Raw genomic sequence first — 57,671 nt, 5'->3', positions numbered from 1 at the left:
GCTTTACGGATAACTTTGTCAGATACCGCATTACACAGACAAACGTACATAGAGAGACTCATTTCTTAACCAATCTCTCAAGTGTAAATAAGAATACGAGTTATTTCAATTAAGATTATTCAGGACGGGTCACACATTAATAAAAAAGGGTGCCGAAGCACCCTTTTACTCGATCAATAAAGTAATTAATCAATAAAACAATTAAGCGATAACTTTAGCAACAACGCCAGCGCCTACAGTACGGCCGCCTTCACGGATTGCGAAACGCAGGCCGTCGTCCATTGCGATTGGGTGAATCAGAGTAACAACCATGTTGATGTTGTCACCTGGCATCACCATTTCAACGCCTTCTGGCAGTTCGATGGTACCTGTTACGTCAGTTGTACGGAAGTAGAACTGAGGACGGTAACCTTTGAAGAACGGAGTATGACGACCGCCTTCTTCTTTGCTCAGAATATAAACTTCTGAATCAAAGGTAGTGTGTGGTTTGATTGAGCCTGGTTTAGCCAGAACTTGACCACGTTCGATGTCTTCACGTTTGATACCACGCAGCAGAACACCAACGTTCTCACCAGCACGACCTTCGTCCAGCAGTTTGCGGAACATTTCAACGCCAGTACAAGTAGATTTAACAGTATCTTTGATACCAACGATCTCTACTTCTTCACCAACTTTAACGATACCGCGCTCTACACGACCAGTTACAACAGTACCACGGCCTGAGATAGAGAATACGTCTTCGATAGGCAGCAAGAATGGCTTATCGATAGCACGCTCTGGCAGTGGAATGTAGCTATCCAATGCTTCAGCCAGTTCAATGATTTTAGCTTCCCACTCAGGAACGCCTTCCAGTGCTTTCAGCGCTGAACCTTTGATTACTGGGATGTCGTCGCCTGGGAAATCGTAAGCAGAAAGAAGTTCACGAACTTCCATTTCTACCAGTTCCAGCAGCTCTTCATCATCAACCATGTCACATTTGTTCATGAATACGATCATGTATGGAACGCCAACCTGGCGGCCCAACAGGATGTGCTCACGAGTCTGTGGCATAGGGCCATCAGTTGCAGCAACAACCAGGATCGCGCCGTCCATCTGAGCAGCACCGGTGATCATGTTTTTAACGTAGTCGGCATGCCCTGGGCAGTCAACGTGCGCATAGTGACGAGTCGGGGTGTCATATTCAACGTGAGAAGTGTTGATGGTGATACCACGTGCTTTTTCTTCTGGTGCGTTATCGATCTGATCGAAGGCACGAGCACTACCGCCGTAGGTTTTAGCCAGTACGGTGGTGATTGCAGCAGTCAGAGTTGTTTTACCATGGTCAACGTGGCCGATAGTACCGACGTTTACATGGGGTTTGTTACGTTCAAATTTTTCTTTAGACACGACTATATTCCTTACTCTTGTGCTCTCCCACTTATGAGAGAGCACTGGATCATTGTTTTAAACCCGAAAGCTTATTTGCCACGGGCTTCGATAACGGCTTTAGCGACGTTACTAGGTGCTTCAGCATACTCCAGGAATTCCATGGAGTAAGAAGCACGGCCCTGAGTCTGAGAACGCAGGTCAGTAGCATAACCGAACATTTCAGACAACGGAACCTTGACACGAACGGTTTTACCGGTAGCTGTATCTTCCATACCTTCGATGATACCGCGACGACGGTTAAGGTCGCCCATTACGTCACCCATGTAATCTTCAGGGGTTTCGACTTCAACCTTCATGATAGGCTCAAGCAGAACTGGTTTAGCTCTTCTGAAACCTTCTTTAAAGGCGATAGAACCGGCTAATTTAAATGCCAATTCTGAGGAGTCGACGTCATGGTAAGAACCGTAGTGCAGACGCACTTTAACGTCAACAACCGGATAACCTGCCAGAGGGCCAGATTTCAGTTGTTCCTGGATGCCTTTATCAACAGCAGGGATGAACTCTTTAGGAATAGAACCACCAACGATTTCGTTGACGAATTCATACCCAGCGCCACCCGGTGGTAACGGAGACATGTCGATAACAACATGACCGTACTGACCACGACCACCTGACTGCTTAGCGTGCTTACCTTCCACGTCCTTAACGGTGTCGCGGATAGTTTCACGGTATGCAACCTGAGGTTTACCGACGTTTGCTTCCACGTTAAATTCGCGGCGCATACGGTCAACCAGGATATCCAAGTGCAACTCACCCATACCAGCGATGATAGTCTGACCAGATTCTTCGTCAGTCCAAACGCGGAATGATGGATCTTCTTTTGCCAGACGACCCAGAGCCATACCCATTTTTTCTTGGTCAGCTTTGGTTTTTGGTTCAACAGCAACGGAGATTACTGGCTCTGGGAACTCCATACGTTCCAAGATGATCGGATTAGCTGGATCACACAGAGTGTCACCCGTCGTCACATCTTTCAGACCGATCGCTGCTGCGATGTCGCCTGCATGAACTTCTTTGATCTCTTCGCGTTTGTTTGCGTGCATCTGTACGATACGGCCCAGACGCTCACGCTGTGAACGAACTGAGTTCAGCACGGTGTCACCGGAATTTACAATACCAGAGTACACACGGAAGAACGTCAGGTTACCAACAAACGGGTCGGTAGCAATTTTAAATGCCAGCGCAGAGAACGGCTCTTTGTCAGATGAGTGACGAACCGCCGGAGTATCTTTACCGTCGTCCAGAATACCGTTGATTGCTTCAACGTCAGTCGGGGCAGGCAGATATTCGATAACCGCATCCAGCATTGCCTGTACGCCTTTGTTTTTAAACGCAGAACCACAGGTAACCAAGATAATTTCGTTGTTCAGAACGCGTTTACGCAGAGCTTTTTTGATCTCTTCTTCGGTCAGCTCATCGCCGCCCAAGTACTTATCCATCAGCTCATCTGACGCTTCTGCAGCAGATTCAACCAGGTTCTGGTGCCATTCAGCAGCCAGCTCAGCCATATCAGCAGGGATCTCTTCGTATTCGAAGGTCACGCCCTGATCGGCTTCGTTCCAGTTGATCGCTTTCATTTTCACCAAGTCAATAATACCGGTGAATTTCTCTTCTGCGCCGATAGCCAGTTGCAATGGAACTGGATTCGCGCCCAGACGAGATTTAATCTGACCAACAACTTTCAGGAAATTCGCGCCCATACGGTCCATTTTGTTAACGAACGCGATACGCGGAACTTTATATTTATTCGCCTGACGCCATACGGTCTCAGACTGTGGCTGAACACCACCAACTGCACAGTAAACCATTACCGCGCCGTCAAGAACACGCATGGAACGTTCGACTTCGATGGTGAAGTCAACGTGTCCAGGGGTGTCAATGATATTGACGTGATGTGGTTCGAACTGTTTAGCCATACCAGACCAGAAGCAGGTAGTAGCCGCAGAAGTAATGGTAATACCACGCTCCTGCTCCTGTTCCATCCAGTCCATGGTGGCTGCGCCGTCATGAACTTCACCGATTTTATGATTTACACCGGTGTAAAACAGGATACGTTCGGTAGTGGTTGTCTTACCGGCGTCGATGTGAGCGCTGATACCGATATTACGATAGCGCTCAATGGGTGTTTTACGAGCCATTTGATTCCTCTATTCCTAGGGCGTTCATTCGGTTAACCCATGCGGGCGCTTCAAGAAGACAGCCCGCATGGTTAGCATGACTACTGCGTGGTAATTACCAGCGGTAGTGGGCGAACGCCTTGTTAGCTTCGGCCATGCGGTGAACGTCTTCACGTTTCTTAACAGCAGAACCTTTGTTCTCTGCTGCGTCAGACAGTTCATTCGCCAAGCGCAAAGCCATGGATTTATCACCGCGTTTACGAGCAGCATCAACGATCCAACGCATTGCCAAGGCATTACGACGAACCGGACGAACTTCAACTGGTACCTGATAAGTAGAACCACCAACGCGGCGAGACTTAACTTCGACAGTCGGGCGCACGTTATCCAGAGCTACTTCGAAAGCTTCCAGAAAATCTTTACCAGAACGCTGAGCCAGGGTCTCCAGCGCGGTATAGACGATTGCTTCTGCAGTAGATTTTTTACCATCTACCATCAGGATGTTTACAAATTTAGCCAGCAATTCAGATCCGAACTTAGGATCTGGTAAAATTTTACGCTGACCAATTACACGACGACGTGGCATGGAAATACTCCGTTGTTAATTCAGGGTTGTCCAAAACTCTAAGAGTTTATTTTGACATTAATGTGAAAATGTTTGGCCTTACTTAACGGAGAACCATTAAGCCTTTGGCTTCTTCACGCCGTACTTAGAACGTGATTGCTTACGGTCTTTAACACCTGAGCAGTCAAGCGCGCCGCGAACGGTGTGGTAACGCACACCTGGCAAGTCTTTAACACGACCGCCACGGATCAGGATCACGGAGTGTTCCTGGAGGTTATGACCTTCACCGCCGATGTAGGAGGTGACTTCAAAACCGTTAGTTAAACGCACACGGCAAACTTTACGCAGTGCGGAGTTAGGTTTTTTCGGGGTGGTGGTATATACGCGGGTACATACACCACGTTTCTGCGGGCATGCTTCCAGCGCAGGAACGTTGCTTTTAGCAACCTTCATGCTGCGTGGCTTGCGAACCAGCTGGTTAATCGTTGCCATTATTAAAAAAGCTCCTGGTTTTTTGCTTCGTAAACACGTGATAAATCCCCCTCGTTTGCACTACTGGCAGAGAACGAGGACGCAGAATTTTATGGCTGACTATCTAAGGTGTCAAGAAATATACAGCATTGACTGCATTACCATGCCAGTTGTTGCTGATGTTTTAGGGTCAAATCCACGAAGTGAGTATAGCCGATTAGTGTAGCGCTGTCTGAAATTTGACCAGACAAGCCGCGTGCAATAACGTCATCTTCCAAAACAAAGAAAGAAGCTGGGTTATTTAACAACAGCTTAAGGCTCTCACTGTTTTTCAAAACAGTCATCACCCCATCTTGCAGCAAGAGAATCTCATCTTCCGATGTGACTAATCTCAACAACGCAGATAAATCGCAACGATAAGGAGAATGACTGACGGTATAAAGCATTATAGCGACCCAAATCTCAATTAAAAAGTCAGCACAACATCATAAGTAGCCAGTTGGCGACTAAAATCCACCGGAGATAGCACCTCGACATCGAGGACCCAATTTGTTATTTCGCTCAATCCGCGTTGCTGTAACGAGGCTTCGCAAAGATAGCAATTCTCGACATCGTACAGAGGTAAGACACCGAAAGTCGCAATATAGTTTCTCGCGAGAATTTTTTCGGGTTGCTGCTGAGGTAACAGCTGCAAAACACCATCCGAAAGGAAGAATGCGCCGATCTCTTCGCTCAGTGCCGAAGCCGCCAGCAATGCATCCAACCCTTCCCGCCCAGCGGAACTGCCGTGCGGACCTTGGGTGAAAACAAAAGCAATGCGTTTCATCGTCATTAAAATTGCACCATACGGTCACAGGTCAATGCAGCTTCAGCCAGTGAACCCAAACCACTCAAGGTAAAGCCCGGTTGCAGATTCGCCGCCGCCAAATTGAGTTGCTCTGCTTCATGTTGGTCGGTCACTCCACGACGTAGCGCCGCCGCCACACAGACATTCAGCAGTACACCATGCTCGGCTGCCAATTGTTGCCACGCCCGAACCAAGTCAAACTCATCACTGGCTGGCGCAGTTAATTGGTTCGCATTCAGCACCCCTTCACGGTAGAAGAAAATGCTGACTAAGTGATGACTTGAATTAACAAGGGCTTGCGCGAATTGGTAAGCGCTACTGGCCTGCTGGGTGCCATAAGCCGGCCCCGTGACCATCAGGCAATATTTCAGGCCCGACATTAACGATCATGCCCCACAAGATCACCACTCTTAAACTGGCGAATATAGAGATAAACCGTGTGTTTAGAGATGTTTAGCCGTTCTGCAACCTGATTGATAGCATCTTTGATATCAAAAATACCTTTTTCATACAGATTGAGTACGACTTGACGGTTCTTCGCATTGTTAGAAACATTGCGGTCGGCATTGACTTCTTCGATGGTGAATTCCAGTGTTTGTGCCACCAGATCATCGACCGAAGAGGCAAAGTTAACCGAAGAGGCCACTTCTTGCGTTTCCGGCGGCATAAAGGTCTGAATGATTTGCGAAAAAGGAACATCGAGATTCATGTTGATGCACAGCAGGCCAATAACGCGCTGGTCGCGGTTACGGATAGCGATAGTGACGGACTTCATCAGCACACCGCTTTTGGCGCGCGTGAAATAAGCTCTCGATACACTGCTGTCAGCACCCGCCATATCGTGCAACATCCGCAGGGCCAGGTCAGTTATCGGCGAGCCAATCTGCCGCCCGGTGTGTTCACCGTTAGCAATTCTTACCGCTGAGCTTTTCAGATCTTCCAGTGAATGCAGCACAATTTCACAGTGGCTGCCGATAAGCATCGCCAAGCCATCGACGATAGCTTCGTATGATTTTAGTATTTCATGGTCCGTCTGACTGAACGGACGTTCATCCAGTAAATCCAGTTCACTGGTTTCGCTACTGAGAAGCGAATTAGACATCGAAGACACCATCCTCTAGGTAAAGCCTGTCTCAATATCGTTGGCAGACTCATAACTCAATATCTTAGATTTTAAGTCTAGCAAATATGCTGAGATAAAAACCTTGCGTTTGCGCGTGATATTGACGTTAAGCCCACAAGCCATAAACCGTCAAGTTATCAACGAGCAGAAGTGCAAATTGATATGTGTGTTACAAAAAAAACCGCCACGACAATTATCGCAGCGGTTATCAGCAGGGCTGGTAACGAAGCTAAATTACTTCTTCGCTTTGGTGTCCGCAGCAGCAGGTTGCTCTTCTGGCGCGTCAGCTTTAGGTGCCGCTTTCACATCCAGCAGTTCTACGTCAAATACCAGCGTAGAGTTAGCAGGGATACCTGGGACGCCAGTTTTGCCGTAAGCCAGTTCTGGTGGGATAACCAGAGTGATCTTGCCGCCTTTCTTGATCTGTTTCAGGCCTTCAGTCCAACCTGGGATAACGCCATCCAGACGGAAGGAGAGTGGCTCACCACGTTTATATGAGTTATCAAACTCAGTACCGTCTGTCAGCGTACCTTTGTAGTTCACTACCACGGTATCGCTATCTTTTGGTGATTCACCAGTACCGGCCTTCTCAACTTTGTACAGCAGGCCAGATGCAGTTTTCTTCACATCTTTTTCTTTAGCGAAAGTTTCGCGATATTTAGCGCCTTTATCGGCGTTTTCTTTCGCATCTTGCTCCATTTTGGCTTGAGCAGACGCTTTTACGCGCGCTTCAAAGCCTTGCAAGGTTTTTTCGATCTCTTCGTCGGTCAATTTACTTTTGCTAGCAAAAGCATCTTGTACACCAGCGATCAACTGGTCTTTATCCAGCTTAATTCCCAGTTTTTCTTGTTCTTTCAGGGAGTTATCCATGTAACGACCCAATGATGCGCCTAAAGCGTAGGCAGATTGCTGGTCATCATTCTTAAATGCGCTATTTGTCGTTGCTGGTGCAGCTGCAGTGGCAGTTTTTGCAGCTTCTGCAGCGAAAACCGCAGAGGTATTCAGGGTTAGCGCCATGGTGGTAGCCAGTAGCGTTACTTTAAACAGTGATTTCATCCATTTCTCCATTGGCTTAAGGACTCTTACCCCAAGCAACGATTTTTAAGAGTAATTGGTACTATAACTGTCTGTGTGAACACAAAACAATCTCAGTACTCATGCTATTAAGTGATATTAAGACTTTTTTTACTACAAGAAGTTTCGTTTTTATAGATATCTTGACGCTCACAGGGTAATCATGCGCTTTTACAGGTAGAATCTAGCGCGTACTGCTATTTTAGCTATACTGCCATCGAGCGGAAAATAGCCAAAAGGTATGGTTTGCAGCTATGCCACATGTAGCTGCATCGTTTGCAGTCATGAGAGGAAATAAAATGGAACAATCCCTGTTTGAGCAACGACTGGAAATGCTGGAAAGTCGTTTGGCATTTCAGGAAGTGACGATTGAAGAACTGAATTTGATCGTGACGGAGCATCAGATGGAAATGACCAAACTGCGTGAGCATTTGCGCCTACTGACAGACAAACTGCGGGAATCTCAATCTTCAATGATGGCATCGCCAACAGAAGAGACACCGCCTCCCCACTATTAGTTTTGTTAGCACTGCCAGTCGCTTAGCTAACACTGCTCACCACAATAGAGCTAATAGCAAAAAGCCAGCCGCAAGGCTGGCTTTTGACTGACAACGTCAGATTTTAGTGGCAGCCACAGCCGCCTTTACCACAACCGCCGCCTTTACCATGTTCATGACTTTCGTCATGATCACCATGGTCATGGCCGCCGCAGCAACCGTCACCGTGTTCGTGGTGATGATCATGCTCACCATGGACGTGGCCATGTTGCAGCTCTTCTTCTGTCGCTTCACGGATAGCAACCACTTCAACGTGGAAGTTCAGATCCTGACCCGCCAGCATGTGGTTACCATCAACCACCACGTGCTCGTCTTCCACCGCAGTGATTTCGACCGGCACTGGGCCTTGGTCGGTATCAGCCAGGAAACGCATACCCACTTCCAGCTCGTCAACGCCCATGAAAACGTCTTTCGGTACGCGCTGCACCAGATTTTCATCATAGCTGCCGTAACCTTCGTCTGCATTGACGCGCACATCAAAGCTGTCGCCTGCGGCATGGCCTTCAAGCGCTTTTTCCAGACCTGCGATCAAAGAACCGTGACCGTGCAGGTAGTCCAACGGCGCGCTCACCGGAGACTCATCAACTAAAACACCGTCTTCTGTACGTACCTGGTAAGCCAGGCTGACCACCAAGTCTTTTGCTACTTTCATGATATCTCCTACCCTTGGAACAAAAATTGGCACAGATTGTAGCGGAAATCTGCACCGCTGTACCCTCCAGCATAAAAAATCGCGAAGGATAACGCTACTTCGGATTGAAAATACCGATCACTTGTTCATTCTGGCGGACGTGCTGACTGACCTGTTTGTCCGTCTGCCGCTGATGGTGACCGCACTTCACACACTCCACCACTTCAACCTGATCTTCACGCCATAAAGCCAGTGTATCCAATGCCTTGCATTGTGGACAAACAGCACCGGCGATAAACCTTTTGCGTGTGTTTGCCCTGTTATTTAGCGCCATTGTCATCGTTTTCTCCGACATTATTCGTATTCATCCCACCCATCTAACTGCCGACTTTCATGCAGCATTTCCCGCTGGAAAATATCTTCCAGTTCACGGCGGGCCTCTTTAATTCGGGAGATCTGCGCCACATCGCCGTGATGCTGTGGCACCAATTCACGTAGCATACGCATATCGAGACGGCGAAAATGTTGTTGCGCCCGATAGGCCTGATGGGGATGCATCCCCAAGCCCAATAGGGTTTTGCGGCCCAACTCCAGCGCACTGGAAAATGTCTCGCGGGTGAAGTCTTTGACGCCGTTTTGCAGCAGTTCATGGGCTTCAACACGCCCTCTGGCACGGGCCAAAATGTGCAAGTTCGGAAAGTGCTGCTGACACAAATGCACCAGTGTCATGGTGTCTTCCGGCTCATTACAGGTGATCACGATGGCTTTGGCTTTCTCGGCACCAGCGGCACGTAACAGCTCTAGCTCGGTAGCATCACCATAGTACACTTTGTAGCCATACTTGCGCATCACACTGACGGCGCTGACATCGCGCTCCAGCACGGTAATCCGCATTTTATTCGCCATCAGCAATCGGCCAATCACCTGACCAAATCGCCCGAAGCCAACAATAATCACCTGCGGATCATTGTCCTCAACAAATGGCTTTTCGTCGCTCTCCTCCTGCGCGTTGTAACGGCGGGCTAAAATGCGGTCAATAAGCTGCATCAAGAGTGGCGTGGTCATCATCGATAGTGTAACCACCACCAGCAGCAAGGCCAGTTGCTCCGCATTAAAAACGTGCTGAGAGAAGGCCGCAGAGAACAAGACGAAGGCGAACTCACCGCCCTGACTGAGCACCCCGGCAAATTGCAGCCGCACCGAGCGGCGCAAACCGAAGGTCCGTGCCAGGCCATATAGCACCGTGCCTTTGATAAACACCAGCGCCAGAACGCCCAATAATACATCCAGCAGGTGGGTGAACAACACACCAAGATTCAACGCCATGCCAACAGAGATGAAGAATAAGCCAAGCAGCAGCCCTTTGAAGGGTTCGATGGCAATTTCCAGTTCGTGCTGGAATTCACTTTCCGCCAGTAATATTCCGGCGATAAATGTCCCAAGAGCCATTGATAGGCCCAGCGCATCCATAAACAGGGCGGAGCCTAGCACCACCAGTAGCGCGGCGGCGGTGAAAACTTCCCGCACACCGGAGGCCACAATGTAGCGGAACAGGGGGCGCAGCAGATAGCGGCCACCAATCAACATGCCGGCAAAGGCCGCGACTTTGATGCCAATCTTGACCCAGTCATTAGTCTCACCGCCGCTACCGGCCAAAATAGGGATCAGCGCCAATGCGGGGATAACCGCCATATCCTGAAACAGCAAAACCGAGAAGCCGAGTTGCCCGCCCTCATTGCGGTTCATACCCTTTTCGCGCATCAGCTGCAGTGCCATCGCCGTCGAGGACATCGCCAAACCAATGCCGCCGATCACTGCCGCCTGCCAGGCGAATTGGGTGAAATAGAGCAGTGCCCCTAACACGCTGGCGGTTATCACCACCTGACCCGCCCCGACACCAAAAATCGAGCGCCGCAACTGCCAAAGCTTGGCGGGATTCAACTCCAGGCCAATGATAAACATCAGGAAAACGACACCCAGCTCGGAAAAGTGCAGAATTTCGTCAACATCACGAATAAAACCCAAACCCCACGGCCCGATGGCGATACCGGCTATCAGGTAGCCCAATACCGCGCCAATCCCCAGCCGCTGGGCGATAGGCACCGCCACCACGGCGGCAAAGAGAAAGAGTAAAATGGCAGTTAGTAGCGCCGAGCCTTCCATATATCAGTGCCCCCCTGTGGGCAACGGTGACTGCAACCACTGCGCATAAGCTTGCGCATGGCTGGCTAAGACTTCCGGCTTTTGACGCCGCGCCCAGTAAATAATCATGGGGTTCATCCAATGCATGTGACACATAGCTGCCGTCAATTCGAAGGGGCGCAGGATCTCCTCCATCGGATAGCGGTTATAGCCCCCCACCCGATAAGCGCCTTCCGGCTCACCGGTGGTGATCACCGAGCGCCAGTATTTACCGGTCAGGGCATGTCCGCCGACGCCATTGGCAAAGCCACGCGCCAGCACGCGATCCAGCCACTCCTTCAGCAGCGCCGGGCAGCTGTAGGTATAAAGGGGGTGTTGAAAGACGATAATTTGATGCTCACGCAGCAGCTCTTGCTCATGGTGAATATCAATAAAGAAATCCGGATAGTGTGCATAAAGATCGTGCACGGTGACATGTTCTAACTGCTGCACCGGTTGCAGCAAAACCCGGTTAGCGACCGAGTCCTGTGATTCCGGATGGGCATACAGCAGCAAAACCTTCGGTGGCTGCGACATCATTCCCCTCCAAAGCGTCGTCAGGGTCCGGTTTTTCCGTTACCATGCTTCGCAAAGACAAAAAAGACTAAGATTTGTACCCGAAGTCATTGGCGTTGTCAGTCGGCAACCTCAAAAACTTAAGGGGATATAATTTAACATATACCCAAAATAATTCGAGTTGCAGGCAGGCGGCAAGCGAGAAAATCCCGATGAGCTTACTGGAGTAAGTGATTCGGGTGAGTGAGCGCAGCCAACACACATGCAGCTTGAAGTATGACGGGTAAACTCTAAACATACGGCACTCTATGATTGTTTTTTCTTCGCTTCAAATTCGACGTGGTACTCGCGTCTTGCTGGACAACGCTACAGCAACGATTAACCCCGGCCAAAAAGTCGGCTTAGTCGGCAAAAACGGTTGTGGTAAATCCACCCTGCTGGCGCTGCTCAAAGGCGAACTGAGCGCCGATGGCGGCAATGCCACTTTTCCTGCCAACTGGGCACTGGCCTGGGTCAATCAAGAGACCCCGGCACTGGATATTCCGGCGATAGAGTATGTTATCGACGGCGACCGTGAATATCGTCAATTGGAGGCTGAACTTCAGACCGCCAATGAAAAAAATGATGGTCATGCCATTGCCACTGTGCATGGCAAGCTCGACGCCATTCATGCCTGGACCATTCAGTCCCGCGCCGCCAGTTTGCTCAATGGGTTAGGTTTCTCCCAAGATCAATTACAGCAGCCGGTACGCTCCTTCTCCGGCGGCTGGCGTATGCGCCTTAACCTGGCACAGGCGCTGCTTTGCCGCTCGGATCTGCTGCTGCTAGATGAACCGACCAACCACTTGGATTTGGATGCGGTTATCTGGCTGGAAAAATGGCTGAAGAACTACACCGGGACACTGGTGCTTATCTCCCATGACCGTGATTTCCTTGATCCTATTATTGATAAGATTTTACACATTGAACAGCAGACGCTGAATGAATATACCGGTAACTATTCATCCTTCGAACGCCAGCGCGCCACCAAGCTGTCGCAACAGCAATCGATGTATCAGCATCAGCAAGAAAAAGTCGCGCATTTACAAAGCTATATCGACCGTTTCCGCGCGCAAGCCACCAAAGCAAAACAGGCCCAGAGCCGCATTAAAATGCTTGAGCGCATGGAGCTAATCGCCCCTGCCCACGTCGATAACCCATTCCACTTCAGCTTCCGCACCCCGGAGAGCTTGCCTGACCCTCTGTTGCGGATGGAAAAGGTCAGCGCGGGCTACGGCGATAAAACCATTTTGCAATCCATCAAGCTCAACCTGGTACCCGGCTCACGTATCGGCCTGTTGGGGCGCAACGGCGCGGGTAAATCCACCCTGATTAAGCTGCTGGCTGGCACGCTGGAGCCGCAAAGCGGCGAGATTGGCCTGTCCAAAGGCATCAAACTGGGTTACTTCGCCCAGCATCAACTTGAATTCTTACGCGCAGATGAATCTCCGCTACAACATATGAGTCGTTTGGCTCCCAAAGAGTCGGAACAGCAACTGCGTGACTATCTAGGCGGCTACGGTTTTCAGGGCGATCAGGTGACTGACCCCACCGCCCGCTTCTCTGGCGGTGAAAAGGCGCGGCTGGTATTGGCGCTAATTATCTGGCAGCGCCCTAACCTGCTGCTGCTGGATGAACCGACCAACCATCTTGACCTTGATATGCGGCAGGCCCTGACCGAGGCGCTGATTGATTTTGAGGGCGCATTGGTGGTGGTCTCCCATGACCGTCATTTGCTGCGCTCCACCACCGATGACCTCTATCTGGTACACGATGGCAAAGTGGAGCAATTCGACGGCGATCTGGAGGATTACCAGCAGTTTCTGGTGGATGTGCAACGCCAGCAGAGCCAGCAGGAGAACCCGGCCAAGGAGCTTTCCGGCAATAGCGCCCAGCAGCGTAAAGATCAAAAACGCCGCGATGCAGAGTTCCGCAGCCAGACCCAGCCACTGCGTAAGCAGATTATGACACTGGAAAAACAGATGGATAAGCTGACAACCGAGTTAGCCGCCATTGAAGAGCAACTGGCTGATTCGGCTCTGTATGACATGGCCCGCAAGGCGGATTTGACCCAATGCCTACAGCAGCAGATTCAGGTGAAGTCCAGGCTGGAAGAGACCGAAATGCAGTGGCTGGATGCACAGGAGCAACTGGAAGATATCACCAAGCAATTTGAGGCAGAGTAATCAGCATGACGCCAATTGAAGTCAGTATCATTGTTCCGGTTTATAACTGTGAAACTTATCTCGCCGAGTTGCTGGATTCATTGAGAAGCCAAGTAGGCGTTTCATTTGAAATCATCGCCGTGAATGATGGTGCGACGGACAGCAGCCCAGAGATGCTCGCTGACACTGCCCGCAATGAGAGCCGGCTAGTGATTATCAATCAGGCGAATCAAGGTCTGTCGGCTGCCCGCAACGCGGGTATCGCGCGGGCTACAGGGCAGTGGATCGCCTTTGTCGATGGCGACGACTGGCTCGCCCCCAATGCGCTACAGCGCTGGTTAACCCAAGCCAAAGAGCAGTCGCTGGATTTACTCATTGGCAACGGTTATCGATTCACCACCGATCCTGCGGTACAAACCGCAGCGCCGTTGCTGCATAAACAGCCGTGGGGCGAGGTGTTGGACGGCCAGCAGTGGATCATGCGCAGTGTTGAGCAGGATGAGTGGCCGCACTTTGCCTGGTTGCAACTTATTCGCCGCGAGCTGATCATCGAGAATCAGCTAGCCTTTATCCGCGATATGGTGCATGAGGATATTTTGTGGACCACCCAACTGGCGCGGGTTGCCCGGCGCGTCGGGTTCTGCCAGCAGCCGTTTTACGGCTATCGCACTAATCCGGAATCCATTACCAACTCGCCATCGCCACAAGCATTGCAGCGCCGCGCGAATAGCTACCTTGATATCATTCATGGGCTGGTTGAGATTGCGGCCAACAGCCCACCGGCGTTACGTAAAACGCTGCTGCGCCATGCTAATCGCGAGAGTGGGCATCTGTTGGGGCTGATACGCAAGAAGATAACTGACCCCACGGCACGCCGCGCGTTAGCAAAACGCTTTTTCGCCCTCGGTTTACCCGCCGCGCTGTTTCGTGGCAGCAGCACCTTCAGCGAGTTTTGGCGGGCTTTACGCTGCAATCTGACCCTGGGTTTTTACACCAAAAAGTAGCGCGTTAAGGCCGGAATACTGGCTTATCGCCTAAAATCGTCGCGCGGTGCATCACCCGCCGCTGCGGCAGATAATCAGCATTGGCATAGTGCTGGGTGACGCGGTTATCCCAGATAGCCACGTCATCCTGCTGCCAGCGCCAGCGCACTTGAAACTCCGGTTTGGTGGCATGGGCAAAAAGGAAATGCAATATCGCGTCGCTCTCTTTCGCGCTCAGATCAACAATTCGCGTGGTGAATCCCTCATTGACGAACAATGCCTGACGACCGGTCACCGGATGGGTTCGCACCACCGGATGCAACAGCGGCGGATTCCTCTCTTTAGCCAGTAACCAGCGCTGATGCTCCTCCGGCGTCCCACGGTTTTTGTGCTCAGGGAAGGAGTGGGCGAAATCGTGCTCGGCCCGCAACCCCGCTAAAAGCTGTTTGAACGGCGCAGAGAGTGCGTCATATGCCGCCACTCCGCTGCTCCACAAGGTATCACCGCCCGTGGCGGGAAGTTGCTTAGCGGCTAAAATCGCCCCCAAGGGCGGGTTCTCGATAAAGGTCACGTCAGTGTGCCAGTTGTCATTGTCCGGCGGATTGTTGTCGTGGGTATCCAGCACGATAATCTCTTCACACTCTTTGGTGTGTGGATAGACCGGATGAATATGGAGATCACCAAAACGCCCCGCCAGCTCACGCTGCTGCAAAGGCGTAATGGGCTGATTGCGGAAAAAGAGCACCTGATGCTTGAGCAGCGCATGATAGAGCTGCTCAAACTGCCCGTCGCCCAGCGGGCGGGCAAGATTAATATTCTCAACCAACGCGCCAATATGCGGCCCCAACGGGGTCACGATCAAACGTTCATTCATTGCTGTGCTCCATACCAAGGCGTTAGCCGGCGTTGGATCGCCCGCAAACTTAATTCCATCCCAAAAGCGATAATGGCGATCACGCTGATACCGGCAATCACCACGTCGGTGGCGAGAAACTCGCCGGCGGATTGCACCATAAAGCCCAATCCGCGTGTGGCGGCGATTAACTCCGCAGCCACCAGGGTTGACCAACCGACACCCAACCCAATGCGGATGCCAGTTAAAATTTCCGGTAGTGCACTCGGCAGCACCACAAAACGTAAAACCTGCCAGCGGCTGGCCCCCAATGCCCGGGCGGCTCTGACACGCACCTCGGCCACACTGCGCACTCCCGCGACAGCGGCCAGCGTCACTGGGGCAAATATCGCCAGATAAATCAGCAGGATTTTTGAGGTTTCACCGATACCAAACCAGATAACCATCAGCGGCAAATAGGCTAACGGCGGCACCGGACGATAGATTTCGATCAGCGGGTCCAGCACCGCGCGCACCCGGCGGCTGAGGCCCATCGCGATCCCGGTCGGCACGCCGAGCGCCACGGCGGCGAATAGCGCGATTAAAATGCGCCCCAAACTGGCGGTCAGATGCTGCCATAAGGTGGCATCCATAAATCCCTGCGGGCTGGCAATCACCAATAATTGATGCAATACCTGCTGCGGCGCGGGTAAAAACAGCGGGCTAATCAGCTGTAACGCCGTCACCAGCCACCATAGCGCCACCACAGTAATCACCGTGCCAATGCTGAGCCACAAACCATTCACCGCCGACCAACGACGGCGCGGCGGCGGCCTAATAGCCGAGCGAGCAACCAGCGGCGCATCGGGGGCAGACGGATGAGGTAACGCGCTGTCCTGTAATGCCGTGCCGCGTAATGCAGTGTCGCGTAAAGTCCCGTGTAGGCTCATACCAGCGCCTCCCGCTGTTGGAAGACTCTACCCAGCACATATTCACGACGGGCGATAAATTCAGGATCAGATTTGATACTGCGGCAGGGTTCGCCATCGCCGTAGCGCTGACCAAAATTCAAAGATAGCCGCTCGACCACCTGCCCCGGCCCCGGTGACAACAGCAACAGTTCGCTGGCCAGAAACACCGCCTCTTCGATATCGTGGGTGATCAGCAAGATCTGTTTGCCAGTATCGCGCCAAATCGTCAGCAGCAGCTCCTGCATCTGCTCGCGAGTAAAGGCATCCAGTGCACCGAAGGGTTCATCCAGCAGCAATAAGCGCGGATCGACCGCCAGTGCGCGGGCAATCCCCACCCGTTGGCGCATACCGCCAGACAACTGCCAAATGTGGTGATGCTCAAAACCCGCCAATCCAACGCGATTAAGCATTTTCAGCGCCGTGGCCCGCCGCTGTGATTTGCTTAACCCCGCCAGTTGCAGGCCAAACTCCACATTGCTGACCACATCACGCCACGGCAGTAAGCCCTCATGCTGGAACACCACTCCCCGCTCGGCACTCGGGCCGTGAACCGGTTTGTCATCCAGAGTGATGCTGCCAGCTGAAGGCTCCATAAACCCGGCAATCAAATTCAGTAATGTGGTTTTGCCGCAACCTGATGGCCCCAATACCACGACCAACTGGCCCGATGCGATTTGTAGCGACACATCCTGTAAGGCAGGTTTGCCCTGATATTCGGCCCATAGGCCGCGCACGTTTAGCATGATGGCTCCTAAGACTGCGGCGTGGCCTGAACTTCTTTCACAAAGCGGTCAGTGACGAAATCACGATAATCACTCGCCACTTGCGGGATCTTGCCTTGCTGTTTGAGGAAGGCGGCGGTGTCGCGAATAGCCTGATCCACTGGTTGGCCGAGCTGGGTTATCTGGTCAGCCACCGGCAGGTAAGTGTTGCCCTTCACCAGTTCCGGCACTTGATCTGTCGGCACGCCACTTAAGCGCGCAAGCTGGCTGAGATTCTGCTGGTTTTTGAGCCACTGATCCGGCTGCGCCAGATAGGCCCCTTGTGCGGCTAAGGCACTGCGGGCAAAGGCGGTCACCACTTCAGGATGGGCTTTCGCGAAGTCTTTGCGCACCACCCAGACATCCAGCGTTGGCGCACCCCATTGGCCCACTTGGGCAGAATCGGTTAGCACAGTACCGGTTTTAGCGAGTTCGTTAACGGCAGGTGCCCAAACATAAGCGCCGTCAATATCTCCCCGCTGCCACGCCGCCGCAATGGCGGGAGGCTGCAAGTTGAGGATGGTGACCTGATCCGACTTGATGCCCCAATGTTTCAGGGCGGCCAGCAGACTGTAGTGGGTGGTGGAGATGAAAGGCACCGCAATGCGTTTGCCAATTAAGTCTTGTGGCGTTTTGATCTCTTTTTTCACCACCAGCGCTTCCGAGCTACCCAGCTGTGAGGCTAGCAGGAAGACTTCAATCGGCACATTTTGGCTGGCAGCAACCGCCAGAGGGCTAGAGCCGATATTGCCGATCTGCACATCACCGGAGGCGAGCGCCCTGACGACACTAGAGCCGCTATCAAACTTGCGCCAATCCACATTGGCACCGGATAGCCTGGCAAAACTGTTATCCGCTTGAGCGACTTTGGCCGGCTCAGCCGAAGTTTGGTACGCCACCGTGACATCAACCGCATGGGCATTGATAGCCACCAGTGACAGGGCCAGTAGTGCGCCAGTGGGCCGTAAGAAACCGCGAATTGCGGTGGCAAGATGCGCAGTAGAAAAGGTTATCGCCATTGGTTGACTCCGCTCAGTTGACTGTCTCATTCGCTGTTGTTGCGACCCGAAGCGCACCCGGCGCTGTGAGATGACAGTGTTACCTGAAGGAGTTAACGGACAAAAGGAATAAAAAAATATTCTTTATTCCTTTTAGTGATAATTAGGTGGTGCAGGATCGCCTATGGTGCTTGAGGTTGTTGACAAAGTCGTCTGAGCAGAGAGAACAGGCAGATCGTAAAGACGCCGTAAATCCTTCCCTGGAGGCTCGAGCCGCGCCATCCCTGGCGCGGACGCTTTACTCTTCTACCCGTCCTCTCCGTTCCAGAGCGCGTCATCGGGGTTTGTCAGCAGTCTGGAGCGCCTATGGCGCTCACTTAGAGAGTGATGTTACCACTGATAAAAATATGGGAATCTCCGGCAATCAGGGTGCGATCACCCGCTAACGTGCAGAATAACTCACCGCCTCGTGCTGATATCTGGCGGGCATGTAGTGACGCCCTGCCCAATCGGGCCACCCAGTAGGGCATCAAGGTGCAATGGGCGGAGCCAGTCACCGGATCTTCATTGCTGCTGAGGGTAAAGTAACGCGAGACAAAATCCACCTCATCTCCGGGCGCGGTGACAATCACACCACGGCCGGTATAGGCAATCAGCGCGGTAATATCGGGCTGCAACTGCCGCACCTGTTGCTCATTTTCCAGCACCACTAGCAGGGATTTTGCCTGCCACAACTGCTGAATATCAGCCCCAATCAGGGTTGGCAGTGCTGCCGGGATCGCGATTTGCTCAGGGGGCAATGAGGGGAAATTCAGGGCCAATCGGCCAAAGTTATCGGCATCGCGAGTGACATACAGATCACCGCTGGCGCTACGAAAGCAGATATCATGCAAGCCGGGGTTCACCATGCTAAATATCACGTGCGCCGCAGCCAGGGTGCCGTGACCACATAAATCCACCTCGCGCTCTGGTGTAAACCAGCGGATCGCCGATTTATCCCCCTCATCCCAGACAAAACTGGTCTCTGGCAGATTAATCTCAGCAGCAATACGTTGCATCTGCTCAGCAGAGAGTGGTTTTTTCAGCAAATAGACACCTGCAGGGTTACCGGAAAGCCCCGCGCCGACAAATGCATCAACATGAAAATAGTTACAGGCCATCAATTAGCTCCGGTGATTGATCAATGCCAAATCAGCGATCGATCAATGCCAAATCAACAAGACACAGGCTGCTGTCAGTAAGCCCATCGAGATATTAAAGGTAAACCAGGCGCGGCGGCTGCGCAGCAAGCGGCCAATCAAAGTACCAAAACCCAGCCAAATAATTCCCGCCACCAGATTCACCATAAACATACCAAGGCTAATCATGACGATAGAGTGGTTATAGGCCGCACCGGCCATGCTGAAACTGGCGACAGAACCTAATCCCATCAGCCAGGCTTTTGGATTGAGGAACTGCAATAACCAGCCCTGATACAAGCGCAGCGGCTTTGGCGGCACGACATTGGTTTCTAACTTTTCATAGGCGGAGGTGGCAATTTTCCATGCCAGCCACAGCAGATAGAGGCTACCCAGAATTTTCAGAATCAGGTGGATGGAGGGGTAGATCAAAATCAGGCCGCCGACGCCAAAAGCCACCAGCAGCAACATGCTCTGCATACCTAACATAATGCCTAACATCAGCCAGATAGAGCGCATAAAACCAAAGTTGGCCCCCGCGGAGGTGAGCAACATATTATTCGGGCCAGGGGTAATAGCAGCAACCCAGAGAAAACCTACCATTGAGAGAAATAAACTCAGTTCCATGAGACGGGTGCCTCCCACCCAAAATGATGCGCAATATACCCATGAAGCTAACAGTGTGCTATTGATCACACAAGAGCAACAACATGATTTCCATTCACTATATGCATGAATTATTTCGTCCGCTGGCTGGAGCCAGTAACCCACATCTACAAACGCTGCTGCCCCGGTTGGTCAGACGGCGTGTGCAGTTGCAACCTTTTTGGCAACGGCTGGAGTTGCCCGATGGCGATTTTGTCGATCTGGCCTGGAGTGAGAACCCAGAGCTGGCGCGGCATAAGCCCCGTGTGGTGCTGTTCCATGGGCTGGAGGGGAACTTTTACAGCCCCTATGCCCATGGTTTGCTGGGCGCCTGGCAGGCCAAAGGCTGGCTGGGGGTGGTGATGCATTTCCGTGGATGCAGTGGGGAGCCGAATCGTAAGGCTCGCATTTATCATTCTGGTGAAACAGAAGATGCGCGCTTCTTTCTGCGCTGGCTGCGGGATACCTATGGTCAGGTGCCCACCGCCGCCGTGGGGGTCTCATTAGGCGGCAATATGCTGGCGATCTATCTGGCAGAACAAGGGCAGTTGGCGGAGCAAGGAGAGGAGAGTCTGCTGCAAGCTGCGGTGGTGGTTTCCGCCCCGCTGATGCTGGAGCCTTGCGCCAACCGCATGGAGCAAGGTTTCTCGCGGGTCTATCAGCACTATTTACTGGGGCAGTTGAAGTTAAACGCCACCCGTAAGCTGTTACGTTACCCCGGCAGTCTGCCGCTGGGGCTACCGCAATTGAGGGAGTTGCGGCGAGTCAGAGATTTCGATGAAGCCATCACCGCTAAAATTCATGGCTTTAATGATGCGCTGGACTATTATCGCCGTTGCAGTGCGCTGCCACTATTGCCGCAGATTAAGATCCCACTGCTGATCATTCATGCCAAAGATGACCCCTTTATGACGGCGGAAGTTATTCCCAATCTCGATACGCTGCCGAACAGTATTGATTATCAGTTAACCGAGCACGGCGGCCACGTCGGTTTTGTCGGCGGCTCCTTGAAACACCCACAAATGTGGCTGGAACAACGTATTCCCGCCTGGCTTTCCCCCTATCTGGAGCAACACTCATGATCATTCCCTGGCAGCAAATCGACGGCGAAACGCTGGATAATCTGCTGGAAGCCTTTGTGCTGCGCGAAGGCACAGATTACGGCGAACATGAGCGCTCATTGGCGCAGAAAGTCGAGGATGTCCGCCGCCAGTTGGTGAGTGGTGACGCCGTTTTAGTCTGGTCCGAGTTACACGAAACCATCAATATCATGCCCCGAGGCTCTTTCCGCGCCGATGCACAAGAGCAGCCATAATCTTCATCGTCTCGCAAAGAGATTTGATGAAAATCAAGGTGACAAGCCGGACACTTTGCCCTAAAAATAACCTTTACCGATAAGATGAACAGGCAAATGCCGCCCGGCCACTGAGGATCTCACCCCATGGAGTTACCGCTAATATGTCAACTAAACATCCGGTCATAGCCGTTACCGGCTCAAGTGGCGCAGGGACGACGACCACCAGTCTGGCGTTTCGTAAAATATTTCAGCAGTTGAATATTCGTGCGGCACAAATTGAAGGTGACAGCTTCCATCGCTATACCCGCCCCGAAATGGATGCCGCCATCCGCAAGGCGCGAGATCAAGGTCGGCATATCAGCTATTTCGGCCCAGAAGCCAATGACTTTGGCCAGTTGGAGCAAAGTGTGTCGGAGTACGGCAAGCACGGCACTGGGCGCTCGCGTAAGTACTTACACACCTATGATGAAGCGGTGCCTTATAACCAGATCCCAGGGACCTTCACACCATGGGAGCCACTGCCAGAACCCACTGATGTACTATTTTATGAGGGGCTGCACGGCGGCGTCGTGACCGAGCATCATGATGTGGCGAAGCACGTGGATTTATTGGTGGGCGTGGTGCCTATTGTCAATCTGGAGTGGATTCAAAAGCTGGTGCGCGATACCGGCGAGCGCGGTCACTCACGTGAAGCGGTGATGGATTCCGTCGTGCGATCGATGGAGGACTACATTAGCTACATTACGCCACAGTTCTCGCGTACCCATATTAACTTTCAGCGCGTGCCGACCGTCGATACATCCAACCCTTTTGCGGCTAAAGCCATTCCGTCGCTGGATGAAAGTTTTGTTGTCATTCATTTCCGGGGCTTGGACCAGATCGACTTCCCCTACTTGCTGGCAATGTTGCAAGGGTCATTTATCTCCAATATCAATACATTGGTAGTACCGGGTGGGAAGATGGGGCTGGCAATGGAGCTGATTATGGCACCGTTGGTGCAGCAACTACTGGAAGGCAAGAAAATCGGTTAATCTCCTTCGTTTCTGGCGTTGCTATGATGCTGGCTGCAACACCAGGAACGTTGAACATCACTAAACTGCTGATTAACTAGGAAATTTCACGAATTTCAAAGCTGTGGGTAATGGTGGCAGCTTTACCCAACATCAAGGAAACGGAGCAATATTTCTCTGCTGACAACTCAACCGCACGCTCAACAATTTTGTCGGTGAGGCCCTTACCGCTGACGATAAAGTGCAAATTGATTTGCGTAAACAGACGTGGTGCTTCTTCGCGACGCTGAGAAGTTAACGTGACCTCACAATCGCGCACATCGTTACGCCCTTTTTGCAAAATAGACACCACATCAATCGCGCTGCAGCCACCTGCTGACATCAACAACATCTCCATCGGGCTAGGTGCTTTATCACCGGCATTTCCATCCATCAAAACTTGATGTCCTGACGCCGATTCACCCAAAAATGTCAGCCCCTCAACCCACTTTACACGTGCCTGCATAACACTCGCTCCCAGTTAAATTTTCTGATCCAGACTACCCTTTCATTTAGAAACTGGCAATGTAACCCGATGTTCATCATGCTGAAGCGATACAACACAAGACACTGACTTCATCCTGTGCTACAAACAGAACCGAAAGTGTTGTTTCTAGAATTAAATAGGGTAGCAATCAATACTCAGTGAAGGGTTTCTATCCGGTACGTATATTGGCTATACCTTTCGGCAGTTGAGCAAATTAATATGCTAAGAGAAAGTGTATTTTAAAAGCACGCCGTACAGGGAACTCTGAGCCCTGTTAAGTTAGGCAGCGATAACAACAGAGGATAACAGCGAATGGTTCTCGGCAAGCCACAAACAGACCCGACTCTCGAATGGTTCCTGTCTCATTGCCATATCCACAAATATCCATCGAAGAGTACGCTAATTCACCAAGGTGAAAAGGCCGAAACGCTTTACTACATCGTGAAAGGCTCCGTTGCGGTGCTTATCAAAGATGAAGAGGGTAAAGAGATGATTCTCTCCTACTTAAACCAGGGGGATTTCATCGGCGAGCTTGGATTATTTGAAGAAGGCCAAGAGCGTAGTGCCTGGGTTAGAGCAAAAACCGCCTGTGAAGTGGCTGAAATTTCTTACAAAAAATTCCGTCAGTTGATTCAGGTAAATCCAGATATCTTGATGCGCCTCTCTTCACAAATGGCGAACCGCCTTCAGATTACATCCGAGAAAGTGGGTAACCTCGCTTTCCTTGATGTCACTGGGCGCATTGCACAAACGCTGCTTAACCTGGCAAAACAACCTGATGCCATGACCCACCCAGATGGGATGCAGATTAAGATTACCCGCCAGGAAATTGGTCAGATAGTTGGCTGCTCCCGCGAAACTGTGGGGCGGATACTAAAAATGCTGGAAGATCAAAACTTGATCTCCGCACACGGTAAAACGATTGTCGTTTACGGCACCCGTTAATTCCCTATAAACCGGTGCCGATACCCTCGGCATCGGTTTTCTCAATCTTTTGTGATTAATAAATTTCTGGGGCCTACATGAAGTGGCAACGGGTTATTTATCATCCTGAAGTAAACTATGCATTACGCCAAACATTAGTTCTCTGTCTGCCAGCAGCCCTAGGCTTTGCTATCGGCGAGCTGCGACTCGGACTGATGTTCTCCCTGATACCCGCGTGTTGCAATATTGCCTCACTGGATACACCGCACCAACACTTCTTCCGGCGGCTGATTATTGGTGGCGCGCTCTTTACACTGAGCAGCTTCCTGACCCAGCAGCTGTTGCTGTGGCACATTCCCTTACCGTGGATCATGCTCGGATTGGCACTGGTACTCGGTGTCAACGGCGCGATAAGCCCCCTCCATGGCCGCTTATTACCTGCCGCGCTAATCGCCGCAATATTCAGCCTCAGCATGGTTGGTCGCGCACCTATCTGGCAGGCACCCCTGTTGTGCGCCGTCGGAACACTCTGGTATGGCCTCTTTAACTGGTTGTGGTTCCGGTTATGCAGAGACCAGCCGATCCGTGAGCCATTAAGTCAGCTTTATCGTTTACTGGCGGATTATTGTGACGCTAAATACAACCTGCTCTCCCAGCATGTAGAGCCGGAAAAGGCGATCCCCCCATTGCTCGATCGACAACAGGGGATAATGGACAAAATTAACCAACTTTATCAGCAATTTAACTTAATCAATAATGCCACCAAGGCCGAGCGCAAACGGCTATTAGGGCTATTTCAGATGGCGCTCGACCTGCAAGAGCACATTACTGCGGCGCTGAATCAGTCAGATAAAGTGCGAGACCTCCTGGAGCACAGTCAGATAGAGGAGGTACTTCGCCGCAATACCCAGATTATCTCAGCTCAAATGCGCGTTATTGCCGATGATATTCTCTATCACCACCGTGCTAAGACACATTTCACCGCCGGTGATGCGCTGGTTGAACTGGAAGAGATAGCCCAGCAGCACCCCAATAATCCAGTGGCGCAATTTTGCTACTACCATATCAGCCACGTTATCCAGATCCTGAGTGACCGACGCCCGCAATATGAGCGCGAGTTGATCTCCAGTCAGCAACAGCAGCCATTTTGGCCCGCCCTTGTCAGTTACCTCTCATTTAAGTCTGGTGCGCTGCGCGCTGCCGCACGACTGGGGGTGACACTGGCTGCAGGTAGCTATATTGGTGCCTTGATGCACCTGCCAAAACCTTATTGGATCTTACTCACCGTGATGTTGGTGGTACAAAACGGCTATAACGCTACCAAGGTGCGCATCTATCACCGCGCCCTCGGGACACTGATCGGGCTGGTATTGGCGGCAGGTTTGCTGCATTTACAGATGCCGGAGGGGGTGACACTGGGCATTATGTTGCTGATCACACTAGTAGCCTATCTGGTGCAACGTAACAACTACGGGCTAGCGGTGATCGGTCGAACCATCACTGCGGTGTATATCTTGCAGCTATTAACCGGTGAAGGCGCTGACTTTTTAGTCCCGCGTCTGCTGGATACCTTAATCGGTTGTGCACTGGCCTTTGCCAGCACCTTATGGCTGTGGCCTCAGTGGCAGAGCGGGTTGCTGCGTAAAAATGCCCATCAGGCACTCAGCGCTTACCAGCAGATCCTGCGCTTGTTGCTAGCCCCACACCCTGATATTACCCAGCTCTCCTATCAACGTATTGAGGTGAACAAAGCCAGTAATACCGTCTTAAGCTCACTGAATCAGGCGATGCAAGAACCGGGGTTCAACTCAAAATATTTGGCTGATATGCGGCTGTGGGCGACCCATAGCGAGTTGATTGTTGGCCATATCAACGAAATGACTATTCTGACGCGGGATCATCCATTAACTGAATCAACCACGCCGCCTGAGGCGTGTCACAACCTCATGAGTGTCGCGCTAGCGACAGAATATTTGCAGTTATGTGAGATGGCGATCCAGCAGTGCCAGCAGCGGCTAGAATCAGACAGCAGCGAGGGGAGTGATGATTTTGTGCAAGCGCCGGATGTGGCCGCCGACACGCAAATATCTGAACTGGAACGAAATTTGCGGCGTATCCTGTCACATTTAAGTGTTATGCATACCGTGTCGTCGATGGCCTGGCAGCAGCAACCCCACCACGGTATTTGGCGCAGCCGGAAGTTGCGGGATCAGACGTTTACCGGAGAGTAAATTTAGCTCTCATTCACCAGGCTGGCGATAGCGCTCTCTAAACGCGCCACTCCTTGCTGGATATCATCCAACTCAATCACCAGCGAAGGTGCTAAGCGCAATACATCTGGCCCGGCATTGAGGATCATCAAACCATTTGCCGCCGCTGCCGTCAGGAACTCCCGCGCACGGCCACGGTATTGCGGCGCTAACTCAGCACCAATCAGCAGCCCCATGCCACGGATATCACTAAACACCGAGTACTTGCGGTTAATCACTTGCAGCGCCTGCACAAACAGGCCATGGCGCTGTTCAATACCCTCAAGGACCTCTGGGGTATTAATCACATCCAGCGCGGCTTCAGCAACTGCACAAGCCAGAGGATTACCACCATAAGTGGTGCCGTGGGTGCCGACAGCCATCACCGAGGCAATCTCTTCGGTGGTCAGCATCGCACTGATCGGGAACCCGCCACCCAAGGCTTTCGCCGTAGTGAGGATATCCGGCGTCACGCCATAGTGCATATAGGTGAACAACTTGCCGCTACGGCCCATGCCACTTTGCACTTCGTCGAACACCAACAGTGCCTTGTGTTGAGTACAAAGCTCGCGCACACCTTGCAGGAACTCTGGCGTCGCGGCGGTAATCCCGCCCTCCCCTTGGATTGGCTCCAGCACTACCGCACAGGTGTGGTCATCCATTACCGCTTTCACTGCGGCCAGATCATTAAACGGCACATGGATGATGTCGGCCGGTTTCGGGCCAAAACCATCGGAGTACTTTGGCTGACCACCGACGGATACGGTAAACAAGGTGCGACCATGGAATGCATTATGGAAAGCAATGATTTTGGTTTTATACGGGCTATGGCGCTCAATGGCGTAATGACGGGCCAACTTAAATGCCGCTTCATTCGCTTCACCGCCCGAATTGGCGAAAAACACCCGATCGGCAAAGGTGGCGGCAATCAGTTTTTGCGCCAAACGCAGCGCTGGCTCGTTGGTGAATACATTACTGGTATGCCATAACGTCTCACCCTGCTGATGTAGTGCCGCCACTAGCGCCGGATGGCAGTGGCCAAGGGCAGTAACCGCGATCCCGCCGGCAAAATCAATGTATTCCGTGCCCTGCTGATCCCATACTCGGCTACCTTTCCCTTTTACCGGGATAAACTGCGCTGGTGCATAAACAGGCAAAATAACCTGATCAAATGTACTGCGATTAACTGCTAGTTTATCTGCCATTGCACTGCCCACCTTTAATAATTCATTGAACCGCCAATTACTGACGAGTGAGAATATAATCACAAAATATGCATAAAAAATCAAAGACAAGCAAACAAAAAGATCACTTTATTGATGGAGAAAACTTAATCCGTTAATTTTTAAGGAAATTAGCCAATAATTGATGACCCTGCTCACTGAGAATGCTCTCCGGGTGAAACTGCACGCCCTCCAGTGGCAAGGTACGATGGCGGATACCCATGATTTCATCCATCGCGCCCTCTCGCTCCGTCCACGCGGTCAGCTCAAAACACGCGGGCAGTGAATCGGCGTCAATGACCAAAGAGTGATAGCGAGTCACCGTCAGCGGCTGATTCAGCCCTTGGAAAACCCCTTGATTATTATGGCAAATCGCGGTGGTCTTGCCATGCATCACCTGCCGCGCCCGCACAATACGCGCACCAAAAGCTTGCCCTAGCGCCTGATGGCCCAGGCAAACTCCCAGTATTGGCAATTTACCGGCAAAATGGCTGATAGCCGCCAACGAAATCCCCGCCTCATTCGGCGTGCAAGGGCCGGGCGAGATCACCAAATGTGATGGCGATAACCGCTCAATATCAGCCAGTTGCACCTCATCATTACGTTTAACCACCACCGCAGCCCCCAGTTCACAAAAATACTGGTAGAGGTTGTAGGTAAATGAATCGTAATTATCGATTAATAACAGCATTTCATATCCAAAAATTCAGCCTAGCGCTTACGCCCACCAGTAATTGACCCCAGAACGCCGCGCAGAATTTGTCGACCCAAGTCGCGTGCCATGCTTTTGGCGGCGGTTTGGACAATTCCATCACGCTTGCCGCCCCGTGGGCCAGTAGAACCAAACAGTAAATCATTTAGCCCACCCATCAAACCGCCGCCACTTTGCTGTTCAGTGGGTTGCTGAGGGGCCGCCGCCTCCCCAGGTGCTGCACTCCCCATGGTGGAGAAGCCGCCAGCGGATAATTTCTCGTAGGCAGATTCGCGATCGACCATCTCTTCATAGCGGCCATAGAGTGGGGAATGATTGATGGCGTGATTACGCGCTGCCGCATCCAGTGCCCCCATTTTTGATTGTGGGGCGATCACCATGCCTCGCTCCACCACATTGGGCCGCCCTTTCTCGTCGAGGAAGGAGATCAGCGCTTCGCCGACAGCCAATTCGGTAATCACTTGTTCGGCACTGAAAGCGGGGTTAGGGCGCATGGTTTGTGCCGCGGCTTTCACCGCCTTTTGGTCGCGCGGGGTAAAAGCACGCAGCGCGTGTTGCACGCGGTTACCCAACTGACCCAAGATCTTATCTGGGATATCTAGCGGGTTTTGTGTCACGAAATAGATGCCGACGCCTTTTGAGCGGATCAGCCGCACCACTTGTTCCACTTTATCCACCAGTGCCGTAGGGGCATCGGTGAAGAGCAAGTGGGCCTCGTCAAAGAAAAAGACCAATTTAGGTTTTTCGACGTCACCCACTTCCGGAAGCTGCTCAAACAGCTCTGCCAACAGCCAAAGCAGGAAAACGGCATATAGCTTGGGCTGATTGATCAGCCGATCCGCCGCCAGCAGGTTGATAACCCCCTGCCCATTGCTGTCGGTCTGCATTAAATCGTGAATATCCAGCATCGGCTCACCAAAGAATTGATTCGCCCCCTGCTCTTCTAAGGTCAGTAGACCCCGCTGAATGGCCCCAATCGAAGCGGGGGTAATATTGCCATATTGGGTGCGGAACTGTTTGGCATTGTCGCCGACGAATTGCACGATGGCGCGGAGATCTTTCATGTCCAGCAGTAGTAGGCCGTTGTCGTCCGCGATTTTAAACACTAATTGCAGTACGCCGCTTTGCACGTCATTGAGATCAAGCAAACGGCCTAGCAGCAGTGGGCCAAGGTCAGAGATGGTGGCGCGGATCGGATGGCCTTTTTCCGCGAAAATATCCCACGGCACAATCGGACATGCCTGTGGCTGCCAGTCAGTGACACCTATCGCCGCCAGTCGGGATTGCAGTTTCTCCGAAGCAACACCTTCAGCGCCAATGCCGGAGAGATCCCCTTTCACATCCGCCAGAAACACTGGCACACCAATGCGGGAGAATTGCTCGGCCATCTTTTGCAAAGTGACGGTTTTACCGGTCCCCGTCGCCCCGGTAATCAAGCCATGGCGGTTTGCCAATGCCGATAAAATCACCAAATCTTGTGCTGGCACGGCTTTCCCGATAAGTAATGTTTCGCTCATAAATTGTTCACCCCATCGCCGCTAGATAATTGATTATAAGCATGCCATTGGCGCAAACGGATTAATTTATGTCGGAATGGGATTTGGGTATGAATCAGCCAGCTTTCGGGGGATGAAAGCTGGCTTAACCGATTAAGGCAACACTTTCGCTGACAGGATAGTGATCGGCTTAACAGGCACATTCTGATACGGGCCGACGTTTTCCGTCTGAACCTGGGAGATTTTCTCTACCACATCCATGCCTTTTACCACTTTACCGAACACGGCATAACCAAAGTCACGTTGGCCATGATCGAGGAAAGCATTGTCTGCTACGTTGAGGAAGAACTGGCTGGTGGCGCTATCTTTATCTGCGGTACGGGCCATCGAGATGGTGCCACGCAGGTTACGCAAGCCATTATCCGCTTCGTTTTTGATTGGCGTTTTAGCGGTTTTTTGTTTGAAATCAGCGGTAAAACCGCCACCCTGAACCATAAAACCCGGAATAACACGGTGGAAAATGGTGTTGTTGTAGTAGCCGTTGTTGACGTAATCAACGAAGTTTTGTGTTGAAATCGGGGCCTTCTGGCTATTGAGTTCCAACTCAATATTCCCAACCGACGTCGTTAACAACACATGAGGCTCACCAGCTGCTAAAGCGGCGGGCGCCACGGCGCTTAGGGAACAAAGTGCGATGAAGGTCACTAAAGTACGTTTGAACATTACCGGTTCCTTTCTGTGGGGTACAAACAGCGGAAAAGCGCTTTGATTCTAGAGAGCTAACCCGCGTAATGCCACCCATTTACCGATTTTTACGTAACAAAATGCGCATTTTCGCTGAAAACACGTCACTTAGATGAATAAGCGGCACAATAGCGATTAATTAGCCAAATTAACCCATCAAGGCATTCCGCAGCAATAGTGAAATTCTGCAATCGAGATCACGTCTTGCTGATTTACTTACCCACTCTCTGTCGTTTTTGAGAGAGATATCCCATTTTGTTTCTGGTTAATCGTTAATCTGCCCTCAAATGAGAGCGCTCTCATTTCTAATTCATCTATTTTGAGGCCAAATTATGAAAACCTTTAAAATTGCCATTATTGGTGGCGGTAGTAGCTATACCCCTGAGTTGGTTGATGGGCTGATTCAGCGCATTGACCAGTTACCGGTCACTGAGTTGGCCTTGGCTGATGTAGAATTGGGCCGTCAAAAAGTAGAGATTATCGCCGCCCTGACCCGCAGAATGTTGGATCGCCACGGGCTGGAGCAGGTGAAAGTTAGCGTTCACTTCTCGCTGGATACCGCCATCGAAGGAGCCAGTTTTGTGTTGACCCAATTCCGTGTCGGCCAGCTTCCAGCGCGGGCGGCAGACGAACGTTTGGGGCTAAAATATAACCTGCTCGGGCAGGAAACCACTGGTGTCGGCGGTTTTGCCAAAGCACTGCGCACCATTCCGGTGATGCTGGATATTGCCGCTAAAGTCGAGCGACTGGCACCGGACGCCTGGATCATTAACTTCACCAATCCCGCCGGGATTGTCACCGAAGCCGTGACCCGTTATAGCAAAGCGAAAATTATCGGTTTGTGTAATGTCCCGATCAGCATGCATCATATGATCGCCAATTTACTGAAGGCGCCTTATGAAGATATCCAGCTGCGCTTCGCCGGGCTAAACCATATGGTGTGGGTGCATGAGGTGTTGCAGCAGGGTAAGAATGTGACCACTGATGTGATGGATATGCTGTGCGACGGTGCTTCGCTGACCATGAACAATATCAAGGAAGCGCCATGGCCGTCGGAATTCCTGCGAGCAATGGGCGCGATCCCTTGCCCGTATCATCGCTATTTCTACCAGACTCAGGATATGCTGGCAGAAGAGATGGCAGCTGCCGCTGAGCGGGGTACGCGCGCAGAACAGGTGATGCAAGTAGAAAAAGAGCTGTTCGATCTGTACGCTGATCCCCATCTGGACAGCAAACCTGAGCAGCTCAGCTTCCGTGGCGGATCATTTTATTCTGAAGTTGCATTAGAACTCATTCGTGCTATTTATAATAATTTAGGTACGCAATTAGTTGTGAATACGACAAACCGTGGGGCGATCCGCGGTTTATCCGATGGCTCTGTGGTAGAAACTAACTGTATTGTCGATGCACAAGGTGCTCATCCACTCACTTTCGGCCCCTTACCCGTGGCGATGCATGGGTTAACGCAGCAAGTAAAAGCCTATGAACGTCTGACCATTGAAGCTGCAGTGCACGGCGATCGCCGCAGTGCCTTGTTGGCGCTAGTGACTAACCCACTGATTGCTAACGCGAGCATTGCTCAGCCGCTACTGGAAGAGGTTCTACAGGTCAATAAGCCTTATTTGCCTCAGTTCGCAGATTTGTGATGTTAAGTTAGCTATTGTGGCGACTTTTAAATTGTATACCCAATAGATTTCAAGGTGCAGGAAGGCGGCAAACGAGAAAATCCCGATGAGCTTACTCAAGTAAGTGATTCGGGTTTTTGAGTGCAGCCAACACACCTGCAATTTGAAAGATGAAGGGTAATGGGAGAAAGAAATGGTAACACTGGAAGATGTCGCGGTACTAGCCGGGGTTTCCCGCGCTACGGTCTCCCGCGTGGTCAACGGTGATACCAATGTCAAAGCCCTGACTCGCGAAAAGGTAGAACAAGCGGTAGCAGTATTGGGTTACACCCCAAACCCTGCCGCGCGCGCATTGGCATCAAGCCAAAGTAATACACTCGGGCTGGTAACCACCTCCTATCGAGGCGGCTTCTTTGGCGCATTGATGGATTTTGTGCAAACGGAAACTGAGTCTCAGGGTAAGCAGTTATTAGTCACTCAGGGGCGAGATAATGCGGATAAAGAGTGGCAGGCTATTCAGCGTCTGTATAACTTACGCTGTGACGGCTTAATCCTCCATGTCCGTTTTCTCAGTGATGAAAAGCTGCGTCAGTTGGCTGCCGCAGAGCGCTCATTCGTGTTGCTCGATAGGTTAGTTCCCGGTCTTGAAGCCCGCTGTGTGACCTTTGATCACCGCCGCGCCAGCCAAATGGCAACTCAGGTGCTTATCGATGCGGGTCATCGGCGTATTGCGTGCATTAGTGGCTCCGCGCAGCGCCACTCCAGCGAGTTGCGCCGTCAGGGATTTATCGACGCCATGCAATCGGCAGGTTTGACACCAATCGCCTGTGTGGAAGGGGTTTATGATCTGGAGAGTGGCTATCAGCGCGCTGATGAGATCCTCAAGCAACCCCAGTTACCGACGGCCATTTATTGCTGCAATGAAGAGATGGCGATTGGTGCACTGTTGGCTATCAATAAGCACCATTTGCAGGTGCCGCAGGATATCTCATTAATTTGCTACGACAGTGGCGAGCGCGCCCCTTTTGTCTGCCCTGCATTAACCAGCCTGCATTTTCCCATTGTCGAGATGGCGCAATTTGCCACGCAACTCCTGATTAACCCGCAGATACCGCCAGCCAGTTTCCCACCTGCGATTATCATGCGCGATTCGGTGATGCCGCCCAACCCGTGCCGTTAATTGAAAAAGCGTGGCAAGCAACCGCCTGCCACACCGTTTTCTTGCTAATGGTGATACCCAACGCCAAGGCGGAAAATAGCCCTTAGAAAGTCACATTCAACTTAGCCCACAGTGTCCTACCCGGCTCATTCACTGGCGTATTGACGGAATAACCAAATCCGCTGTTACCGGCCAGATTGAGGTGCTCACTGTAAGTTTTATTTAGCAGATTATCGATGCCCCCGCTAACCTTCACTTGCGGCGTGATTTTGTAGGCCACATTGGCCGAGAGCACACCAAAGCCTGCACTGTCGGCGAAATCTTTACCCACCACATTCCCTTCATTAATCGCCACCCGATGCTGACTGCTGACCAGCCGCCATAATGCGGTGCTGCTCCAGTCACCGGTTTCATAGGTCAGTCCGAGCCGTGCTTCAAGAGGGGGGATTTGCGGCAGTGGGCGATTATTGCTGCTGTTTTCGCCCCACGCATAGGCCAGGCTGGCATCTGCTTTCCAGTGGTCGTTGAAGGCATAGCCTGCGCCCATCTCACCGCCCATGATGGTTGCGTTGATATTATCCGCCTGACTAATACGTAGGTTTTTGGGATCATACTTGAACAAAATAAAATCATTCACCCGGCCCAGATAAGCAGAAACCCAGCCATTGAGCTGCTTGCCGCTGTATTGCGCGCCGATATCAAGCTGGGTAGTTTTTTCACTGTTTACCCCCTCAAAAGCACTGCTCGACCCTGTTGGCCCGAACGTCGGGGAGAATAGCTCCCAGAAGTCAGGAAAACGCTCGGTATGGCCCACGCCGGCATACCACATCACCGGGGCATCAGCCAGATTGTGCTCAAAACGCATGAAACCCGCCGGTAGCGTGGCGGAGCGGGTAGGCTCATCGGCGCGGGTATAATTGGTGACCTGATGATGGTCTAAACGAGTGCCGGTAATCAGTTTATCTTGCTCACTGATCGTCCACGTCAGTTCGCCGAACAGGCCATAGTTTGCGAAGCTGGCGTTTTTGTTCCAGGTATTTTGTCTGTTCTTGCGATGGGTATTGGTTTGCATGTCACTACCGGCTTCTAATTTCAGATCCTCCCACAACCAAGTTCCCATGACGCGACCGCCAATGGTGCGACGGTCTAGATTACTGGTCATCGCCATCATCGGCGGGGTGCGTAAGCTATGGTTATCCATAATGTGGTTGACGTAGTTGTAGTAAACCTTAGCTTCAATCTTATCCAGCACTTCGCCAATATTGCTTTTCTCGAAACGCGCTCCCAAGCTTTCCCGCAAAAATTGCGAGCCGTCCATACCGCGCCCGGCATAGCTCGCCTCGCCATCGCCTTTGCCGGCCGTCAGCTCAAGCAAAGTGTCAGCATCTGGCGTCCAGCCCAGCGCGACATCCGCATTCCATTTGTCCCACTTCGATGGCACCCGAGTGCCGTCGCCATCCTTATAATTACCCGCTTGAGACTGATTCCCCATCATGCGCAGATAGCCTTGCTCGTTGCCCAAACTCGCATTGAGATTTTTATCCCAGCGCCCGTTGGAACCCACCAGCAAGCTGGCATCGCCCTGGACACCCGCTTGATCAAAATGGGGTTGCTCGCGCTCAAACAAAATCGTGCCAGCGGAGGCACCCGGCCCCCATAGCACCGATTGCGGCCCCTTCACCACCGTCAACAAGTCAAAGCTCTCCGGCGAAATATAGGAGGTGGGCGCATCCATCCGCGACGGGCAGGTGCCCAGTGTCTCGGCACCATCAGTCAGAATTTTGATGCGCGAACCAAACATGCCACGGAAAACCACATCGCCATTGGTGCCGCCATTACGGATTTGCGAAAAACCGGGGATAGTTTTTAGGTAGTCCGCACCATCACTGGCCGGTACTGGCTGGCGCGGTGTTTTAGGGGAGGTGACGATGGTGAGCGGCGAATGCTGGGGAGCGGTGACCGTAATCACCTCGGCGTCATTGGTTTGTTTATCGCCACGATTATCAGTGGCGTGATTGGTCGCGTGATCTGCGGCCACCAGATGATCCGCTGCCATAGCATTTAAGGTCAATACAGAGAGTGCGGAAGTGACTGCGCACGCTAATAATGTTTTTTTACCGCCGTTATTCTTACCAGACATAATTATTCCTTGGGCAATAGAAATGAGTCCGGTGGATATTTCTCATACCAGAGAGTTCACACCAGATAATCCACAGCAAATAAGTGGTTTTGATTTTTTATTGAATGATCAGGAATAAAAAGCAGGCGGCGCGCGTGGTTGGCTCTCACAATAGCGGTCGTTGATGACTTGCGTATAAACAAATAGCGGCGGAGATAACTCAGCCCGCAGTAATGCAGAGCGGATATCCGCTTTAAAAGCGGTATTGAGCAACGGCAGATGGGTCAGTAATACACAATATCCACAGGCGGCATGGCCCATCATCATGCTGTCATGACGGCTTTTGTGCTCTGTGGAATTGGCTGTTTTAGCGCCGTGATGGGTCTCTGGTGAGCCATCTGGCCCACTATTGTGGTGACTCGCCATCTCCATCGCGCAATCAGCCATTGTCATGGCGGGCGTATTTTTTTCGTCAAAAAGCGCCAGTGAGACTGAAACCACGGGTGCGATAAATAACATCAGGATCGCGGCTATCCCCAACCAGGCAAAAAAGCGCCCTCTTTGGTAAAGCAATTGGCTCAGCGGCACCCGAGCACCCTGAGTGCGACGGCGATAGTCGAATGATTCATCACGATCTATTCCCTGTATCTCGATGACCAAATAATAAAATAGAACTCATTAGGTTTCGTTGTTGATTAAGCACTGTTTTATTAACTTTATTAACAGTTTTACTGCCCCAAAAACGAAGAGGATCATACCTTAAACAACCTAAACAGAGCCTAAAACTTAAAGGAATTAAGAATCCTTATCATTTACTTCAAGCTGTAATATGTGACGCCTCACTATTATTCTCTATCACATTTCACGCATTGCATTAAAAATTGAATGTAAGTCACAAAAACCCACTATGCCTGTGCTAGGATCCGCCGCCTGAGTAGTGAATTGGTTTGAACCCTTTTTATCGATGTTCTTACTATGGTTGTATTAATTAACTATGGTCGTATTAATTCTATGCTGACACAGGCCCCTCTATGAATAACAGCAATCGCCTTCGACTCACTTGGATCAGTTACTTTTCTTACGCCCTGACCGGTGCGTTAGTTATTGTCACCGGGATGGTGATGGGGAATATCGCGGAGTATTTCAATCTGCCTATTGCCAGTATGAGTAACACATTTACTTTCCTTAATGCGGGTATTTTGATCTCCATTTTCCTCAATGCCTGGTTGATGGAGATCATTCCATTAAAACGTCAGTTGATATTTGGCTTTATTCTGATGTTGGTAGCGATTGCCGGATTGATGGTGGGCCATAATCTGATGCTCTTCTCAATCAGCATGTTTATCCTCGGGGTGGTGAGCGGGATCACCATGTCGATCGGTACTTTCCTGATAACCCATATGTATGAAGGGCGTCAGCGCGGCTCTCGCCTGCTGTTTACCGACTCATTCTTCAGTATGGCGGGGATGATCTTCCCGGTGGCGGCGGCGATGTTGCTGGCACGCCATATCGAGTGGTACTGGGTTTATGCTTGTATCGGCCTGCTGTATGTGGGTATTTTCGTGCTGACATTAATGTCTGAGTTCCCGGTACTGGGTCATAAAGCCAGCGATGAGAACAAGCCAGTGGCGAAAGAGAAGTGGGGCATTGGCGTGCTCTTTCTGTCGATTGCCGCACTGTGCTACATCCTTGGTCAACTCGGTTTCATCCAGTGGGTGCCGGAATACGCCACCAAAACCTTCAATATGGATATCAGCCAGGCGGGCCAACTGGTCAGTAACTTCTGGATCTCATACATGATTGGGATGTGGGTGTTCAGCTTCATCCTGCGCTTCTTTGACCTGCAACGCATCGTGACTATACTGGCTGCGCTGGCAACACTGGCGATGTATCTGTTTGTCAGCACTGATAATCCGGCCTACCTGAGCTACTACATTCTGGCGTTAGGCTTTGTCTCCAGTGCCATCTACACCACACTGATTACCCTAGGCTCGCTGCAAACCAAAATCTCTTCACCCAAACTAGTGAACTTCATTCTGACCTGCGGCACCGTCGGGACTATGCTGACCTTCGTCGTCACAGGCCCAATTGTCGCGAACAGTGGTGTTCATGCCGCGCTGGCAACAGCAAACGGCCTGTATCTGGCGGTATTCGTGATGTGCCTGATTCTGGGCTTCTTCACCAAACACCGCAGCCACGGCCATGCAACACACTGATTTAGCTGTTTTACTGCCCTGCCGCCATTGCGGTAGCAGGGCAGCCCCCTACTTAAAGTTCACCACCTCTTCATGGCCCAAATAGATCCGACTCTCGGCGGGCTGCGTCTTGGCAATCACCACCCCATGACGAATGGAGTAGCGCACCGGCACTTGTCGTCGCACCGCATCAAAACCACTTTCGGCGGGCAGAATAATCAGGTTGGCGCTATTACCCAACTGCAAACCATAATCTGATAAATTCAATGTTCTGGCGCTGTTGTGGGTTATCAAATTCAGCCCATCATTGATTTGGCCGTATCCCATCAGTTGGCAAATATGCAGCCCCATATGCAACACCTGCAACATATTAGCGGTGCCCAGCGGATACCACGGGTCGAACACATCGTCGTGACCGAAGCAGACATTAATGTCGGCCGCCAGCATCTCCTTGACCCGCGTAATGCCGCGCCGCTTCGGATAGGTATCAAAGCGCCCTTGCAGGTGAATATTCACCAGCGGATTGGCAACAAAGTTAATGCCGGACATTTTCAGCAGGCGGAATAAGCGCGAGGCATAAGCGCCATTATAGGAGTGCATCGCTGTGGTGTGACTGGCGGTCACCCGCGCCCCCATGTTTTCACGGTGCGCCAGGGCCGCCACCGTTTCGACAAAACGCGACTGCTCATCATCAATCTCATCACAATGCACATCCACCAGCCGCTGATATTTCTGCGCCAAGGCAAAGGCAATATGCAGCGATTCGACGCCATATTCGCGGGTAAATTCAAAATGCGGAATGGCCCCAACCACATCCGCGCCCAGTCGCAGCGCCTCTTCCAACAGCGCCGCGCCATCGGGATAGGAGAGAATACCCTCTTGTGGAAACGCCACAATCTGCATCTCCACCCACGGACTGACCTCCTCTTTCACCTCCAACATGGCGCTCAGCGCCGTCAGGCTGGGATCGGAGACATCCACATGAGTGCGCACATGTTGAATGCCGTTGGCGATTTGCCATTTCAGCGTCTGCCATGCCCGCTGCTTAACATCCTCGCGCGTCAGCAGCGCTTTGCGCTCAGCCCAGCGCTCGATGCCCTCAAACAGGGTGCCCGATTGATTCCAGCTCGGTTGCCCCGCCGTTTGAGTGGTATCCAAATGAATATGCGGCTCAACAAAAGGGGGCAGTGCCAAACCACCCTGCGCATCCAGCACGCCCGCGCCTGTTGGCAGTTGATCCGGCTGCGGCGAAATTGCACTGATTTTGCCCTCCGCGACCCTAAGCTGCCAAAGCCCCGTTTGCCCGACCAGGCGCACATTATTGATGCTCACCAGTAAATGATTTGTTGAGGATTGCGCTGACATTGATACCTCCATTATCCCTTTGCCACTTTCGCCATGATCTGCTGTTAGCTTATCCGATCAGCAGCCACCCGCCCGATTTTCTTTTAATAAAACACCGTTTTATTTTAATGAATAAAAAAACCAAAACTGAAACCATTCAGCTAAAGATGAATAAAATCCACAACTTATAAAAAACGTTAAAAATCAGCCATCTACCACCTTAGAGGTATATGGAGAGCAAATTGATTTACATCAATAAGTGCGCTGCGTGGAAGATTAAGGTGAGGGTAGAAAATTAAAAATTGAGGCAAAAATGAGCAAAGTCAAACTTGCCATCATCGGCAACGGCATGGTCGGCCACCGCTTTATCGAAGACTTACTGGATAAAGCTGATAAAGACCAATTTGAGATAACCGTATTTTGCGAAGAGCCTCGCATCGCTTATGACCGGGTACACCTCTCCTCTTACTTCTCCCACCATACTGCCGAAGAGCTGTCATTAGTTCGTGAAGGCTTTTATGAAAAACACGGCGTCAAAGTGCTGGTTGGCGAACGCGCCATTACCATCAACCGCACCGAGAAAGTGATCCACTCCAACAGCGGCCGTACCCTCTATTACGACAAGCTGATTATGGCCACCGGCTCCTATCCGTGGATCCCGCCAATCAAAGGTAGCGAAGGGCAAGATTGTTTTGTGTATCGCACCATTGAAGACCTAAATGCTATCGAAGCCTGTACCCGCCGCAGCAAACGCGGGGCAGTCATCGGTGGCGGGCTGCTAGGGCTGGAAGCCGCAGGGGCCTTGAAAAGCCTCGGCGTTGAAACTCATGTAATTGAATTTGCACCGGTATTAATGGCCGAACAGCTTGACCCTATGGGCGGCGACCAACTGCGCCAGAAGATTGAGCGCATGGGCGTCAGAGTCCATACCGGCAAAAATACCCAGGAAATTATTCATTCAGGCCAAAACGGCCGCAAAACCATGCAGTTTGCTGATGGATCGCAGTTGGAAGTCGATTTTATCGTCTTCTCCACCGGTATCCGCCCACAAGACAAACTGGCGCATCAATGCGGTTTAGCCACAGCACGCCGTGGTGGTATTGCTATCAATGATTATTGCCAGACATCTGACCCGGATGTCTACGCCATTGGTGAGTGTGCCTCGTGGCAAGAGCGGACCTTCGGGCTGGTCGCACCGGGTTACAAAATGGCGCAGGTCACCGCCGATCACCTGTTAGGCCGCGAAAATGCCTTTAAAGGTGCCGACATGAGCGCCAAGCTGAAGTTGCTGGGTGTCGATGTGGGCGGGATTGGTGATGCCCATGGCCGCACTGAAGGTGCGCGCAGCTACGTTTATCTGGATGAAAGTAAAGAGATTTATAAGCGTTTGGTGGTCAGCGCCGACAACAAAACTCTGCTCGGAGCCGTCTTAGTGGGGGATACCACCGATTACGGCAATCTGCTGCAACTGGCGCTAAACAATATCGCGCTGCCAGACAACCCCGACAGCCTGATCCTCCCAGCTCACGCGGGCAGTAAACCGGCCATGGGGGTGGATTCACTGCCAGAGAGCGCGCAGATCTGCTCCTGTTTTGATGTCACCAAAGGCGACATTATTCAGGCCATCGGTCAGGGCTGCCATACCGTCGCAGCACTGAAAACCGCCACTAAAGCCGGCACCGGCTGCGGCGGCTGTATTCCGCTGGTCACCCAAGTGTTGAATGCGGAACTCAGCAAGCAAGGAATTGAAGTGAATCATCATTTGTGTGAACACTTCGCCTATTCACGCCAAGAGCTGTATCACTTGATCCGCGTTGAAGGGATTAAATCCTTCGATGCCCTGCGGGAGAAATACGGCAAAGGTTACGGCTGTGAAGTCTGTAAACCGACAGTCGGGTCACTGCTGGCCTCCTGCTGGAATGACTATGTATTGGCACCGCAACATACGCCGTTGCAGGACACCAATGACAATTTCCTCGGCAATATCCAGAAAGACGGCACTTACTCAGTCATCCCGCGCTCACCGGGTGGGGAGATCACGCCGGATGGCCTGCTGGCGATTGGCCGCATCGCCAAAGAGTATCATCTGTACACCAAACTGACCGGCTCGCAGCGCGTGGGGATGTTTGGCGCGCAAAAAGATGACCTCCCCGCTATCTGGGCGCAACTGATTGAAGCGGGCTTTGAGACCGGCCATGCCTATGCCAAAGCGCTGCGCATGGCAAAAACCTGCGTCGGCAGCACCTGGTGCCGCTTTGGTGTGGGTGACAGCGTCGGTTTTGGTGTCGCACTGGAGCATCGCTTCAAAGGCATCCGCACACCACACAAAATGAAGTTCGGCGTCTCCGGCTGTACCCGCGAGTGTTCCGAAGCACAGGGCAAAGACGTAGGGATTATCGCCACCGAAAACGGCTGGAACCTGTATGTCTGCGGTAACGGCGGCATGAAGCCACGTCACGCGGACTTACTGGCGGCGGATCTGGATGAAGAGACCCTGATGCGCTACCTCGACCGCTTTATGATGTTCTACATCCGCACCGCCGATAAGCTGCAACGCACTTCGGTGTGGCTGGAGAGCCTGGAAGGCGGTATTAACTACCTGCGGGCAGTTATCCTCGACGACAAACTGGGCATCAACGATCAGTTGGAAGCCGATATCGCCCGCCTGCGCGACAAAGTGACCTGCGAATGGAAAGCTACCGTTGAGGATCCAGCGGCACAAGTTCGCTTTGCCCACTTTATCAATAGCCCGATGCGCGACCCGAACGTGCAAGTGGTGGCTGAACGTGAACAACATCGCCCGGCCCGCCCGGATGAACGCATCCCAGTGCGGGTGCTAGAACTGGAGGAGAACCTATGAGCCAGTGGATCCCACTCTGTCTGTTAGACGATATTTTGCCCGGCAGCGGTGTGTGTGGGCTGATCGGCGAGCAGCACATCGCGGTTTTCCGCCCTTACACTGACGAGCAGGTTTTCGCCATCAGCAACATTGATCCTTTCGCTCAGGCCAGTGTGCTGTCGCGCGGATTGATTGCCGAGCATCAAGGTGATCTGTGGGTCGCCAGCCCACTGAAAAAACAGCACTTTCGCCTGCATGATGGCCTCTGTCTGGAAGATGAAACGCGCTCGGTTGCCCACTATGACGTGCGAGTTCGCGACGGCATGGTGCAAATCAAAGCGTGATAAATAGCGGGTTAACTGGGCCAGCACCGGATACCTACAAAATAACACTCGATCATCCCCAAAGTGATTGGTGTTGCAGCAAGGCAGAGCAGACCGCTGCGGCGTCAAGAGCAAGGGGATTGGGATTAAAAATGTATAGCGACACCATCAACAAATGCGCGGCTAACGCGGCGCGGATCGTCAAATTGGCCAAAGATAGCCCACTAGGCTTCTGGATTGGTTCTGCCATGGCCGGTGCCTATGTTGGCCTTGGCATTATTCTGATTTTCACCTTAGGGAACCTGATCGACCCAGCTTACCGTCCGCTGGTGATGGGAGCCACCTTTGGTCTGGCACTGACCCTGGTGATTATCGCCGGTTCTGAGCTGTTCACCGGCCACACCATGTTTCTGACCTTCGGCGTGAAAGCGGGCACCATCAAATCTAGCCAAATGTGGGCAGTATTACCGCAAACCTGGTTGGGGAATCTGCTGGGTTCAGTGTTTGTGGCCCTGCTCTATTACTACGGCGGCGGCAGCTTGCTCACCGTGGATACCAGCCTGGTACACACTGCCGCGCTGGCAAAAACCTCTGCGCCCGCTATGACCTTATTCTTCAAAGGTGTATTATGTAACTGGCTGGTTTGTCTGGCGATCTGGATGGCAATCCGTGTAGAAGGCGCGGCGAAATTTATCGCTATCTGGTGGTGTTTGCTGGCCTTTATTGCTTCTGGCTACGAGCACTCAGTGGCCAATATGACTCTGTTTGCGCTGTCATGGTTTGGTCATCACAGCGAGGCCTATACCCTCAGCGGCATTGGTCACAACCTGTTGTGGGTCACGCTGGGTAATACCCTGTCGGGTGCCGTGTTTATGGGCCTCGGCTACTGGTATGCCACGCCACGAGATCAGCGCCCACAGCCGGTGGCCGTTAGCGCGCCACACGCGGTAAAAGAGTAACTGTTTACTGTACTCCCCCGCCTACAAAGGCGGGCTTTATCACCCCACCACCTTAATCTGAAGGATTGCCGATGGACTACTTCCCGATTTTCTGCCAACTGCAAAACAAAGCCTGCCTGCTGGTCGGTGGTGGTGAAGTGGCCGAGCGCAAGGCCCGACTGCTGCTGGATGCGGGTGCGATGGTTACCGTCAATGCCTGCGAGTTTACGCCACAGTTTCACCAATGGGCCGAGCAAGGGCGGCTCTCCTTAGTCAGCGGCGAGTTTGCTCCAGAGCTGCTGACAGAGCAGTGGTTGGTGATTGCGGCAACTGATCAGGTAGCGGTGAATGCTTTGGTCTATCAAAGCGCCAACCAACAGCGGGTGTTCTGCAATGTGGTGGATGATCCCAGGCGCACCAGCTTTATCATGCCATCAATCATTGACCGATCACCCATCATGATTGCTATCTCTTCTGGCGGTAAAGCACCGGTGCTGGCACGTCTGTTGCGGGAAAAGCTCGAGGCGATGCTGCCACTGCATTTAGGGCAGTTGGCGCAGTTGGCGGGTCATTTGCGCCAACGGGTGAAGCAACATTTTGCCGCCATGCCCGATCGCCGTCGTTTTTGGGAAAAACTGCTAACCCACGATCGTTTGGCGCAATCACTGGCAAATGACGATCAGATACAAGTCGAGCAGCACATTGAGCAGTTGTTCAATGCGCCACTCTCTGATCGCGGTGAAGTGGTATTGGTGGGTGCCGGGCCGGGTGATGCGGGTTTACTGACCTTAAAAGGTTTGCAGCAGATCCAGCAAGCTGATGTGGTGGTGTATGACCGCTTAGTCTCTGATGAGGTCATGAATCTGGTGCGGCGTGATGCCGAGCGGATTTTTGTCGGCAAACAGTCGGGCCATCACAGTGTGCCACAGGATCAAATCAACCAAATCTTGTTGCAGCAAGCACAACTTGGCAAACGGGTGGTGCGCTTGAAAGGTGGCGACCCGTTTATTTTTGGCCGCGGTGGTGAGGAGCTGGAAACCTTAGCGGAATATGGCATTCCTTTCTCGGTGGTGCCAGGGATTACTGCCGCATCGGGCTGTTCTGCCTACAGTGGCATTCCCCTGACCCATCGTGATCATGCGCAGAGTGTGCGGCTAATTACCGGTCATGCCAAAAAAGAGGGTCAGTTGGATTGGGCCAACCTGGCGGCAGAGAAGCAAACGCTGGTGTTTTATATGGGGTTATCGCAGGCCGGAGAGATCCAGCAGCAGCTAATTCGACACGGTATGCCGGCGGTGACGCCAGTGGCACTGGTGGAGAATGGCACCTCGCGACATCAGCGAGTGGTCAGCGGCGAACTGAGCCAGTTGGCGCTACTTTCCCAGCAGGTCAGCAGCCCTAGCCTGATTATTGTCGGCAGCGTGGTCAGCTTACGTGAAAAACTGAATTGGTTTTCCAGTGCCGAGCACGACAAAGTCGCGGCAAAAGAGCAGGTTGAAAGAGTGGGTTAAGCTGAGTTGACTCAGAAGGGGGAGAGCTCCCCTGAGGTTAATGACAAAGCGACTTATAACTTAGTGAGTAAAGGGTTGACCGCACCTAGGGGCGCTCCGACGGCTTACGCCGTTACGGCCCCAACGGCACGTTTCCCCTTTATTTGACTTTGTCGGCAGTCTGAGGGCGATCTCTCCCCCTTCGGGTTGCTTACTGATTTACTTACGGATGTGCAACAAAACCAATGGCTTGGTAGACTTTTGACAATGTCTCTTGGGCACGAGCACGGGCCTTGGCAGCTCCTTCACGCATCACTTCCTGCAAGAAAGCCTCATCTTCACGATAAGTGTGATAACGCGCCTGTAGCTCACTCAGCATATCAGAAACTGCCTCGGCAACAGCGCCTTTCAAATGGCCGTACATTTGGCCTTCAAACTGCGCTTCCAGCTCAGGAACTGACTTACCTGTCACGCCAGAGAGAATATCCAGCAAGTTAGACACACCGGCTTTCTTTTCGGTGTCATAGCGGATCACTGCCGGCTCATCAGAGTCGGTCATCGCGCGCTTAATCTTTTTCACTACCGATTTAGGGTCTTCCAGCAACTCAATGACGTTGTTGCGATTGTCATCAGATTTGGACATCTTTTTGGTTGGGTCCTGCAACGACATCACCCGCGCACCCGCTTTAGGGATAAACGGCTCTGGAATTTTAAAGATATCGCCATACAAATTGTTAAAGCGGTTCGCGATATCGCGGCTCAATTCTAAATGCTGTTTCTGGTCTTCACCCACCGGCACCTGATTGGTCTGATAGAGCAAGATATCTGCCGCCATCAACACGGGGTAATCAAACAAGCCAGCATTAATATTTTCGGCATAGCGGGCTGACTTGTCTTTGAACTGGGTCATACGACTCAGTTCGCCAAAATAGGTGTAACAGTTCAGCGCCCAGCTCAGTTGAGAGTGCTCTGGCACATGGGACTGAACGAAAATAGTGCTCTTCTGCGGATCGATACCGCAAGCCAGATAGAGCGCCAGTGTGTCCAGTGTTCTTTTTCTTAACAGCGCTGGATCTTGACGCGCGGTGATAGCATGTAGGTCAACAATACAATAGATGCAATCATAATCATCTTGCATCTGTACCCACTGACGCAGCGCACCCATATAATTGCCAATGGTCAATTCACCGGACGGTTGCGCGCCGCTAAATACGATAGGTTTATTGGACACAACAGGTTGACCTAATTCAGTGGGATTACTCATTTCATACTTCCTGATCTTTTAAAGAGGGTAGCCCGATGGCGGGCAACAGATCGGCAAAGTGATCCATCACGCAGTCGGGGTGACTGGTAGCAATAGCTTCACCGTAGTTATATCCATAGGTCAACCCAATACTGGGGCAACCGGCGGCCTGTGCGGCCATAATGTCATTGCGCGAATCACCGACAAACAGCATTTCGCGGGCATGTAGGCCGAGTTTAGCCAACAGCAAATAGAGCGGCGCAGGATGGGGCTTTTTCACCACCACATCATCACCGCCAATAATGACGGAGAAATAATCAGCAATACCCAGTGACGCCAGCAAAGGCGCAACAAACGCTGTGGGCTTATTGGTAATCAGCCCCATAGATAAGCCACTGACCGCCAGCTGTTCCAAGGTCGCTTTAACCTGCGGGAATAGCTGACTGCCCTGCTCAACGGTTTTGGCATAATAGTGGTCAAACAGCTCGCGGGTATGGGCAACCGCCTGAGTATCTGGCTCACGACCGGCCCAACGCAACGCGCGTTCGACGAGAACATCAGCACCGTTGCCAATCCAGGTAGACACCCGACCTTGACCCGCAGCAGGCAAGCTTTGATGAACCAACGCCATATCAATCGCGCTGGCAAGCCCCGGTGCGCTATCGACTAATGTGCCATCCAGATCGAAAGCCACACCACGAATAGCGCCGAACTTAGTCATGGGCAGACATCGCCAGTTCGCTGCGCATCGCATCGATAACCGCAGCATAATCCGGTTGACTGAAGATAGCCGAGCCGGCCACAAACATATCTGCACCCGCAGCAGCTATCTGGCGAATATTATCGACTTTCACCCCGCCATCCACTTCCAGACGGATGTCATAACCACTGTCATCAATAAGCTTACGTACCTGCCGCAGCTTGTTCAGTGTCTCTGGGATGAATGACTGCCCGCCGAAACCGGGGTTCACCGACATCAATAAGATGACATCCAGCTTATCCATCACATAATCAAGGTAGCTAAGGGGTGTGGCTGGGTTGAACACCAGACCCGCCTTGCAGCCACTCTCTTTGATGAGCTGCAGTGTGCGGTCGACATGCTCTGAGGCTTCAGGATGGAACGAAATATAAGTGGCACCGGCTTTGGCAAAATCCGGCACGATGCGATCAACCGGTTTCACCATCAGATGTACATCAATCGGGGCGGTAATACCATAGTCACGCAGTGACTGACACACCATCGGGCCGATGGTCAGATTAGGAACGTAATGATTGTCCATCACATCAAAGTGCACCACATCAGCGCCAGCCGCGAGTACCCTGGCGGTATCCTCGCCCAAGCGGGCAAAATCTGCTGACAGAATAGATGGGGCAATTAAAAACTTTTTCATCCGCTTCTCCAAACGTATCTCTTTGTTTTATGAAGCATCCATTTTGCAGATTTAACCATCTACATCACGCTGTCTGTTTCATAAACCACTGGGTTTGAATCTTTACCGAGCGGACGTTTCCGCTCAGCTATACAGCGCCAAAAGCTCGTTCACTTTACTACGGCCCAGGATATTACGGCTGATAGTACGGCGCGCTTTCACCACATGCAGTGACGCCTGATGATACCAGTCGCGCGTCAGTTCTGTATCGTGGTTAGAGATCAGAACCGGAATCTGGCTTTCGGCCGAAAGCTGGTAAGCCAGACGCGCCAGATTCTGTTGATCCGCAATGCCAAAATTGTTGGTGTGATATGCCGTAAAATTGGCGGTCGCAGAGAGCGGCGCATACGGAGGATCGCAGTAAACCACGGCCCCTTGCACGGCTTTTAATAAAGTTTCCTGATAGTGCTCACAAACAAAAACAGCATGTTGCGATTTTTCAGCAAACCAATACAGCTCCGCTTCTGGGAAATAAGGTTTTTTGTAACGACCAAATGGCACATTAAATTCACCGCTCAAATTATAACGGCACAGACCGTTATAACAATGGCGATTCAGATAGAGAAACAGTAATGCCCGGCGATAGGTGTCGTTACTGGAGTTAAACTCTTGACGTAGAAGGTAAAAATTATCGGAATTATTGAAATCGCCCGTAAATAAAACCCGAGCGTCACGCACAAAGTCATCAGTGCGTTCCTTCACGATATTGTAGAGATTGATAAGGTCACTGTTGATATCGGCCAGTATGTAAGACTCATACTCAGTGTTAAGAAACACCGAACCCGCACCGACGAATGGCTCTATCAAGCAGTCTCCCGCTGGAAGATGGCGTCGAATGTCATCAACCAGCGGATATTTCCCACCAGCCCATTTTAAAAAAGCGCGGTTTTTCTTCATGCCGTCAGTTAGCTACTTAATAATTCAGAGCCGCAGATTGTACTCTGTTTCAAACAGCACATCAGCGCACAAATAAGAATGATTTATTTTTTAAGGTCTTGCTGTACTTGCTGTACAGGTTTAACCCACGGTTTTTTCGCCTGAACATCGGCTGGTAGTGTGGTGATTGCCCTTTTTGCGTCAGCAGAAGAGGCATAGTTACCACTCACTAAAATGTACCAAGGCTTACCATCACGTTTAGTTTCATAGACATGATAGTCAGTTAATTTTTGCTGCTTGGCATAAGCATTCAACGTGTCTGAGCGAGATGCACTACTCAGTTGTATCGTGAAGTGACTGCCTGGCGCATTTTTCAAAGTACTGCTACTGCCACTCGCCGAACCTGATTTAGCGGCCACCGCAGATGCTGCCGGAGAGACCGCCGTAGTTGGCTTTTTATGGCTGCTCGACGGCTGATTGGTGGATAGCGGATTTGTAGACGGATGTTTAGTCGCTACCGTGCCAGGTTTCTGTGATGGATGGGTAATGGAATCACCCGTCACTGGCGCTTTCGCCCCTTTCAAGCCAGAAACCGTTGCCGGAGCTGTCGGTAAGGTTGATGTCTGGCCGTCATTCATATTCTGAGACAGTGTATCGACCTGCCCTTGAGTCTGAGAAAGCGCATCAGACATATTGCCCGGTAACTCGACACGCTGAGTCGGGCTGTTCGCTGAAGGCTGTGCCGTAGCTTCAGTTGGGGTCGGCGAAATCGGCGGAACAGTGATATCTTGTGGTTGAGCCGTACTCTTCACGCCGTTGGCATCATGGCCATCGCTGGCATTGTTCGCCACACCCGGTTGCGCGTTATTGCCACTGGTGAGTGAAGATGAATCAGACAGATTAATATTTCTCGCGGCATCAACATTGGGATTCTGTTGCGATGCTTCATGCTCTGTCGGCGCTTTCAGGGCTGAACCAATGGCAATAATGATCAATAGCAGCACTAAAATGCCGATACCAATCATCATGTGTTGGCGTGAAACAGCCAGCTTCGGCCCCGTTGAGGACTTACGAGCGCGTGTAGGACGACGGTCACTGCTATCTGGTTTCAGATCGTCTTCCGGCTTTAAATCATCCATCTAAACCCTCCAACTAGAGGCAAAAGCCTACCGCGTTTATCACTGCAGCCCGGCTGATTGAATTTACTGACTGCAAACAGGCTAAACCACCTGCAGCAAAGAAATATGATGTTCTTATGATACAACATCATAGGGCTTATGAGCATAGATCTTATGAAGATAGAATTTATGCATCTCGTACTTATGCCATTTCCTATTGCTGGCAATCAGCGATCGACGCCAACACCATGTCGTGTGCAATACCACTACGGATTTCTGACTGACCGATAGCGGTTGGCAGCACCAGACGAAGCTCGCCTGCCAGCACTTTTTTATCGCGCATCATGTGCGGCAGATAGGACTCAGGTGTCATTTCCTGCGGCCCGCAGACAGGCAGGCCAGCACGTAAAAGTAGTTTCTTGATACGCTCAACATCGCTCGCTGAGAATTGGCCCAATCGACGAGAGGTATGTGCCGCCATCATCATACCAGCAGCAACCGCTTCTCCGTGTAGCCAGACGCCATACCCCATTTCAGCCTCTATAGCATGACCATAAGTATGACCCAAATTGAGTAAAGCGCGCATCCCGCTCTCTTCGCGTTCATCGGCGGCGACAACATCGGCTTTTAATTCGCAACAACGGCGGATGCAGTAAGCTAACGCTGACATATCCAGTGCGAGTAATGCGTCGATATTATCTTCTAACCAATCAAAGAAAGCAGCATCGAGAATAATGCCGTATTTGATAACTTCAGCCAGCCCGGAAGCAAGTTCACGTGGAGGCAGAGTTTTAAGGCAATTAAGGTCAACCACCACCGATGCAGGCTGGTAGAAAGCACCAATCATGTTCTTGCCCAATGGGTGGTTCACTGCGGTTTTGCCACCGACAGAAGAGTCCACTTGAGAAAGTAAGGTGGTAGGGACTTGAATGAAGCGAACACCACGTTGATAGCAAGCTGCGGCAAAACCGGTCAGGTCGCCTACTACACCGCCACCTAAGGCGACAAGCGTAGTATCACGACCGTGCGGTTTTTCCAGAAGGGCAGAAAATACCTGCTCTAAAACGCTCAGAGATTTATACTGCTCGCCATCAGGTAAAATCACCTGATCAACTTTAATGCCGCTTTGTTCCAGCACTGCCCGGAGCGAGTCCAGATAGAGTGGAGCCAGCGTTTGGTTGGTTACCAGCATGACCTGATCACCCGCCTTTAGCGGCTTAAAAGAGGCCGGATCATTGAATAATCCAGCAGCAATCGTAATGGGGTAGCTACGCTCCCCTAACGTGACAGTAATCTTCTCCATGTCGCGCTCAGAAACCTTCTTAACTTACGCCCGTGGGCATTAGTAAAATGCTAAAATCAGTTACTTTCCAGCATGTTGATAATCTGGTTAGCAACAACTTTCGCGCTTTGATCGTCAGTGCGGATGGTGACATCTGCAATTTCTTCGTACAACGGATTACGTTCTCTTGCCAGTGCTTCTAACACTTCACGCGGAGGCGAATCAACCTGCAACAACGGACGTTTTTTGTCGCGCTGTGTACGAGCCAACTGCTTTTCGATCGTGGTTTCCAAGTACACCACAACGCCACGGGCTGACAAACGGTTACGGGTTTCTCTGGATTTAACAGAGCCACCACCGGTTGCCAGAACAATGCCTTGCTTTTCCGTCAGTTCATTAATAACTTTTTCTTCGCGATCGCGGAAACCTTCTTCGCCTTCCACGTCGAATACCCAGCCCACGTCAGCTCCGGTACGTCGCTCAATTTCTTGATCGGAGTCGAAAAACTCCATATTGAGTTGCTGAGCTAACTGACGACCAATAGTGCTTTTGCCGGCACCCATAGGCCCAACCAGAAAGATATTGCGTTTCTCTGCCATGTTTTTGGTATTACTAAGACTATTCGTTAATGATAACCCGCCCCGCCAATCAAATTAGCGGCGGGACCTAAACTGAAACCTCATGAGCGATAGTGCGAGATCAGACGGAAAATTATCTCAGCACTTCTGGTAGTTTGGCAACCGAATAAATCGTTGTACACGTCGTGGGAGGGAAACCATACGTTTTTATCGGCGTATCAACGTTATTAAAAACCTCGGCGCTCAATTCGGTAACCCTTGTAAGCTAAATCTGACGCAGCGTCAAATTTAGAAGCCTTCTATCACACAAAAAGTTGTAGAAAGTCACCAAGATTGACCTGTTTTCATAAAACAGTACCTTATCAAGCTCAAGCACTGATCAACCTTGGCGTGATGAAAATCACCAGTTCCCGTCGACTTTGTTGCTGGGCATCTTGTTTAAACAGCGCCCCCACCCAGGGAATATCGGCCAGTATGGGGACTTTATTCACTGCCTGACTGTTTTTTTGTTGGAAAATGCCCCCCAGCACAATAGTTTCGCCATCATTTACTGTTATTTGGGTTTTTATTTCCTGCTTATCTATTAGCAGAGCTTCAGTATCGCCACGTTTAATTGTCATGCCGGGCATATTCTGACTAATTTTCAAGTTTAGAGTAATTTTGCCATTGCGTAGTATTTTAGGTGTGACCTCCATGCCTAATACCGCTTCTTTAAATTCGATAGAAACCGCACCTTTATCCCCGCGCGCGACAGCATAAGGGATGTCAGAACCTTGCTTGATACTGGCGGTTTGCAGATGAGAGGCGACCAGACGTGGGCTGGCAATAATATCGACCTGATTCTCTTGCTCTAATGCACTCAATTCAAGCTCCAGCAGTCGCCCGCCAATACGAGCGACATTAAATCCTGCGTTAACAACACTATTAGCCAGCGGTAAATTGACATTGAAATCATTCACTCTCAACGACGTGGCGTGCTGTGACTCGCCCATGCCCCAGCGCACACCCAGCTCCTGCAAATTTTCGCGGCTCATGGTCACGATATGTGCCGCGAGCTGGACTTGCTGTAAGGGGAGATCCATCTCAGCCAACCAGCCTTTCAATACTGCCAATGATGCGGGAGTATCGCGAATAAGTAATGTATTGGTGCGCTTATCCACCATCACACTGCCTAGCGGAGAGAGTAGCCCGCCCTCCTCCAAACTATCCGCGACTTCTTCGGCATCAGCATGTTGCAAAGCCAGTGTCAGATTACTCAGAGAGTCCGGCTCCGTTTTTTGTTTGGCGCGCTGTTGCCTCTCCTCTATATCCTGTTCAGTGAACACCATCATCACCGCCCCTTCGCGTTCTACTTTCAGGTGCCCCATGCGCAAAATGATAGTGAGTGCCTGCTCCCAAGGGACATCAACCAGTCGGAGGCTAATATTGCCATTGACCCCTGGCGCAACCACCAAATTCAATTGCTGATAATCAGCCAGCGCCTGTAACACCACGGAGACTGGGGCATCCTGAAACGCCAGTGTGACGGGCGGACCCCCTTTTGCGCCGTGCAATGCGGTGTTCGTGAATAATAAGCTCAGCAGCATGAGTCTCCGCCCCCACACGAGACTGAATGTACGGGTTAGCCAAGCTGCTGTTTTAATTTTGGCTTTAGTCATATCCATATCCATCAGTTCAATTCCTTTTAATTCTGGCTATCATTCATCAGAAAAATAGTTAACTCAGCGCATCAATAGCACCATCGGTGCTGAGAACTCTCCGCAGGTCTTAACTGGGTTGATATGCTGTAGAGTCACCTGCTGCGCGCTAATATCGGTAACCTGCCAGTTGGGCAGCAGTTTTTGCCCCACTACCAACTTTTGCCCGCTGCCGCTCGGCCACCGCCCCCAACCGGAGTGGTAATCTGCGCCACTCACAATGCCCTGAAGCTGCCAACTGGCTAACCGCTCTCGGCCACTGTCACAAGACTCTACCGATACTTTTTGAAAAGGGTTGCGCTCCGCTGTAGCCAATAAAGATTCGGCATAAACCGCAGGGGCCAGTGATGCGGCCATCAGTAACCCCATGGCCAATGTTCTATTGTAGTGACTCATTGATGCCCTCCACGAGGTACTCTTTCAGGCTTATTTTCACCATCAGTACCGCGTTATCATTTTTAACTTCAATCAGTTGAGTTTGGACCGGACCTGAGATTTCAGATAATTGGCGCAGTAAGTGAAGCAGCCCATAGAAATTGACTCGCAAAGTTGCGTGCCACTGTTGATGCGCCACTGCATCCGGCTCAGCCACCACCGCTGGTTCAGATTGTCGCTGCCAATAAATGACCTGCCCGCCAAAGGGCGCAATCAATTCACCAACCAGATGGGCCATAGAGCTATTATTTTGCCGCCATACTGCTTCCTCAGATCTCACTGCGGCAATTTGCTGACGAATGAGTGAGAGTGCGGGCAATGTCGCCAAGAGTGACTGTTGATCCTCAACCTGCTGTTGATGCTGAATAATTTTATTTTCGCTGAGATGCTGCTGTTGCCATGCAGGGCGTAATAACATGCCATAAGCCGCTGCACCAAGTAGCCCCAGAATGCCCCATTGCCATAAGCAGAGCTGCCAACCCGGCCTATCCAACCAACGTTGTAATGAGTTATTCATGGTTCGCCTCCCCGCTTTGCCAATCAGCCCAAACCGCAAAACGAAAATTACCGTCATCCTGCTGAGCAATTTTTTGTAAGCGCACATTCGCGAGGAGAGATTGACGGCCTAATTGCACTAAAAAGCTGTTAATTGCGGCATATTCCTGGCTAATCGCCTCTAAGACCACCCTGTCGCCTTGTGGCATTAAGCTGACCAACCAACAGCTATCTGGGATTTGCTGTGATAGCTGCTGCAATAATGTGGCGTATCGACGGGCAGATTGATGCACCTGACGGTAAATCTGAACGCGCTGTTCTGTTTGCTGCAACTGCACCATGGCGCGTTGCACCTCTTGATGATGCTGGATTAATGCCCCCTGTTGCTGTGTTAGCTCAACCAAACTGCCTTGCTGGCGGGTCTGCACCCCATGGGATTGCATCAACGTGAACACCAGTGTGATGACCAACAGTGAGCACTGGCACAAACCCGCATTACGCCAAAAACGGTAGCGGGCGAGCAGCCGTTCTGTGCGCCATAATGAAAAATTAACCTGATACATCAATAGTCCACTGGGCGTAGTGCCAGCCCTCCGGCCAGAATGTAGGCGGCAGGTAAGGGGGGGAGTGGCGGTTGATACTGGGTAAACGCCGCGAAGGGTGACCAGTGGGTAGTGTTTTCAGGCGGCGGCTCATCCATCGTGCTGCTGTAGTAGACTCTCATCGGGGTCGTACCCAGTTCGGGATAGCGAGTCTGAAGCTGTGCCACCAATGCCGAACGTGATTCTGTTGCATTAGAGCCGTGGCCTTCCGGCATATCATCATCGGCGTCAATGGTTACCGCGCCGAACTCAAACGGCATCTCACTGGAAGAGACCCACAGCCACTCATTCGCCAGGCGATGAATCAACCAATATGGTCCAGATAACCCTGCCGCTGCTGCCATATAGCGCAAAGCGCAGGGCGTGATATCAATGATATGTGATGGCAAGCCAGCCTGGCGTAAGCATGTTTGCCATTGCTGAATTTCTGACTGGCGGGCCGCGGTAATCAATAGCTCACTGTCGGATGGGGAGGTAGTGCGATAATCCAGCGCCAACTCCTGACTGCTTAGCGGGAATGCCCGGCAGGCCGCCGCATTGATATACCCCGCACATTCGGGTTCGCGCAGACGTCGGTCCGGTGCAGCCATCGTATGTTGCAATATCCGCTGTGCGGGCAGTGCAATACGTAATGAAATATGTCTTGGTAATTGTTTTCGCAATAATTTGAGTTTGTCGCTAACGATATCTGGCTGTTGTAAAATACCGTCGCGCAACGTGCCAGCAGGTAAGGAGTGATGCCACCAGTAGCGCAGTTGCCAGCCATGGCGACGCCTGACGACTGCCAAGGCGCGTATGGCCTCCATTTGAATATCCAGCCCAACCTGCCAATATTGTGTGTACATCTTTGTCGACCTCCATGTCGAGAGAATAAAAGAACGTATCCATGTTAAGGGCTTGCCTTTATACTACGGCGCGGTTGTTTATAAACTGCCCAATTGACATTGAATGGGAAATCTCAGGTGAAGTTCGTAAAGTATTTTTTGATCCTTGCAGTGTGTTGCATTTTACTGGGAGCAGCCTCGATATTTGGTCTCTACAAATATATTGAGCCTCAGCTACCCGACGTTGCCACGCTGAAAGATGTCCGGCTGCAAACACCTATGCTGGTGTATAGCGCCGAAGGCGAATTGATCGCCCAATACGGTGAGAAACGCCGTATCCCGTTGACACTAAAACAGATCCCACCAGAAATGGTGCACGCGTTTATTGCGACGGAAGATAGCCGATTCTATGAGCATCACGGTGTGGACCCGGTGGGTATCCTACGTGCTGCCTCAGTTGCCATGGTTTCTGGTCGCGCCTCACAAGGGGCAAGTACCATTACCCAACAATTGGCGCGAAACTTTTTCTTAAGCCCAGAGCGGACCTTGATGCGTAAAATCAAGGAAGCATTTCTGGCCATTCGTATTGAACAGTTATTGAGCAAGGATGAAATTCTTGAGCTGTATCTGAACAAGATTTATCTCGGCTACCGTGCCTATGGCGTCGGGGCGGCGGCACAGGTCTATTTCGGTAAAGAAGTCAACGAGTTGACCCTCAGCCAGATGGCGATGATTGCTGGTTTGCCAAAAGCGCCGTCAACCTTCAACCCACTCTATTCACACGAGAGAGCGGTCGCGCGCCGAAACGTCGTGCTGTCGCGTATGCTAGATGAGAAGTACATCACCCAAGCACAGTACGATCAGGCGCGCAGTGAAGATCTGGTCGCCAACTATCATGCTCCACAAATTGCCTTCTCAGCGCCTTATCTGTCTGAAATGGTGCGTCAGGAGATGATTAAACGTTACGGTGAGAATGCCTATACCGACGGTTATCAGGTCTATACCACCATCACCAGAAAGCTCCAGTTGGCGGCGGTTGACTCCTTACGCGCCAATGTGCTGGCTTATGACATGCGTCATGGCTATCGCGGCCCATCCAATGTGTTGTGGAAGGTGGGTGAAAGTGCGTGGAGCCGTGAGCAGATTATTGATTCGCTGAAAACGCTGCCGGTCTATGGCCCGCTGCTGCCGGCGGTCGTGACTGAAGCCAATGCAGCACAAGCCATGGCCATGCTGGCAGATGGCACTAACGTGACCTTGCCGATGTCTGGTATGCGCTGGGCGCGTGCGTTTAAATCGGATAACGCTCAGGGGCCAACACCGAAAAAAGTCACAGATGTGGTGCAACCGGGTCAGCAGATTTGGGTCAGAAAAGTCGAGGATAACTGGTGGCTGGCGCAGGTGCCGGACGTCAATTCAGCCCTGGTTTCTATCGACCCGAATAATGGCGCGATTAAAGCGTTGGTGGGGGGTTTTGACTTTAACCAAAGTAAATTCAACCGTGCTACCCAGGCGCTGCGTCAGGTGGGTTCGAATATTAAGCCTTTCCTGTATACCGCCGCGATGGATAAAGGGCTGACACTGGCAACCATCCTCAACGACTTGCCCATTACCCGTTGGGATGCTGGTGCCGGTACTGACTGGCGGCCAAAAAACTCACCACCGACTTACGATGGCCCAATTCGTTTGCGCCAAGGTTTAGGTCAGTCAAAAAACGTGGTGATGGTGCGAGCAATGCGCGCGATGGGTGTGGATTATGCCGCTGAATACCTGCAACGCTTTGGTTTCCCAGCACAAAATATCGTGCATTCGGAGTCACTGGCATTGGGTTCAGCTTCGTTCACACCATTGCAGTTAGTCCGTGGTTACGCGGTGCTGGCAAATGGCGGTTATCTGGTTGACCCCTATTTCATCACCAAAATCACCGATGATGTCGGTAATGTGCTGTTTGAGACAAAACCCAAAATTGTCTGCCAAGAGTGCAACTTACCGGTCATTTATGGCGACACTCAACGCTCGGTGGTGCTGTCGGACGATAACATCGAAAATGTCGCCACATCACAGACCAACAGCGCCAGCAATGTGCCAATGCCGGAGCTGGAACAAGTCACCCCTGCGCAGGCAAAACTCAATAGCGATGAGCAATATGCACCACATGTGATAAGCACCCCGCTGGCGTTCCTTATCCGCGATGCACTGAACTCCAACATCTTCGGGGAACCGGGCTGGATGGGGACGGGCTGGCGGGCTGGGCGTGATTTGAAGCGCAAAGATATTGGCGGCAAAACCGGCACCACCAATAACTCGAAAGATGCCTGGTTCTCTGGCTATGGCCCGGATACCGTGACGTCAGTCTGGATTGGCTTTGATGACCATCGTCGCGATTTAGGTCGCAGCTCGGCATCAGGCGCAATCCCAGATCAGATAGCCGGGGCTGAAGGTGGGGCGAAGACAGCTCAGCCAGCATGGAATGACTTTATGAAGGCGGCTCTGGAGGGCTTGCCGGAAAAACCTGTCGCACCACCACCGGGTATCGTCAGCGTAGTGATTGATAAGCAAACCGGTAAGCTCTCTACTGGTGGGCCAGGTAGCCGCCCAGAGTTCTTTATCGAAGGCACTCAACCTACTGAGTATTCGGTACATGAGGCGGGGACGACACTGATGGATAATGGTCAGACCCACGAGTTGTTCTGACGGAAGAGTCCTGATCGTCACAAATAAAAAAGCCGGGAGATCGCAAGTGAACTGCACCCCAAATGTTGGACACTCAACAAAGTAAGGTGCAGTTTTTTATGA

General features: G+C 51.6%; 56 protein-coding genes (1 of these 56 running past the window's edge). 16 read left to right on the top strand and 40 right to left on the bottom strand.

Annotated features, from left to right (window positions below; genetic code table 11):
• The 10 genes from bfd to fkpA all read right to left on the bottom strand — a co-directional run.
• Positions 1–50 carry the 5' end (the start) of a bacterioferritin-associated ferredoxin gene (bfd, locus tag AACW11_RS07120; RefSeq protein WP_005186233.1) on the bottom strand. 145 nt of this gene lie to the left of the window's left edge, so the window shows 50 of its 195 coding nt (coding positions 1–50); its start codon is at positions 48–50; its stop codon lies beyond the left edge, outside the window.
• A gap of 151 nt (positions 51–201) precedes the next feature.
• Entirely contained in the window at positions 202–1,386 is a 1,185-nt protein-coding gene (tuf, locus tag AACW11_RS07115; RefSeq protein WP_005271793.1) for an elongation factor Tu, read from the bottom strand.
• A gap of 71 nt (positions 1,387–1,457) precedes the next feature.
• Positions 1,458–3,566 (bottom strand): elongation factor G, encoded by a 2,109-nt coding sequence (fusA, locus tag AACW11_RS07110; RefSeq protein ID WP_212586275.1) that lies wholly within the window; start codon positions 3,564–3,566, stop codon positions 1,458–1,460.
• 94 nt (positions 3,567–3,660) lie between these two features.
• Complete coding sequence (gene rpsG / locus AACW11_RS07105) at positions 3,661–4,131, bottom strand: 30S ribosomal protein S7 (RefSeq protein WP_002212324.1); 471 nt, start codon at positions 4,129–4,131, stop codon at positions 3,661–3,663.
• Positions 4,132–4,227: 96 nt separating this feature from the next.
• Positions 4,228–4,602, bottom strand: a complete 375-nt coding sequence (gene rpsL / locus AACW11_RS07100; RefSeq protein WP_002212323.1) for a 30S ribosomal protein S12 — start codon at positions 4,600–4,602, stop codon at positions 4,228–4,230.
• A gap of 137 nt (positions 4,603–4,739) precedes the next feature.
• On the bottom strand, positions 4,740–5,027 hold the full coding sequence (gene tusB / locus AACW11_RS07095) for a sulfurtransferase complex subunit TusB (protein WP_212586274.1): 288 nt from the start codon (positions 5,025–5,027) through the stop codon (positions 4,740–4,742).
• Between the two features lie 20 nt (positions 5,028–5,047).
• Positions 5,048–5,413, bottom strand: coding sequence for a sulfurtransferase complex subunit TusC (gene tusC / locus AACW11_RS07090; protein WP_212586273.1), 366 nt, complete (start codon positions 5,411–5,413; stop codon positions 5,048–5,050).
• Positions 5,413–5,808: a sulfurtransferase complex subunit TusD gene (gene tusD, locus AACW11_RS07085; protein ID WP_212586272.1), complete on the bottom strand. Its 396-nt coding sequence runs from the start codon at positions 5,806–5,808 to the stop codon at positions 5,413–5,415. Before tusD ends, tusC begins: the two co-directional genes overlap by 1 nt.
• Complete coding sequence (locus AACW11_RS07080) at positions 5,808–6,530, bottom strand: helix-turn-helix transcriptional regulator (protein ID WP_212586271.1); 723 nt, start codon at positions 6,528–6,530, stop codon at positions 5,808–5,810. The genes tusD and AACW11_RS07080 overlap by 1 nt, the downstream gene beginning before the upstream one ends.
• A 255-nt stretch (positions 6,531–6,785) precedes the next feature.
• Complete coding sequence (gene fkpA, locus AACW11_RS07075; RefSeq protein ID WP_212586270.1) at positions 6,786–7,607, bottom strand: FKBP-type peptidyl-prolyl cis-trans isomerase; 822 nt, start codon at positions 7,605–7,607, stop codon at positions 6,786–6,788.
• Between the two features lie 317 nt (positions 7,608–7,924).
• Between fkpA and AACW11_RS07070 the strand changes: the two genes are divergently transcribed.
• On the top strand, positions 7,925–8,143 hold the full coding sequence (locus tag AACW11_RS07070) for a protein SlyX (RefSeq protein WP_005271776.1): 219 nt from the start codon (positions 7,925–7,927) through the stop codon (positions 8,141–8,143).
• 103 nt (positions 8,144–8,246) lie between these two features.
• Here the strand turns inward: AACW11_RS07070 and slyD are convergent, their stop codons facing one another.
• From slyD to kefG, 4 genes are all read right to left on the bottom strand, one after another.
• Positions 8,247–8,834, bottom strand: coding sequence for a peptidylprolyl isomerase (gene slyD / locus AACW11_RS07065; protein ID WP_212586269.1), 588 nt, complete (start codon positions 8,832–8,834; stop codon positions 8,247–8,249).
• Positions 8,835–8,928: 94 nt separating this feature from the next.
• Positions 8,929–9,153, bottom strand: coding sequence for a YheV family putative zinc ribbon protein (locus tag AACW11_RS07060; protein WP_049601297.1), 225 nt, complete (start codon positions 9,151–9,153; stop codon positions 8,929–8,931).
• A 14-nt stretch (positions 9,154–9,167) separates the two neighbouring features.
• Positions 9,168–10,976, bottom strand: a complete 1,809-nt coding sequence (gene kefB, locus AACW11_RS07055; RefSeq protein ID WP_212586268.1) for a glutathione-regulated potassium-efflux system protein KefB — start codon at positions 10,974–10,976, stop codon at positions 9,168–9,170.
• Positions 10,977–10,979: 3 nt separating this feature from the next.
• On the bottom strand, positions 10,980–11,531 hold the full coding sequence (gene kefG / locus AACW11_RS07050) for a glutathione-regulated potassium-efflux system ancillary protein KefG (protein WP_032896785.1): 552 nt from the start codon (positions 11,529–11,531) through the stop codon (positions 10,980–10,982).
• Between the two features lie 287 nt (positions 11,532–11,818).
• On the opposite strand from kefG, the gene AACW11_RS07045 reads away from it, so the two are divergent.
• Together AACW11_RS07045 and AACW11_RS07040 are read left to right on the top strand one after the other, a co-directional pair.
• On the top strand, positions 11,819–13,735 hold the full coding sequence (locus AACW11_RS07045) for an ABC transporter ATP-binding protein (RefSeq protein WP_212586267.1): 1,917 nt from the start codon (positions 11,819–11,821) through the stop codon (positions 13,733–13,735).
• Between the two features lie 5 nt (positions 13,736–13,740).
• Complete coding sequence (locus AACW11_RS07040; protein WP_212586266.1) at positions 13,741–14,718, top strand: glycosyltransferase; 978 nt, start codon at positions 13,741–13,743, stop codon at positions 14,716–14,718.
• Between the two features lie 4 nt (positions 14,719–14,722).
• On the opposite strand, the gene tauD is transcribed toward AACW11_RS07040, so the two are convergent.
• The 6 genes from tauD to AACW11_RS07010 form a co-directional block, all read right to left on the bottom strand.
• Positions 14,723–15,571, bottom strand: a complete 849-nt coding sequence (gene tauD / locus AACW11_RS07035; RefSeq protein ID WP_212586265.1) for a taurine dioxygenase — start codon at positions 15,569–15,571, stop codon at positions 14,723–14,725.
• Positions 15,568–16,479 (bottom strand): taurine ABC transporter permease TauC, encoded by a 912-nt coding sequence (tauC, locus tag AACW11_RS07030; RefSeq protein WP_212586264.1) that lies wholly within the window; start codon positions 16,477–16,479, stop codon positions 15,568–15,570. Before tauC ends, tauD begins: the two co-directional genes overlap by 4 nt.
• Positions 16,476–17,243 carry a taurine ABC transporter ATP-binding subunit gene (gene tauB / locus AACW11_RS07025; RefSeq protein WP_212586263.1) on the bottom strand — a complete coding sequence of 256 codons (768 nt, stop codon included), beginning with the start codon at positions 17,241–17,243 and terminating at the stop codon, positions 16,476–16,478. Before tauB ends, tauC begins: the two co-directional genes overlap by 4 nt.
• Positions 17,244–17,251: 8 nt before the next feature.
• Positions 17,252–18,280 (bottom strand): taurine ABC transporter substrate-binding protein, encoded by a 1,029-nt coding sequence (gene tauA / locus AACW11_RS07020; RefSeq protein WP_212586262.1) that lies wholly within the window; start codon positions 18,278–18,280, stop codon positions 17,252–17,254.
• Between the two features lie 356 nt (positions 18,281–18,636).
• Positions 18,637–19,419 carry a PhzF family phenazine biosynthesis protein gene (locus AACW11_RS07015; RefSeq protein ID WP_212586261.1) on the bottom strand — a complete coding sequence of 261 codons (783 nt, stop codon included), beginning with the start codon at positions 19,417–19,419 and terminating at the stop codon, positions 18,637–18,639.
• Positions 19,420–19,461: 42 nt separating this feature from the next.
• Positions 19,462–20,064, bottom strand: a complete 603-nt coding sequence (locus tag AACW11_RS07010) for a LysE family translocator (protein WP_212586260.1) — start codon at positions 20,062–20,064, stop codon at positions 19,462–19,464.
• Between the two features lie 101 nt (positions 20,065–20,165).
• Between AACW11_RS07010 and AACW11_RS07005 the strand changes: the two genes are divergently transcribed.
• The 3 genes from AACW11_RS07005 (at position 20,166) to AACW11_RS06995 (ending at position 22,410) form a co-directional block, all read left to right on the top strand.
• Positions 20,166–21,164 carry a hydrolase gene (locus AACW11_RS07005; RefSeq protein WP_212586291.1) on the top strand — a complete coding sequence of 333 codons (999 nt, stop codon included), beginning with the start codon at positions 20,166–20,168 and terminating at the stop codon, positions 21,162–21,164.
• The gene (locus AACW11_RS07000) at positions 21,161–21,397 is read left to right on the top strand and encodes a YheU family protein (RefSeq protein WP_212586259.1); all 237 of its coding nucleotides are present in this window, start codon (positions 21,161–21,163) and stop codon (positions 21,395–21,397) included. Before AACW11_RS07005 ends, AACW11_RS07000 begins: the two co-directional genes overlap by 4 nt.
• Positions 21,398–21,540: 143 nt before the next feature.
• A complete protein-coding gene (locus AACW11_RS06995) occupies positions 21,541–22,410 on the top strand; it encodes a phosphoribulokinase (protein WP_212586258.1) in 870 nt (289 codons plus the stop codon).
• 76 nt (positions 22,411–22,486) lie between these two features.
• Here AACW11_RS06995 and AACW11_RS06990 read toward each other — a convergent pair whose 3' ends face one another.
• Positions 22,487–22,894 carry an OsmC family protein gene (locus tag AACW11_RS06990; RefSeq protein ID WP_212586257.1) on the bottom strand — a complete coding sequence of 136 codons (408 nt, stop codon included), beginning with the start codon at positions 22,892–22,894 and terminating at the stop codon, positions 22,487–22,489.
• Between the two features lie 333 nt (positions 22,895–23,227).
• Here AACW11_RS06990 and crp point away from each other — a divergent pair, with 333 nt between their 5' ends.
• Positions 23,228–23,860, top strand: coding sequence for a cAMP-activated global transcriptional regulator CRP (gene crp, locus AACW11_RS06985; protein ID WP_002212297.1), 633 nt, complete (start codon positions 23,228–23,230; stop codon positions 23,858–23,860).
• 77 nt (positions 23,861–23,937) lie between these two features.
• Positions 23,938–26,070: a YccS/YhfK family putative transporter gene (locus tag AACW11_RS06980; protein ID WP_212586256.1), complete on the top strand. Its 2,133-nt coding sequence runs from the start codon at positions 23,938–23,940 to the stop codon at positions 26,068–26,070.
• Between the two features lie 2 nt (positions 26,071–26,072).
• On the opposite strand, the gene argD is transcribed toward AACW11_RS06980, so the two are convergent.
• The 4 genes from argD to ppiA all read right to left on the bottom strand — a co-directional run bounded on the left by argD (position 26,073) and on the right by ppiA (position 30,242).
• Positions 26,073–27,293, bottom strand: coding sequence for a bifunctional acetylornithine/succinyldiaminopimelate transaminase (argD, locus tag AACW11_RS06975; protein WP_212586255.1), 1,221 nt, complete (start codon positions 27,291–27,293; stop codon positions 26,073–26,075).
• Positions 27,294–27,426: 133 nt separating this feature from the next.
• Positions 27,427–28,002 (bottom strand): aminodeoxychorismate synthase component II, encoded by a 576-nt coding sequence (locus AACW11_RS06970; RefSeq protein WP_145498863.1) that lies wholly within the window; start codon positions 28,000–28,002, stop codon positions 27,427–27,429.
• 20 nt (positions 28,003–28,022) lie between these two features.
• On the bottom strand, positions 28,023–29,540 hold the full coding sequence (locus AACW11_RS06965; protein WP_212586254.1) for a helicase HerA-like C-terminal domain-containing protein: 1,518 nt from the start codon (positions 29,538–29,540) through the stop codon (positions 28,023–28,025).
• Positions 29,541–29,672: 132 nt separating this feature from the next.
• Positions 29,673–30,242 (bottom strand): peptidylprolyl isomerase A, encoded by a 570-nt coding sequence (gene ppiA / locus AACW11_RS06960; RefSeq protein WP_032896774.1) that lies wholly within the window; start codon positions 30,240–30,242, stop codon positions 29,673–29,675.
• A gap of 353 nt (positions 30,243–30,595) precedes the next feature.
• Between ppiA and AACW11_RS06955 the strand changes: the two genes are divergently transcribed.
• Together AACW11_RS06955 and AACW11_RS06950 are read left to right on the top strand one after the other, a co-directional pair.
• A complete protein-coding gene (locus AACW11_RS06955) occupies positions 30,596–31,909 on the top strand; it encodes a 6-phospho-beta-glucosidase (protein ID WP_212586253.1) in 1,314 nt (437 codons plus the stop codon).
• A gap of 172 nt (positions 31,910–32,081) precedes the next feature.
• A complete protein-coding gene (locus AACW11_RS06950) occupies positions 32,082–33,068 on the top strand; it encodes a LacI family DNA-binding transcriptional regulator (RefSeq protein WP_212586252.1) in 987 nt (328 codons plus the stop codon).
• A gap of 82 nt (positions 33,069–33,150) precedes the next feature.
• Here AACW11_RS06950 and AACW11_RS06945 read toward each other — a convergent pair whose 3' ends face one another.
• Together AACW11_RS06945 and AACW11_RS06940 are read right to left on the bottom strand one after the other, a co-directional pair.
• Entirely contained in the window at positions 33,151–35,190 is a 2,040-nt protein-coding gene (locus AACW11_RS06945; RefSeq protein WP_212586290.1) for a TonB-dependent copper receptor, read from the bottom strand.
• A gap of 105 nt (positions 35,191–35,295) precedes the next feature.
• Positions 35,296–35,826: a DUF2946 domain-containing protein gene (locus AACW11_RS06940; RefSeq protein WP_249192896.1), complete on the bottom strand. Its 531-nt coding sequence runs from the start codon at positions 35,824–35,826 to the stop codon at positions 35,296–35,298.
• A 371-nt stretch (positions 35,827–36,197) separates the two neighbouring features.
• Between AACW11_RS06940 and tsgA the strand changes: the two genes are divergently transcribed.
• Complete coding sequence (gene tsgA, locus AACW11_RS06935; RefSeq protein ID WP_212586251.1) at positions 36,198–37,382, top strand: MFS transporter TsgA; 1,185 nt, start codon at positions 36,198–36,200, stop codon at positions 37,380–37,382.
• 48 nt (positions 37,383–37,430) lie between these two features.
• Here tsgA and AACW11_RS06930 read toward each other — a convergent pair whose 3' ends face one another.
• Entirely contained in the window at positions 37,431–38,738 is a 1,308-nt protein-coding gene (locus AACW11_RS06930) for a cytosine deaminase (protein WP_212586250.1), read from the bottom strand.
• 280 nt (positions 38,739–39,018) lie between these two features.
• Here AACW11_RS06930 and nirB point away from each other — a divergent pair, with 280 nt between their 5' ends.
• The 4 genes from nirB to cysG all read left to right on the top strand — a co-directional run bounded on the left by nirB (position 39,019) and on the right by cysG (position 44,316).
• Positions 39,019–41,565 (top strand): nitrite reductase large subunit NirB, encoded by a 2,547-nt coding sequence (nirB, locus tag AACW11_RS06925; RefSeq protein WP_212586249.1) that lies wholly within the window; start codon positions 39,019–39,021, stop codon positions 41,563–41,565.
• The gene (gene nirD, locus AACW11_RS06920) at positions 41,562–41,888 is read left to right on the top strand and encodes a nitrite reductase small subunit NirD (RefSeq protein ID WP_032896771.1); all 327 of its coding nucleotides are present in this window, start codon (positions 41,562–41,564) and stop codon (positions 41,886–41,888) included. The genes nirB and nirD overlap by 4 nt, the downstream gene beginning before the upstream one ends.
• Before the next feature lie 131 nt (positions 41,889–42,019).
• On the top strand, positions 42,020–42,826 hold the full coding sequence (gene nirC, locus AACW11_RS06915; RefSeq protein WP_145498853.1) for a nitrite transporter NirC: 807 nt from the start codon (positions 42,020–42,022) through the stop codon (positions 42,824–42,826).
• Between the two features lie 71 nt (positions 42,827–42,897).
• Positions 42,898–44,316 (top strand): siroheme synthase CysG, encoded by a 1,419-nt coding sequence (cysG, locus tag AACW11_RS06910; RefSeq protein WP_212586248.1) that lies wholly within the window; start codon positions 42,898–42,900, stop codon positions 44,314–44,316.
• A 202-nt stretch (positions 44,317–44,518) separates the two neighbouring features.
• Here cysG and trpS read toward each other — a convergent pair whose 3' ends face one another.
• From trpS to pilM, 12 genes are all read right to left on the bottom strand, one after another.
• Entirely contained in the window at positions 44,519–45,559 is a 1,041-nt protein-coding gene (gene trpS, locus AACW11_RS06905; protein WP_212586247.1) for a tryptophan--tRNA ligase, read from the bottom strand.
• A gap of 1 nt (position 45,560) precedes the next feature.
• Complete coding sequence (locus AACW11_RS06900; RefSeq protein ID WP_212586246.1) at positions 45,561–46,259, bottom strand: phosphoglycolate phosphatase; 699 nt, start codon at positions 46,257–46,259, stop codon at positions 45,561–45,563.
• Positions 46,252–46,929 carry a ribulose-phosphate 3-epimerase gene (rpe, locus tag AACW11_RS06895; protein WP_212586245.1) on the bottom strand — a complete coding sequence of 226 codons (678 nt, stop codon included), beginning with the start codon at positions 46,927–46,929 and terminating at the stop codon, positions 46,252–46,254. Before rpe ends, AACW11_RS06900 begins: the two co-directional genes overlap by 8 nt.
• A gap of 123 nt (positions 46,930–47,052) precedes the next feature.
• On the bottom strand, positions 47,053–47,865 hold the full coding sequence (dam, locus tag AACW11_RS06890; RefSeq protein WP_212586244.1) for an adenine-specific DNA-methyltransferase: 813 nt from the start codon (positions 47,863–47,865) through the stop codon (positions 47,053–47,055).
• A gap of 83 nt (positions 47,866–47,948) precedes the next feature.
• Positions 47,949–48,983, bottom strand: coding sequence for an SPOR domain-containing protein (locus AACW11_RS06885; protein ID WP_212586243.1), 1,035 nt, complete (start codon positions 48,981–48,983; stop codon positions 47,949–47,951).
• Between the two features lie 193 nt (positions 48,984–49,176).
• Complete coding sequence (gene aroB, locus AACW11_RS06880; RefSeq protein WP_212586242.1) at positions 49,177–50,265, bottom strand: 3-dehydroquinate synthase; 1,089 nt, start codon at positions 50,263–50,265, stop codon at positions 49,177–49,179.
• 56 nt (positions 50,266–50,321) lie between these two features.
• Positions 50,322–50,843 (bottom strand): shikimate kinase AroK, encoded by a 522-nt coding sequence (aroK, locus tag AACW11_RS06875; protein WP_005271698.1) that lies wholly within the window; start codon positions 50,841–50,843, stop codon positions 50,322–50,324.
• 347 nt (positions 50,844–51,190) lie between these two features.
• The gene (gene hofQ / locus AACW11_RS06870; protein WP_212586241.1) at positions 51,191–52,408 is read right to left on the bottom strand and encodes a DNA uptake porin HofQ; all 1,218 of its coding nucleotides are present in this window, start codon (positions 52,406–52,408) and stop codon (positions 51,191–51,193) included.
• A 135-nt stretch (positions 52,409–52,543) separates the two neighbouring features.
• Positions 52,544–52,915 (bottom strand): pilus assembly protein PilP, encoded by a 372-nt coding sequence (locus AACW11_RS06865; RefSeq protein ID WP_249192895.1) that lies wholly within the window; start codon positions 52,913–52,915, stop codon positions 52,544–52,546.
• Complete coding sequence (locus tag AACW11_RS06860) at positions 52,899–53,471, bottom strand: pilus assembly protein PilO (RefSeq protein WP_212586240.1); 573 nt, start codon at positions 53,469–53,471, stop codon at positions 52,899–52,901. Before AACW11_RS06860 ends, AACW11_RS06865 begins: the two co-directional genes overlap by 17 nt.
• Positions 53,464–54,012, bottom strand: coding sequence for a PilN domain-containing protein (locus tag AACW11_RS06855; RefSeq protein WP_212586239.1), 549 nt, complete (start codon positions 54,010–54,012; stop codon positions 53,464–53,466). The genes AACW11_RS06860 and AACW11_RS06855 overlap by 8 nt, the downstream gene beginning before the upstream one ends.
• Positions 54,012–54,896, bottom strand: a complete 885-nt coding sequence (gene pilM, locus AACW11_RS06850; RefSeq protein ID WP_212586238.1) for a type IV pilus biogenesis protein PilM — start codon at positions 54,894–54,896, stop codon at positions 54,012–54,014. Before pilM ends, AACW11_RS06855 begins: the two co-directional genes overlap by 1 nt.
• A gap of 117 nt (positions 54,897–55,013) precedes the next feature.
• Between pilM and mrcA the strand changes: the two genes are divergently transcribed.
• Positions 55,014–57,569, top strand: coding sequence for a peptidoglycan glycosyltransferase/peptidoglycan DD-transpeptidase MrcA (gene mrcA, locus AACW11_RS06845; protein WP_212586237.1), 2,556 nt, complete (start codon positions 55,014–55,016; stop codon positions 57,567–57,569).
• The last annotated feature ends 102 nt before the right edge of the window (positions 57,570–57,671 follow it).

It is taken from the genome of Yersinia sp. Marseille-Q3913 (genome assembly GCF_963892745.1).
GTDB classification, from domain to species: domain Bacteria; phylum Pseudomonadota; class Gammaproteobacteria; order Enterobacterales; family Enterobacteriaceae; genus Yersinia; species Yersinia bercovieri.
This window is presented reverse-complemented; position numbering and strand designations above follow the sequence as displayed.

Excerpts from the sequence above, each read along its gene's own strand:
- trpS (WP_212586247.1), bottom strand. The coding sequence starts at position 45,559 with ATGAGTAATCCCACTGAATTAGGTCAACCTGTTGTGTCCAATAAACCT.
- AACW11_RS06955 (WP_212586253.1), top strand. The coding sequence starts at position 30,596 with ATGAAAACCTTTAAAATTGCCATTATTGGTGGCGGTAGTAGCTATACC.
- AACW11_RS07015 (WP_212586261.1), bottom strand. The coding sequence starts at position 19,419 with ATGGCCTGTAACTATTTTCATGTTGATGCATTTGTCGGCGCGGGGCTT.
- AACW11_RS07040 (WP_212586266.1), top strand. The coding sequence starts at position 13,741 with ATGACGCCAATTGAAGTCAGTATCATTGTTCCGGTTTATAACTGTGAA.
- AACW11_RS06950 (WP_212586252.1), top strand. The coding sequence starts at position 32,082 with ATGGTAACACTGGAAGATGTCGCGGTACTAGCCGGGGTTTCCCGCGCT.
- kefG (WP_032896785.1), bottom strand. The coding sequence starts at position 11,531 with ATGTCGCAGCCACCGAAGGTTTTGCTGCTGTATGCCCATCCGGAATCA.
- tusB (WP_212586274.1), bottom strand. The coding sequence starts at position 5,027 with ATGCTTTATACCGTCAGTCATTCTCCTTATCGTTGCGATTTATCTGCG.
- kefB (WP_212586268.1), bottom strand. The coding sequence starts at position 10,976 with ATGGAAGGCTCGGCGCTACTAACTGCCATTTTACTCTTTCTCTTTGCC.
- AACW11_RS07080 (WP_212586271.1), bottom strand. The coding sequence starts at position 6,530 with ATGTCTAATTCGCTTCTCAGTAGCGAAACCAGTGAACTGGATTTACTG.
- tusD (WP_212586272.1), bottom strand. The coding sequence starts at position 5,808 with ATGTCGGGCCTGAAATATTGCCTGATGGTCACGGGGCCGGCTTATGGC.
- AACW11_RS06855 (WP_212586239.1), bottom strand. The coding sequence starts at position 54,012 with ATGTATCAGGTTAATTTTTCATTATGGCGCACAGAACGGCTGCTCGCC.
- AACW11_RS07060 (WP_049601297.1), bottom strand. The coding sequence starts at position 9,153 with ATGACAATGGCGCTAAATAACAGGGCAAACACACGCAAAAGGTTTATC.
- ppiA (WP_032896774.1), bottom strand. The coding sequence starts at position 30,242 with ATGTTCAAACGTACTTTAGTGACCTTCATCGCACTTTGTTCCCTAAGC.
- tsgA (WP_212586251.1), top strand. The coding sequence starts at position 36,198 with ATGAATAACAGCAATCGCCTTCGACTCACTTGGATCAGTTACTTTTCT.
- aroK (WP_005271698.1), bottom strand. The coding sequence starts at position 50,843 with ATGGCAGAGAAACGCAATATCTTTCTGGTTGGGCCTATGGGTGCCGGC.
- nirB (WP_212586249.1), top strand. The coding sequence starts at position 39,019 with ATGAGCAAAGTCAAACTTGCCATCATCGGCAACGGCATGGTCGGCCAC.
- tauA (WP_212586262.1), bottom strand. The coding sequence starts at position 18,280 with ATGGCGATAACCTTTTCTACTGCGCATCTTGCCACCGCAATTCGCGGT.
- AACW11_RS06900 (WP_212586246.1), bottom strand. The coding sequence starts at position 46,259 with ATGACTAAGTTCGGCGCTATTCGTGGTGTGGCTTTCGATCTGGATGGC.
- nirC (WP_145498853.1), top strand. The coding sequence starts at position 42,020 with ATGTATAGCGACACCATCAACAAATGCGCGGCTAACGCGGCGCGGATC.
- AACW11_RS06965 (WP_212586254.1), bottom strand. The coding sequence starts at position 29,540 with ATGAGCGAAACATTACTTATCGGGAAAGCCGTGCCAGCACAAGATTTG.
- pilM (WP_212586238.1), bottom strand. The coding sequence starts at position 54,896 with ATGTACACACAATATTGGCAGGTTGGGCTGGATATTCAAATGGAGGCC.
- rpsG (WP_002212324.1), bottom strand. The coding sequence starts at position 4,131 with ATGCCACGTCGTCGTGTAATTGGTCAGCGTAAAATTTTACCAGATCCT.
- rpsL (WP_002212323.1), bottom strand. The coding sequence starts at position 4,602 with ATGGCAACGATTAACCAGCTGGTTCGCAAGCCACGCAGCATGAAGGTT.
- dam (WP_212586244.1), bottom strand. The coding sequence starts at position 47,865 with ATGAAGAAAAACCGCGCTTTTTTAAAATGGGCTGGTGGGAAATATCCG.
- tauB (WP_212586263.1), bottom strand. The coding sequence starts at position 17,243 with ATGCTAAACGTGCGCGGCCTATGGGCCGAATATCAGGGCAAACCTGCC.
- AACW11_RS06860 (WP_212586240.1), bottom strand. The coding sequence starts at position 53,471 with ATGAATAACTCATTACAACGTTGGTTGGATAGGCCGGGTTGGCAGCTC.
- AACW11_RS06970 (WP_145498863.1), bottom strand. The coding sequence starts at position 28,002 with ATGCTGTTATTAATCGATAATTACGATTCATTTACCTACAACCTCTAC.
- nirD (WP_032896771.1), top strand. The coding sequence starts at position 41,562 with ATGAGCCAGTGGATCCCACTCTGTCTGTTAGACGATATTTTGCCCGGC.
- tusC (WP_212586273.1), bottom strand. The coding sequence starts at position 5,413 with ATGACGATGAAACGCATTGCTTTTGTTTTCACCCAAGGTCCGCACGGC.
- hofQ (WP_212586241.1), bottom strand. The coding sequence starts at position 52,408 with ATGCTGCTGAGCTTATTATTCACGAACACCGCATTGCACGGCGCAAAA.
- fusA (WP_212586275.1), bottom strand. The coding sequence starts at position 3,566 with ATGGCTCGTAAAACACCCATTGAGCGCTATCGTAATATCGGTATCAGC.
- AACW11_RS06990 (WP_212586257.1), bottom strand. The coding sequence starts at position 22,894 with ATGCAGGCACGTGTAAAGTGGGTTGAGGGGCTGACATTTTTGGGTGAA.
- AACW11_RS07070 (WP_005271776.1), top strand. The coding sequence starts at position 7,925 with ATGGAACAATCCCTGTTTGAGCAACGACTGGAAATGCTGGAAAGTCGT.
- AACW11_RS07010 (WP_212586260.1), bottom strand. The coding sequence starts at position 20,064 with ATGGAACTGAGTTTATTTCTCTCAATGGTAGGTTTTCTCTGGGTTGCT.
- AACW11_RS06995 (WP_212586258.1), top strand. The coding sequence starts at position 21,541 with ATGTCAACTAAACATCCGGTCATAGCCGTTACCGGCTCAAGTGGCGCA.
- crp (WP_002212297.1), top strand. The coding sequence starts at position 23,228 with ATGGTTCTCGGCAAGCCACAAACAGACCCGACTCTCGAATGGTTCCTG.
- AACW11_RS06930 (WP_212586250.1), bottom strand. The coding sequence starts at position 38,738 with ATGGAGGTATCAATGTCAGCGCAATCCTCAACAAATCATTTACTGGTG.
- AACW11_RS06980 (WP_212586256.1), top strand. The coding sequence starts at position 23,938 with ATGAAGTGGCAACGGGTTATTTATCATCCTGAAGTAAACTATGCATTA.
- AACW11_RS06865 (WP_249192895.1), bottom strand. The coding sequence starts at position 52,915 with ATGAGTCACTACAATAGAACATTGGCCATGGGGTTACTGATGGCCGCA.
- fkpA (WP_212586270.1), bottom strand. The coding sequence starts at position 7,607 with ATGAAATCACTGTTTAAAGTAACGCTACTGGCTACCACCATGGCGCTA.
- AACW11_RS07000 (WP_212586259.1), top strand. The coding sequence starts at position 21,161 with ATGATCATTCCCTGGCAGCAAATCGACGGCGAAACGCTGGATAATCTG.
- AACW11_RS07045 (WP_212586267.1), top strand. The coding sequence starts at position 11,819 with ATGATTGTTTTTTCTTCGCTTCAAATTCGACGTGGTACTCGCGTCTTG.
- slyD (WP_212586269.1), bottom strand. The coding sequence starts at position 8,834 with ATGAAAGTAGCAAAAGACTTGGTGGTCAGCCTGGCTTACCAGGTACGT.
- rpe (WP_212586245.1), bottom strand. The coding sequence starts at position 46,929 with ATGAAAAAGTTTTTAATTGCCCCATCTATTCTGTCAGCAGATTTTGCC.
- tauC (WP_212586264.1), bottom strand. The coding sequence starts at position 16,479 with ATGAGCCTACACGGGACTTTACGCGACACTGCATTACGCGGCACGGCA.
- argD (WP_212586255.1), bottom strand. The coding sequence starts at position 27,293 with ATGGCAGATAAACTAGCAGTTAATCGCAGTACATTTGATCAGGTTATT.
- AACW11_RS06885 (WP_212586243.1), bottom strand. The coding sequence starts at position 48,983 with ATGGATGATTTAAAGCCGGAAGACGATCTGAAACCAGATAGCAGTGAC.
- tauD (WP_212586265.1), bottom strand. The coding sequence starts at position 15,571 with ATGAATGAACGTTTGATCGTGACCCCGTTGGGGCCGCATATTGGCGCG.
- cysG (WP_212586248.1), top strand. The coding sequence starts at position 42,898 with ATGGACTACTTCCCGATTTTCTGCCAACTGCAAAACAAAGCCTGCCTG.
- aroB (WP_212586242.1), bottom strand. The coding sequence starts at position 50,265 with ATGGAGAAGATTACTGTCACGTTAGGGGAGCGTAGCTACCCCATTACG.
- AACW11_RS07005 (WP_212586291.1), top strand. The coding sequence starts at position 20,166 with ATGCATGAATTATTTCGTCCGCTGGCTGGAGCCAGTAACCCACATCTA.